Consider the following 57,671-nt stretch of genomic DNA (forward strand, 5'->3'; position numbering starts at 1 on the left):
GCCATCGATTCGCTGATAAACGAAAAGCGGCGGCGCAGCTTTGCCGCGTAGTCGTCACGGTCGCCGCCGATATCGCCGCCGGGCAGTACCGCGGTTTTGGTCCATGCCGGGCCGATGCCTTTATAGTAAGGCGTCAGTTTCTCCAGCGCATGCTCGGCAAGCTTACGATAGGTCGTGAGCTTGCCGCCAAAGACCGACAGCAGCGGAGCCTGTCCGTTTTCATCGTGAATATCGAGGGTGTAATCGCGGGTGATCGCCTGCGGTGAGTCGGATTCATCGTCGCACAGCGGGCGTACGCCGGAGTAGGTCCAGACAATATCGTCCCGCGTGAGCGTCTTTTTAAAGTGGGCGTTATAGACGTTCAGCAGGTAATTAATCTCTTTACCGTCGATCGCCACGGCTTTTGGGTCGCCTTTATATTCAACGTCGGTGGTGCCAATGATGGAGAATTCATCCATCCACGGGATCACAAAAACAATACGTTTATCTTCATTTTGCAGGATGTAGGCCTGCTTCTGCGCATGCACGCGCGGCACGACGATATGGCTGCCCTTAATCAAACGGATGCCGTACGGTGAGCGCAGGTGCATCCCTTCATCGAAGAACTGTTTAACCCACGGGCCAGTGGCGTTAACCAGACCGCGCGCCTGCCAGGTAAACTTCTCGCCGCTATCAATATCTTCTGCCTCAACAATCCACAAACCGTTTTCACGTTTTGCCGAGATGGCGCGGGTTCGTGTGCGCACTTCCCCGCCTTTACGCACAACCATCTGGGCGTTGGCCAGCACCATGCGCGCATCGTCGACCCAGCAGTCGGAATATTCGAAACCGCGCACGATTTCAGGTTTAAGTACCGATTCTGTGCCAAAACGCAACCCGGTTGAGCTGGGTAAACTGGTGCGCTTGCCCAGATGATCGTACATAAACAGCCCAATGCGGATCATCCACGCCGGACGCAGGTGCGGACGATGCGGTAAACGAAAGCGCATCGGGAAGGCGATGTGCGGGGCCATTTTTAATAACACTTCACGCTCGGCCAGCGCTTCGCTCACCAGGCGGAACTCATAGTGTTCAAGGTAGCGCAGCCCGCCATGAATCAGCTTTGAGCTGGCGCTGGATGTGGCGCAGGCCAGATCGTTCGCCTCCAGCATCAGCACGGATAAACCACGCCCTGCGGCGTCTGCCGCGATACCGGCACCGTTGATGCCTCCCCCTATCACAATCAGATCTTTGGTTTCCACGCTCGCCACCTCTTACACTTTCGTTTAAGCTCATAAATGTTCGATATCGCTCAATATAGCAAACAATCGCGCTATTGGTAACATCAAAAAAACATTTCAGAGTGATGCGTGTAACATATTGGCATTTATTTAGCGCCAGGCTGTACACTAGACGCTAAAATCCAGGGCGTTCGCCGCCTGCCTGTATATCCGTATATAAAGAAGAGAGCTTATGGATCGCTTTGAATGTATTAACGTAGAAGAAGCCCACCAGAAAATGCACCAGCAGACGGCGGTGCTGGTCGATATTCGCGACCCGCAAAGCTATGCAATGGGCCACACGCCGGGCGCTTTTCATCTGACTAACGATACGCTGGGCGCGTTTATGCGCGACAACGATTTTGATACGGCGGTCATGGTGATGTGTTATCACGGCAACAGCAGCAAAGGCGCCGCACAGTATCTGCTACAGCAGGGTTACGACAAGGTTTATAGCGTGGACGGCGGGTTTGATGCCTGGCATCGGCATTTCCCGGCGGAAGTTGCGCATGGCGCACTTTAGGCGTTAGCGTCGGTTGTGGCTATAATATCTCCCTTTGTGTGGAATAAGCGATCCGCTGCATGTTAATGATTACCTCTTTTGCCAACCCGCGCGTGGCCCAGGCGTTTGTCGACTATATGGCGACGCAGGGGATTATTCTGACTATTCAGCAGCATACGCAGAGCGATATCTGGCTGGCCGATGAGTCCCAGGCTGGACGCGTGCAGGCCGAGCTGGCCCGTTTTCTGGAAAATCCCGCCGATCCGCGATACCTTGCCGCCAGCTGGCAGTCGGGGCACACCAACAGCGGGCTGCACTACCAGCGCTTCCCCTTTTTAGCGACGCTTCGCCATAACGCCGGGCCGGTGACCTGGGGCGTGCTCTTCGCCTGCATCGTCGTCTTTGTCCTGCAAACGGTCATTGGCGATCAACCGGTCATGCTGCTGTTGGCCTGGCCCTACGATCCTTCGCTGAAATTTGAAGTCTGGCGCTACTTTAGCCATGCGCTCATGCACTTCTCGCTGATGCATATTTTGTTCAACCTGCTATGGTGGTGGTACCTCGGCGGAGCGGTAGAAAAGCGCATTGGCAGCGGCAAACTGGTGGTGATTACCGTAATCAGCGCCTTGCTGAGCGGCTTTGTTCAGCATCAGTTTAGCGGCCCGTGGTTTGGCGGACTGTCCGGCGTGGTCTATGCGCTAATGGGCTATGTCTGGCTGCGAGGCGAGCGCGATCCGCAAAGTGGCGTTTATTTACAGCGCGGCTTGATACTCTTTTCTTTAGTGTGGTTAATTGCTGGCTGGTTTGATGTTTTCGGCATGTCGATTGCGAACGGCGCGCACGTGGCCGGTCTGGTGACCGGGCTGGCGATGGCGTTTGTTGATACGCAGAATGTGCGAAAACGAACGTAGAGATTCCCAGGGATATTTCATGAAACAAACACAACGTCATGACGCGATTATCGAGCTGGTAAAAAAACAGGGATACGTCAGTACCGAAGAGCTTGTCGAGCAGTTTGCCGTCAGCCCGCAGACCATTCGCCGCGATCTGAATGATTTAGCCGATCAGAAAATGATCCTCCGTCATCACGGCGGCGCCGCGCTACCTTCCAGCTCGGTGAATACTTCATGGCACGACAGGAAATCGACCCAGACTCAGGAAAAAGAGCGCATTGCCCGCAAGGTGGCGAGCGAAATCCCCGACGGTGCGACGCTGTTTATCGATATCGGTACCACGCCGGAAGCGGTAGCCCATGCGCTGCTTAACCATAACGATCTGCGTATCGTCACCAATAACCTCAACGTCGCCAATACGCTGATGGTGAAAGAGGATTTCCGCATTATTCTGGCCGGCGGCGAGCTGCGTAGCAGGGACGGCGGTATCATCGGTGAAGCCACCCTGGATTTTATCTCCCAGTTTCGTCTTGATTTCGGCATTCTCGGCATCAGCGGTATCGACACCGATGGCTCACTGCTGGAGTTCGACTACCATGAAGTGCGCACCAAGCGGGCGATTATTGAAAACTCTCGTCACGTGATGCTGGTCGTTGACCATTCTAAGTTTGGCCGTAACGCGATGGTTAATATGGGCAGCATCAGTATGGTTGATGCGGTCTACACCGATGTTATGCCGCCGGCCGGCGTGCTGAAGGTGATTACCGACAATAATCTTCAGCTGGAGCTGTGCTGATTCATTAACTTTTCCCGGGCAGGCCAACGCGCGCCGCATGGCGTGATGCCGCGGGTGATACGTCACGCGCTTATCTCCGGTGATGAAGAGGGAGAACGCCAGGCGGAGGGAAATTTTTCCGCCGGCAATTATCAGGGTGGCGATGTATAAGGCCAGCCGATAGCGGCTTATACGCCGTATCCCATCATTTTCAACAGCTGCTGGGCATGCTGAACGGCATCCTGGCGGTGCGCCACGCCCAACTTCTGATACAAATTACGGATATGTGTTTTAATCGTCGTGGCGGCCACGTCCAGCTCACCGGCGATCTGCTCGTTGCTGTAACCGGAATAGATGAGCCCCAGCACCTGCCATTCGCGCTGGGTCAGCGGGCTGGTACGGATAAGTTCCGGCACTTCCGGATGGTTCAGCAGCCGCTCGACGAAGCTCTCGTCAAAGTGGGCGAACTTATGGCGATGATGCTGGTTGATATCGCGCAGAATACGCTGGGCGCGGTGCTGCTCCAGCTCCGGTAGCGTATTGAGCTGAATCAGCTGGCGCAGCTGCTGCGCCATCGCTTCGCCTTCAATGACAAAATGATTAATAAACCCGGTGCGGTTCGCGAGGGTGAGCGCTTCCAGCAGCGCTTTTTGCGCCTCGCTCTTACGCCCTGCCTGCCAGTAGAGCTGGTTGAGCAGCAGCAGGTTGCGGTTCAGATCGCTCATCAAACGCAGCGAGCGGGCGTTATCGTTTAACTCATCCAGTACCATTTCGGCGGAATCAAAATCGCCGAGCAGAATTTGCGCGCGGGCGATATTGCGCCACTGGCTCTGCAGGAAGTGGTTATTGGCGAACTCCGGTTTTGGCGTCTGGCGCAGCCAGTTTGCCGCGGCGGCTTTGTCGCCGATCATCTGCCAGTAGATAACCCGGACTTTATCGGCATTGGATACCCAGTCGCTATGGTAATGACCGTTGCCCAGCAGGTTTTCCAGGCGATTCAAATGGCTGCGGGCGTTATCCAGATCGCCGCGCGCCAGCGAGCACTGCACCATCAGCGTCAGGCACTGCAGCTGCTGCTGCGGTTGATAGGACGAGAGCACGTTCATGCCGCTGCGCGCGGAGGTTTCCGCTTCATCCAGCCGTGCCCAGGCCCACAGGAGCTGGGAACGAATACGCAGCAGGAACTCATGCATCGGCAGCTGTTCCAGATGCTGTTCACGAATGAGCTGGAAAGCTTTTTCCTGAATTTCCCAGGCGGCCTGCAGGAAGCCCTGTGCGAAGAGAATTTCGCTTTGCTGGATCATGCTCCATAACGCGTAGTGCCAGACGTCATGACGGCGGGCCATCTGTTCCGTCTGCTGCATGACCGCCAGCGATTTGCTCAACTGGCCTTTGCAGTGCAGAACTTCGCCGTGTACGGATGTGGCAACGATGCGGCTGTAGTAGCTGGCCAGCGGTAGTTCATCAAGGGCCACCATCGCCAGGCGCTCGGCTTCGTCCTGATCGCCGGCGTTGATCGCCACCTGGGCACGCAGGGCGTTGAAATCGCCGTGCATGGCGGTGTCCATTTCCGAATCCATCTCCTGCTCGGCGCGCGCCAGCAGGGTATTGACTTCACTATAGCGGTGCTGGCTCTGCATCAGCCAGGCCTGCAAAAGAATCAAACGCGGGTTTTCCAGCAGGTTTGACCAAGGCAGCGCGGCGAGGGACTGTTCCAGCAAACTCAGCTCGCTGTGGTTAAACATGCCCCACGCGTGGTTGAGCAGAATATCGCGCAGCATTTTGGCGTCACCCGCGGCCAGGGCGTGATGAATAGCTTCGCTCGGGAAGCCTTGCGCCATCCAGCTCTCAGCGGCCGCACGGTGAATTTCCGGCAGTTCGACCGCCAGCTCCCACTGGCAGCGCTGGCGCAGGAAGTTGCCGAACAGCGGATGGTAGCGAAACCATTCGCCGGAGTCGTCCATCCGCTGCAGGAATAATCCCTGACGCTCAATTTCTTCCAGCTGCATCTGGCCATTCTCTTCGCCGGTGACGCGGACGATGAGCGCATCGTTCATCGAGCGCAGCAGCGAGCTTTTTAGCAGGAAGTTACGCGTCCGCGGGTCCACGTTATCCAGCACCTCATCGACCAGATAGTCAGAAAGATGGCTGGCGTTAATACCGGCAAGACGACGGGCGGAGTGATGGGCGGAAGTATTGTTCTGGCGCGCCGAGAGGGCAATCAGCTGCAGCGCGGTGGCCCAGCCGGCAACATCGTCGCACAGCCTTTTGCTATCGTCGGCCTCAATAGGCGAACTGAGACGACAGTCGAAAAACTGCTTCGCTTCCTGATGGGTAAAAGCGAGCTGCTGGCTGCCGATTTCCAGCAGCTGATCGCGCACGCGCAGGTTGGCGATACCCAGCTGCGGCAGATTACGCGACAGCACCACCAGCGTCATATTTTCCGGCTGATGGCGGAGGAAGAAACGCATCGCATCATGAATAACCGGATTGGTGATCAGATGATAATCATCAATCACCAGGAATAACGGGCGCTGCCAGTCGGCCAGCTCAATAAACAGTTGCGCGAAGAGAGAGGGCAGGCTGGCGTACTGGCGCTTTTGCACCATCGCTTCGCTGGCCGCACAGTGGCCGCCTGTCGCCTGCTGAACGGCGGCGATAAGATAGCTGGCAAAACGCTCCTGTTGGTTATCGCCTTCATCCAGCGAGAACCAGCCGAGATCGTTTTTCCCCGCCGCCCATTGAGAAACGAGCGTGGTTTTACCGTATCCAGCCGGACTGGTCACCAACGCGAGACGATAATTGTTCGCGCCGGAAAGTTTCGCCAGCAATCGCTCACGAACCACAGTGTGTTCAAGGCGGACCGGGCGACTTAATTTAGACGGAATCAACATAGTTCTTCATTTCGCTGTGCAAGTGAGGAATTGCGAATTTTTTTGCGCTTCGTAATTAATATCCAATAAGGTCGGCCATAATGAATTTTATTGCAAGTTATGTCCGAGTTTTATGCTCTTGAATTTGCTCTATGTCACAAATTTGCATAGTGAGAGAAATTCATATAAATGCGCGGCAGCGCGCGCGGTTATTGGGATTGCGGAAGTTTTAGGCACGATAAGCTAATCTTTTATTACAAAATTAGTAGCTGTTTGTTTTTAATGAAATATTATCAGTGAAATCTTATAAGTCATCTTTTTGAGCTATTTCTGCATTACAGTCCGTTTATTCTGCAGATATTTACTTTTATTTGGCAATATTTACAAATCGATGTTTTGCCCGCTTTTATCGTCCTGGCTTGTAACAAAATTTAGCGCGGTAAGCAGGCCGATTTGTGGTTCCGGCGTGGCGAATTTTGCAGCATAATTTTTGCCGGTAAGCTAACGTAATAGTGGCCACGATCACACTTTTCGCTCATCCCTGCTACTCCTCCCCGGCTAATCCCTGGCGGGATGAGGACGTGACTCCGGGAGGTCGGCACACTAACGCTAACGTTTTAGTAAAGGACCCGGATTACTTATGTCACAGACTTCTTTTAACAAAGCTCAGTTTCAGGCTGCACTGACGCGTCAGTGGCAGCATTTTGGTTTACAGTCCGCTTCCGAGATGACCCAGCGTCAGTGGTGGCGCGCCGTAAGCGGCGCGCTGTCCGAGCTGTTGTCGGCTCAGCCGGTAGCGCAAGCGGCCGAAGGGCAGCGCCACGTAAACTATATCTCCATGGAGTTTTTGATTGGTCGCCTGACCGGCAACAACCTGCTTAACCTTGGCTGGTATCAGCAGGTCAGCGATGAGCTTCAGGCGCATGACGTTAACCTGACCGACCTGCTGGAAGAGGAAATCGACCCGGGCCTGGGCAACGGCGGCCTCGGTCGTCTGGCGGCATGTTTCCTTGATTCTATGGCCACCGTGGGACAATCGGCGACCGGCTACGGCCTGAACTACCAGTACGGCCTGTTCCGCCAATCTTTCGCTGATGGCCAGCAGATGGAAGCGCCGGATGACTGGGGGCGTAATAGCTACCCGTGGTTCCGCCACAACGAAGCACTGGACGTGCAGGTTGGCCTCGGCGGTAAAGTGACCAAAAGTGGTGAGTGGATACCGGCATTCGTGATTACCGGCGAAGCCTGGGATCTGCCGGTGCTGGGCTACCGTAACAACGTGGCTCAGCCGCTGCGCCTGTGGCAGGCTAAGCACGCGCACCCGTTTAACCTGACCAAATTCAACGATGGCGATTTCCTGCGTGCCGAACAGCAGGGCATTGACGCCGAAAAACTGACGAAAGTTCTCTACCCGAACGATAACCATCAGGCGGGTAAAAAACTGCGTCTGATGCAGCAGTACTTCCAGTGCGCCTGTTCGGTTGCCGATATTCTGCGTCGCCATCATCTGGCGGGCCGCAAGCTGGCGGAGCTGGCGGATTATGAAGTCATCCAGCTTAACGATACTCACCCGACGATTGCGATTCCGGAACTGCTGCGCGTGCTGATTGATGAGCATCAGCTGAGCTGGGACGACGCCTGGGCAATTACCAGCAAAACCTTCGCGTATACCAACCACACCCTGATGCCGGAAGCGCTGGAGTGCTGGGATGAGAAGCTGGTGAAAGCGCTTCTGCCGCGCCACATGCAGATCATCAAACAGATTAATGACCGCTTTAAAACGCTGGTGGATAAAACCTGGCCGGGTGATAAGCAGGTGTGGGCGAAACTGGCGGTGGTGCACGATAAACAGGTTCGCATGGCGAACATGTGCGTGGTGAGCGGCTTTGCGGTTAATGGCGTTGCCGCGCTGCACTCCGACCTGGTGGTGAAAGATCTGTTCCCGGAATATCACCAGCTGTGGCCGAATAAATTCCATAACGTCACCAACGGTATTACCCCGCGCCGCTGGATCAAACAGTGCAACCCGGCTCTGGCCGCGCTGCTGGATAAAACCCTGAAGAAAGAGTGGGCCAACGATCTCGACCAGCTGATCAACCTCGAAAAATATGCCGATGACGCTAAGTTCCGTCAGATGTATCGCGACATTAAGCTGGCTAACAAAGTTCGTCTGGCGGAGTTTGTGAAGCGGCGTACCGGTATCGAGATTAATCCGCAGGCGATTTTCGATATCCAGATCAAGCGCCTGCACGAGTACAAACGCCAGCACCTGAACCTGCTGAATATTCTTGCGCAGTACAAAGAAATTCGCGAGAACCCGCAGGCGGACCGCGTACCGCGCGTGTTCCTGTTCGGCGCGAAAGCGGCGCCGGGCTACTATCTGGCGAAGAATATTATCTGGGCGATCAATAAGGTTGCCGCCGCGATCAACAACGATCCGCTGGTCGGCGATAAGCTGAAAGTGGTATTCCTGCCGGATTACTGCGTCTCGGCGGCGGAAATGCTGATCCCGGCGGCGGATGTCTCCGAGCAGATCTCAACGGCGGGTAAAGAGGCCTCCGGTACCGGCAACATGAAGCTGGCGCTGAACGGCGCACTGACCGTGGGAACCCTGGATGGAGCGAACGTGGAAATCGCTGAGCAGGTAGGCGAAGAAAACATTTTTATCTTCGGTCATACCGTGGAAGAAGTGAAAGCGCTGAAGGCCAAAGGCTACGATCCGCTGAAATGGCGTAAGAAAGACAAGCTGCTGGACGCGGTGCTAAAAGAGCTGGAGAGCGGTAAATACAGCGATGGTGATAAGCATGCTTTCGACCAGATGCTGCACAGCCTGCTGAAAGGCGGCGACCCGTACCTGGTGCTGGCAGATTTTGAAGCCTACGTGGCGGCGCAGAAGCAGGTTGATGAGCTGTATCGCGACCAGGAAGCCTGGACGCGCGCGACGATTCTGAATACCGCGCGCTGCGGCATGTTCAGCTCCGACCGCTCGATTCGCGATTATCAGCAACGTATCTGGCAGGCAAAACGCTAAGGACAGGCCTATGGAGACTAAACGCCTTGATAACGCAGCCCTGGCGGCGGGAATAAGCCCAAGCTATATCAACGCGCACGGTAAGCCGCAGTCCATTGCTGCGGCCACCAAGCAGCGGCTGCTTGATGCGATGCATCGTACCACCATCACCCCGAAGGCGGTGGTTAACCCACTGCCAGCGGTGCAGGTGTTCACCCACGGCAAAAAGATGTCTCTGCCGATAGCGGGTCAGGGGGAGTTTCACTGGATCCTCACTACCGAAGAAGGGAAACAGTATCAGGGCCAGGCGCGCGGCGGTGAAACGCTGCCGCTGCCGGCAAGATTACCGGAAGGGTATCATACGCTCACGCTGACTCAGGACGGCGATCGCTGGCACTGCCGGGCGATCGTCGCGCCCGCGCGCTGCTACGAACCGCAGGCGCTGAAGGATGGCCAGAAACTGTGGGGAACCTGCGTGCAGCTGTATACGCTGCGCTCGGAGAAGAACTGGGGGATTGGCGACTTCGGCGATTTACGCGCGATGCTGCCGGAAATCGCCCGCCGGGGTGGCTCGTTTATCGGACTTAACCCGATTCACGCGCTCTATCCGGCTAACCCGGAGAGCGCCAGTCCGTACAGCCCCTCTTCGCGCCGCTGGCTCAACGTTATCTATATTGACGTCAATGCGGTAGAGGATTTCCGTCATAGCAAAGAGGCGCAGAAATGGTGGCAATCACCGGCTACGCAGCAGACTTTACAGGCCGCGCGCCAGACCGATGACGTTGACTATACCGCCGTGACCGCCCTTAAGCTCACCGCGCTGCGCATGGCCTGGAAAGGTTTTTCTGCGCGCAACGATGAGGCGATGGCGGAGTTTCGCCAGTTTGTCACCCGCGAGGGCGACAGCCTGTACTGGCAGGCGGCGTTTGACGCGCTGCATGCCTGGCAGGTGCAACAGGACCCGATGCGCTGGGGCTGGCCCGCGTGGCCGAAGGCTTATCAGGATACCGATAGCCCGGAGGTTAAAACGTTCTGCACCGAACATGCCGATGAGGTGAATTTTTACCTGTGGCTGCAGTGGCTCGCTTATACCCAGTTTGCCGAGTGCTGGCATACCAGCCAAAACGACGCCATGCCGATCGGCCTGTATCGCGACCTGGCGGTGGGCGTTGCGGAAGGCGGGGCGGAAACCTGGTGCGATCGCGAGCTGTACTGCCTGAAAGCCTCCGTCGGCGCGCCCCCAGATATCCTGGGCCCGCTGGGGCAAAACTGGGGTCTGCCGCCGATGGATCCGCATATCATGGTGGCGCGCGCCTATGAGCCTTTCGTCGAGCTGTTGCGCGCGAATATGCAAAACTGCGGGGCGCTACGCATCGATCATGTCATGTCGGTGCTGCGTTTGTGGTGGATCCCTTACGGCGAGACGGCCGATCACGGCGCCTATGTGCAGTATCCGGTAGACGATCTTTTGTCGATTCTGGCGCTGGAGAGTAAGCGTCATCGCTGTATGGTGATCGGCGAGGATCTGGGAACCGTACCGGTTGAGATCGTCGGCAAGCTGCGTAAAAGCGGCGTTTACTCCTACAAAGTGCTCTATTTCGAAAATGACCACGAAAAGACTTTCCGTGCGCCGAAGGCGTATCCGGAGCAATCAATGGCTGTGGCAACGACGCATGACCTGCCAACGTTGCGCGGCTACTGGGAAAGCGGCGACCTGACGCTGGGTAAATCACTCGGCCTGTATCCGGATGAGGTGGTATTACGCGGACTGTATCAGGATCGCGAGCTGGCGAAGCAGGGGCTGCTGGATGCTCTGCACCGCTATGGCTGTCTGCCAAAGCGTACCGGACATAAAGCGTCGCTGATGGCGATGACGCCAACCCTGAATCGCGGAATGCAGCGCTATATCGCCGACAGCAACAGCGCGCTGCTGGGCCTGCAGCCGGAAGATTGGCTGGTGATGGCCGAGCCGGTCAATATTCCCGGGACCAGCACCGAGTATCCAAACTGGCGTCGTAAGCTTTCCACTACGCTTCAGGCGATGTTTGCCGATGAGCAGGTAAATAAGCTGATTAAGGATCTGGATAAGCGGCGCAAGGCGGCGAGTAAGAAGAAGCCAGCCTGATGTAAGCCAAAAAAGCCGGGAAGCGATTCCCGGCTTTTTATTCTCTTTAGCGTTTCGGCCCAGCGGCTACTAGCGCAGCGCCTGCTGGTGTATCGGTGTATTTCTCAAAGTTCTCGATGAATAGCTTCGCCAGCTGCTCCGCTTTTTCCTGCCACTGCTCTGGCGAGCCGTAGGTGTTGCGCGGGTCGAGGATATGGGTATCCACCCCCGGCAGCTCGGTCGGGATCTGCAGCTCAAACATCGGCAGAGTGAAGGTTTCGGCATTGTCCAGTGAACCATCAAGAATCGCATCGATAATGGCGCGAGTATCTTTGATCGAGATACGTTTGCCGGTACCGTTCCAGCCGGTGTTGACCAGATAGGCCTGGGCGCCGGAAGCCTGCATGCGTTTCACTAGCACTTCTGCGTACTGCGTTGGGTGCAGAGACAGGAAGGCGGCGCCAAAGCAGGCGGAGAAGGTTGGCGTCGGCTCCGTGACGCCGCGCTCGGTACCGGCCAGCTTGGCGGTGAAGCCAGACAGGAAGTGGTACTGGGTCTGGTCGGCGGTCAGACGAGAAACCGGCGGCAGAACGCCAAAGGCGTCAGCGGTGAGGAAGATAACCTTGGTGGCATGACCGGCTTTGGAGATGGGCTTAACGATGTTCTCGATATGATTGATCGGATAAGAGACGCGGGTGTTTTCGGTCTTTGAACCGTCGTTAAAATCGATGGTGCCGTCAGCCAGCACGACCACATTCTCCAGCAGCGCATCGCGGCGAATCGCATGGTAGATATCCGGCTCTGCGGCTTCGGATAGCTTAATGGTCTTGGCGTAGCAGCCGCCTTCGAAGTTGAATACCCCGTCGTCATCCCAGCCGTGTTCGTCATCGCCAATCAGGCGGCGTTTCGGATCGGTAGAGAGGGTGGTCTTGCCGGTACCGGAAAGGCCGAAGAAGATAGCGACATCCTCTTTTTCCCCGACGTTGGCGGAGCAGTGCATGGAAGCGATGCCCTTCAGCGGCAGCAGGTAGTTCATGATCGAGAACATCCCTTTTTTCATTTCGCCGCCGTACCAGGTTCCGCCGATAAGCTGGATGCGCTCGGTCAGGTTGAACGCGACGAAGTTTTCGGAGTTCAGGCCCTGTTCTTTCCACTGCGGGTTGGTGCACTTAGCGCCGTTCATCACGATGAAATCCGGCTTGAAGTTTGCCAGCTCTTCCTCGCTTGGGCGAATAAACATGTTTTTCACGAAATGCGCCTGCCAGGCGACTTCGGTAATAAAGCGGACGCTCAGGCGGGTGTCGGCATTGGCGCCGCAGAAGGCGTCAACGATAAACAGGCGCTTGCCGGAGAGCTGGCGGGTCACCAGCCCCTTCAGGTGCTGCCACGTTTCCTCAGAAAGCGGCTTGTTGTCGTTCTTACCTTTGCCTTTATCGGCCCACCACACGGTATCGCGGGTGGTGTCGTCACGAACGATATACTTATCTTTTGGAGAACGGCCGGTAAAAATACCGGTATCTACGGCGATTGCACCAAGATTTGTTAATACGCCACGTTCATAACCTTCCAGATTGGGGGCGAGCTCTTCCTGATACAATGTATCGTAACTGGGGTTATGGACGATATCCTGGACGTCATTGATACCATAAGCCTTGAGATCCTGCGGGGTTAAACCATTATTAACGCGCATGTCACTGCTCCTTAGCCAATATGTACTGCTTTAAATTGTAGGGTTTATTACGGGGTATAGACCGCGACCAGGCTCATAGATTTACGTATCTCGACAAACGGCGGACTTACGAAAAACGTTGTGACTCCTGTCACGAGGCGTAGGGGATTATCTCAGGAATTAGGGCTACAGTGGGGGTAGATGTTTCTTAATGGTTAAAAAGTAATTAAAAAAACTGTTGAAATGTGAATGTAATCGCTTACCTGAAAGAAAATTACGTAACTCTTTCATGGGGAATCGATTCACCACGCGAAGAAAAATCGTTGACGTCAGGCGCGAGGAGGAAAACCGCGCCTGACAGAGTGGGGATTAGTGGATTTGCGGATCGGCCGGGGAGGCGTTGTTACGAATTTCGGCAATATCCATCGCATTAAAGATGTAATGATTACCGCAATAGTCGCAGTGCATATCGATTTCTCCTTCGTCGGCCAGGATGCTATCGATCTCCTCATCCGGCAGCGTTTTCAGCGCGCCGGCGCAGCGCTCGCGAGAGCAGGTGCATTTAAACTCAACGCCCTGCGGCTCGTAAACGGTGACTTCTTCTTCGTGATACAGGCGCCAGAGCACATCGTTCGCGGGCAGGGTAAACAGCTCTTCAGCTTTGATGGTTTCGGTCAGGGTGCTCAGATGTTCGAAATCAGCCGCCTGCGCGTCCTGCGCCGGCAGAACCTGCAGCAGCATGCCGCCGGCCATTGGTTTACCTTCGTGTTCACCGCTACGGATGATCAGTCGGGTTGGCAGCTGTTCGGAGCGCTGGAAGTAATCTTCGAGGCAGGCCGCCAGCGTATCGCCTTCAAGACCAACCACGCCCTGATAGCGCTCGCCCTCTTCCGGAGAGATGGTAATGACCAGATAACCATTACCGACCATGGTTTTCAGGTCCGCCCCTTCCGGGATCTCGCCCTGGGTGCGGGCGACACCGCGCATCTGCTGCTGGTTGTTGCCGTTGATCACCGCCAGCGACAGCGGGCCATCGCCCTGCAGCTGAACGGTAATATCGCCCGCGAACTTCAGCGTGGCGGTCAGCAGGCTGGTAGCGACCAGCAGTTCCGCCAGCAAGGTTTTCACCGGCTGCGGGTAGCTATGGTTGGTCAGAATCTGTTCTAAAGTTTCTGAAACTGTTACCAGCTCACCGCGTACGGCATAGTTTTCAAAAAGATAGCGGTGTAATTGATCGTGTTGAGTCATAATCATCTCTCTTGCGGGCCACAGTTATTCACTATCGCCGTGTTTAAATCTCATCAGGTCGCGGCGCTCTTTCTTATCCGGTCGCCTGTCGGGATGCGGCATGGTTAGGGCGTTCATTTTCCGCGCCAGCGCCACTTTCTCGCGTTTCTCGATGCTCTCAGCCGTCTCTTCATAAAGCGCGACGGCTTCACTGGCGGGCCTGCGCTGTTCGGTAATGCCTTTTACCACAATGGTGCGTTCGTCATTGCCCTGGCGGAGCATCAGGGTCGCGTTCAGCTCGACCACTTTGCCAGGCTTACTGCGCTGCCCGTTATAGTGCACTTTGCCGCCTTCAATCATCTCGCGCGCCAGCGCTCGGGTTTTATAAATGCGGGCTGCCCACAGCCATTTGTCCAGCCTGACGGCTTCGACGGGTTTTTCTTTCATGGCCTCTCCTGTAGGGTCAGCGAGGGGATCAGATGCCGGTAGTCGTTCAACCCAGGATGGCGAGCGTAGCTTTTTTCCGCCAGCCCGGAGTCGGGGTTGGTGATACCCAGGCAATAGCGGATGCCGTACTCCGCCGCCGCGTCCAGAATCGCCTCGTTATCGTCGACGAACAGCGTATTGCGCGCGTCGAAGCCGGTTTCTTCAGCCACTGCGCGCCACAGCCGCTGATCCTCTTTCGGATAACCAAATGTGTGGGTGGAAAGCAATAAATCAAGGTGCGCGTCCAGACCGGTATGCTTTAGCTTCACCGCCAGATTATGCGGGTGGGCATTGGTCAGCAAAATCCGCCGTTTGCCGCTGGTTTTAAGCGCCTCAAGGAACGGCACGGTATCTTCACGCAGCGCGGCCCTTGGCCCCTGCTCGCTGGTCATCGCACAAATATCCAAACCCAGACGCTCGCTCCAGTAGTCCAGGCAGTACCAGTTTAGCGTATGTTGTACCGCATGATACTCCTGGCGCATCGCGTCTCTGGCTTCCTGCAGGTTGAGCCCCCGCGCGGCGCCCCAGGTTTCCGGAACCAGTTTTTGCCAGAAGTAGTTGTCGAAGGCGAGGTCGAGCAGCGTACCGTCCATATCCAGCAGAACGGTATCAACCTCTTGCCAGGCGATATCAAAATGCATGGTCAGTCTCCAGCGAGGGGGGAAATTGCGCGACAGGGTATCACACCCCGTCGCGTAGAGAATTATTCTTGCGGGTCGGGTGAGGAAAGCAGAACCGGATTCAGGCAGCTTTCGTAGTATTTCTGGATCTCTTCCTGACGCTGGCGATGGCGCTGATAGCGACGAAAAGCCTGGATACCGTGATACGCCGAACAGCCCAGCATGGTCAGCAGCAGCAGCGTTGTGCCAAGGTAGCGCCACAGCCCGGAGCGGTCAGGAATACGATGCAGGTTGATATGCTGCGTGCCGTTGGCATCGGTGTAAAGATTGGTGACGATGCCTTCTGCCTGGAATGGCGTGTGCATTAGCATGCCTGCCAGACGCTGCAGTTCGCTCCACTGCTGGTGAGCAGGGAAATCATATAAACCGGTGCCTGGCCACGGCTGATTTACCAGATCACTGCCTTCATCGCTGGCAATCAGGAAACCGCCGGGTGCCGGGCTATTCAGCGCCTGAGCCGCGCGCGAGGTTTCACGGCTGATGAACGGCGCGGTGGAGGTGGTGACCAGGTTCTCCAGCGATTCCGCGCTTACCGGGCGTAACAGGACGTTGACGCCGTCCAGTTTGCCCGCGCTGGCGCGTTTGGTCAGGGCTTCCCAGTTGCGGGTATTACCGAGGTTAACCAGCGCATTCTTCAAACGAACGCAATCGTCTTTCGCAGAGCACAGGTCGTTGGTTTTTGTGACGATATCGCCAAAATCATCCAGCAGCACCATGCCTGACTTCTGAATGGCGGAACGTAGCGCCGGGCTGACGCGCGAATCGTCATCGGATTCGGGATGGAGCTGGCGCTGGACGGTCTGCATCAGGGCGGTGGCCTTACTGACGATATCTGACTCCGGCAGCGGCAGGGGAGGGGCATCATTCCAGACGATTTGTGAACAATCGAACGGCATAAACGGCGAGTTCTCTTTTGCCGTCCAGGCGCCTGGCGAGTGGATGTTGCACATTCCTGTGCCTTTCAGGCGCAGCGTGTCGCCGATGCGAATCTTTGACTTCTCCAGCTGGGCAACCGTCGTGGCTTCGATAGTTTGCGCGCCCTTGAGCCATGAAAGGGTGAATTTAAAGGGCATATTCAGCGGTACGCTGGCCCACAGCATCACGACGATCAGCAGCGCGCCGAGGGCGATAATCGCGCTGCGGAGCCAGTACTGAAGCGGGAAGTTTTTGACCTCATCATGCAGCGACAGGAAGCGGCCCTGGCGGACAACGTGGCGGCTGAGGTAGATGTCGATATCCGTTTGCTGGCCGAGGTCCTGCGCAATCCACGGTTGCCAGTGGCGCGGGTAGATAAGGTCGATAATGCCGAGGGAAATATTATTGATATGTTCCTGGTTATTTTCGCCAAACAACCCCCAGCGTTTCGGCATGCCGCGCAGACAGTGAATTTCCCGCAGCGATGTTTTACGCGGGGGAGCGTAGATCCCCCATACGCCTGCCAGCAGCAGGAGTAACCCGCCGCCCAGCAGCCAGGGCGAAAAAACGTTCGGGGTTATCAGGCTGCAATAAAACAGCAGGAAGGCGGCAACCACCAGAATGGCTTCGCGAAGGCCGTCAGGGCGGCTAAGCGCATGCTCTTCTGGCGTTTCCGGGCGGATGTTTAGCAGCTCAATTTGCTCGCTCTCTTCCCCGCGGATGGATGCCTGAGGCACCGCGGCTTTTTCAAGCGCAAACCCCCGGGATTCCTGAGGATAGTCGCTGAGCGTTTGCCCATTCAGAGCAATCACCAGCGGCAGGCTATCGGTGGAGATTAACTCGACGCTGTTTTCATCGTTGATATGTTGCTCCCAGAAGGGGGGCAGATGAATTTCCACTGAATCAAGGAAGTAGCGCCATTTGTTGAGGTCATCGGTGGTGATGCCGTAGCGCGTAATGGCGCGGGTGACGCTATACACGGTACCGCTCTGTTCGTTCAGCGTCAGGTTGACCGGCGCGGTGCTGGCGCCAGACGCTGGCAACTGCTGATTACGGCTGAGGCTTTCGAGGTATTTTTCTACTGCGCTGCGCTCTTCATCGGAAAGCTTGCGCGTCGCGGCATCGCTAAAGGCGTGCAGCAGCGGCAGGCGACGACGTCTTGCATGCGTGCGATACCACCACCCGATAAGCAATGCGCAGATCAGCAGAGCTAACAAAAATATCAGAAAGGTGCCCATGCCCATCCCATCATAGTTATTCTTTTCTTACTGGTATCGTCGGTTGCCATTCATCAATAGAGGTAAAACAGCCGTCGAAATCGGCACTTAATTACGTCAACGCGGGAAAATCTATTATGTAATGCAGCAGCATACAACCTTATCAAAAGCGTTAAAATCCAGGAATCAGTATATTCTCAAATACTATTCAACCTATTGACTTTTTAGTCTTTGTGATACCTGGGCGCAAGGCGAAAAAGTTGCAACTATGTAAATTAGTGGTGATTAGGATTGCCGAAACCGGGCTGCGTATCGCACAATGACCGCTGTAATCACAGCATAGACCGATGACAATGAGCAAATCATTACAAAAACCCACCATTCTCAATGTTGAAACAGTCGCGCGCTCGCGCCTTTTTAATGTTGAAAGCGTGGACCTTGAGTTCAGCAACGGCGTGCGCCGCGTGTATGAACGGATGCGGCCTTCTACCCGTGAAGCCGTGATGATTGTGCCGATTGTCGATGACCATATAATCCTGATTCGCGAATATGCCGTTGGTACGGAGTCCTATGAGCTGGGCTTTTCAAAAGGCCTGATCGATCCAGGCGAAAGCGTACTGGAAGCCGCCAACCGCGAGCTGAAAGAAGAGGTTGGGTTTGGCGCGCAAAAGCTGACGTTTTTGAAAAAACTAAGCATGGCTCCGTCCTACTTCTCCAGCAAGATGAATATCCTGGTGGCGGAAGACCTTTATCCGGAGTCGTTGCCCGGCGATGAGCCCGAGCCGCTGCCGCAGGTGCGCTGGCCGCTGTCGCAGCTGATGATGCTGCTCGAGGAAGAAGATTTCAACGAAGCGCGTAACGTTAGCGCGCTTTTCCTGCTGCGCGAGTGGCTGCAGGCGCAGGGGCGGCTGTAGCGCCTCTCCCAGATAAAAAAAGCGCCCACAGGCGCTTTTTTTGTCAGAACAGTTCGTGGGTCTCGCCCCCGCCATCGGTAATGGTGGTGCCGACTTCATGAACCGCCTGTTGGGTAGGCTGCGTGCCGTCAATAAAGTACTCGGCGCGGCTGTTACCGCCGCTGGCCAACTGGCCGGTGCTGCGGTCGATGTTCACCGTAATAATACCCGGCGGCGGCGTTAGCGGCTCTTCCGGTACGCCTTCCAGCACCCTTTTCATAAAGTCATCCCAGGCCGGTTGGGCACTTTTAGCGCCGCCTTCATAGCCGGATATCTGATCTTTTATTGCTCCGGAGGCGGTGGTACGGCCCAGATCGCGGCGGTGGTCATCAAAGCCAATCCATACCGACGTTACGACGCCAGGACCATAGCCTGAGAACCACGCATCTTTTGAACTGTTGGTGGTCCCGGTTTTGCCACCGATATCGTGACGCTGCAGGTCGCGGCCTGCCCGCCAGCCGGTACCCATCCAGCCCGGTTCGCCGAAGATGTTGGTGTTCAGGGCGCTTTTAATCAGGAACGCCAGCGGCGTGTTGATCACGTGCGGCGCGTACTCCGGAGCGCCGCTTTGCGCCACCAGGGACTGGTTCGCCTGCGCAAGTTGCGGTTGTGGTGGAACGCCGGGGTTTTGCGGGTCCTGTGAGGTGGCGACGTCCTCAACGTCTTTATTCTCCAGCACATCAGACTTCGGCGTATCGCCGTAAATCACCGGAATATCGCACTGTGGGCAGGCAACTTTTGGCCGTTCTTCAAAAATGACGCCGCCCTGATCGTTCTCGATTTTGCTGATGAAATAGGGGCTCACGAGGAAACCGCCGTTAGCCATCACCGAATAACCGCGAGCAACCTGAAGCGGGGTGAAAGACGCTGAACCCAGCGCCAGCGATTCGGTCCGCACGATGTTCTGCGCCGGGAAGCCAAAACGCTGGAGATACTCAGCCGCGTAGTCCACGCCCATGGCCCGCATCGCGCGAACCATCACCACGTTCTTTGATTGACCCAGCCCCTGACGCAGGCGGATAGGGCCCGCATACTGCGGCGGTGAGTTTTTGGGGCGCCAGTCGGAGCCGGAGCCGGCATCCCAGCGGGAAATCGGCACATCGTTGAGCATGCTCGCCAGCGTTAAGCCTTTATCCATCGCAGCAGTGTAGAGGAACGGCTTAATGTTAGAACCGACCTGGCGCAGCGCCTGTGTCGCACGGTTGAACTTGCTCTGGTTGAAATCGAAGCCGCCGACCAGCGCAATGATCGCTCCGTTTTGCGGGTTGATCGAGACCAGCGCCGAGTTGACATCCGGCACCTGCGACAGCCACCAGCTACTACCCACCTGACGTACCCAGACCTGTTGCCCGGTCTGCACCACATCGTTCACTTTACGCGGCGTGGCACCCTGCTGGGTATCAGAGATAAACCGACGCGCCCAGCGGACGCCTTCCATATTCAGCGACACTGAGGTTCCGTTGCTCATTAGCGCGACGGCTTCCTGCGGATTTGCCGACGTGATGACCGCCGGCGAGAGCGGTCCGGTATTCGGGGTTTTTTTCAGCGTATTGAGGATTTTCTGGTTATCCCACGGCGTTTCACCCACTTTCCATAGCACTTTTTCCGGGCCGCGATAGCCGTGGCGCATGTCGTAATCCAGCACGTTTTTACGCACGGCCTCCTGGGCCGACTGCTGATTTTTACGGGTAATGGTGGTGTAGACGCGATAACCGTCTTCATAAGCCTGCTCACCGTAGCGGCCGACCATTTCCTGGCGCACCATTTCGCTGAGGTACGGGGAGGAGAAGGCGATTTCCGGCGTATGGTAGCTGGCGTCAATCGTCTGGCTACGCGCCTGATCGTACTGCGCCTGCGTGATGTAGCCTTCGCTCAGCATCCGTGAGAGAACAACGTTGCGGCGGGCGGTTGCGCGATCCATGGAGTAGAGCGGGTTAAACGTCGACGGCGCTTTAGGCAGGCCCGCAATGACCGCCATTTCACTCAGCGTTAGCTGGTCGACGGATTTCCCGAAATAGACCTGCGCGGCCGCGCCGACGCCGTAGGCGCGGTAGCCAAGATAGATTTTGTTCAGATACAGCTCAAGGATTTCATCTTTATTGAGCAACTGCTCGATGCGGATCGCGAGGAAGGCCTCTTTTACCTTACGCATCAACGTCTTTTCTGGGCTCAGGAAGAAGTTGCGCGCCAGCTGTTGAGTAATCGTACTGGCGCCCTGCGAGGCGTGGCCTGAGAACATCGCGACGCTGGCGGCGCGGAAAATCCCGACCGGGTCAACGCCATGATGCTCATAAAAACGGCTGTCTTCGGTGGCGATAAACGCTTTTATCAGCTCTGGCGGCATTTGCTGTAGCGTGACGGGAATACGGCGTTTCTCGCCATATTGCGCAATCAGCTCGCCATCCGAGCTATAGACCTGCATAGGGATCTGCAGGCGCACATCCTTCAGGGTTGCGACGTCGGGGAGCTGCGGCTCTATATATTTATAGAGACCAAAAATCGAGCCTGCTCCCAGCAGTACGCAACATACTGCAAGGATAAAAAGATACTTTACGAACTTCACCGGAGATTTCTCATTTAGTTTTCATTGGGCAGTTTATAAACAAACGCGCAGTAGTATAAAGGCAAGCCTGGAGCATTGATATAGCGAAGCATATCGGCGGATAAGGAGATCGTAAGCATGGCGTTTAGAAACTGGCGCGTAGGAATGCATATCCAGCAGGACCACATTGCTATTGTCGCGTTATTACATGAGCGCTCACGCTGGGCGCTACGCCGCTGGTGGAGCATCCCGCTCATGCCCGGTACCGTGCGGCAGGGAATGGTGGTGGATGTTGAATCGCTGGCCCGCCAGCTGCAAAGCTGGCGGCGGGAGCTGCCTTTGCACCATCAGGTCTGTATCGCCTTTCCGGCGGCGCGAACCCTGCAAAAGCAGCTCCCGCGCCCGCAGATTTCATTAAGAGAAAGCGAACAGGCGACCTGGATTGCCAGCGCGATGGCGCAGCAGCTGGAAATGCCCGCATCGTCACTATGCGTCGATTATGCGGAAACCGGAGCGGTCGATGGCTGGCGAGTTACCGCCGCGCAGCGGTTGGACGTTAACCTTCTGTGCCGCCTGGCAAGTCGACTCAAGCTGAGGGTGGTGGGGATTGTTCCGGATGCCAGCGCGCTTAGCGCCTTTCTCCCCTGGCAACCGGATGACGTTCAGGGGCTGGCCTGGCGTGACGAAGCGAGCTGGCTTTGGGCCACCTCTGACAGCTGGGGATGCTGTCCGTGCAGCGACGCTCCTTCTTTTCCAAACCTGGTATCCCGGGTGAACGGCGGTACGTTTCGCCTCTGCGCCTCCGCATCGCCCGACGGACGGAATTTTGACGCCTGGAGCGCCATCCACCGCCTGCAGCCGCCGCTCCCGGCATGTGGCGATAGCTTTACCGTTGCCCTCGGCCTGGCGCTGGGAGCGCGTCAGTCATGAGCCATATTGTCAACTTCCTTCCCTGGCGCGAAACGCGTCGACGGCAACGTCTGCAGATGGCGGGGCTGCTGATTGTTGGTCTGCTGCTTATGCTGCTGGCGGCGTTCCTCACTTCACAGCTCAACCAACGGGTCGGCCATTTGCTTGAAACCGCGAGGATTAGCGCTGAAGACCAGCTTTATACCGCCTTGCAGCAGCGTGAGCGAGCCATGCGCCAGCGGCTACAGCAGCAGGAACAACAACGTCTGCGCGTTCTTCGGCGGGAGAAAACCGCCGCGTGGCAGTCAAGGTTGCAGGCGATAGCGGCGCTTATGCCGGAACACGCCTGGTTAACTCAGTTGGAATACCGCCAGAATACTCTGTGGCTGAGCGGGTTAACGTTAAATCTTAAGGGGTTATCCGCGCTGGAAAAGGCGCTGGGGCGCCTGCCCGGCTTGCGCCCCCCCAGGGCGGGTGAAACGCACCGCGACGGTGAAGGACGCTGGTTATTTCACTTTTCCATGGCCGGAGAGGAAGACAATGCGGGTTGAGATTGAACGCTGGCTGACGGGGCGCAAAAGCCTGGTAACAATACCTGTCGTTCTGGTTCTCATTGCCGGATCCTGGGGATGGCTACTGCGGCTCCCTCACCCAGACACTAACGGGGTCGGCACGCTGCGCATACAAGCGCAGTGGCGCAAACTGTTGCCGCTGCGGGCTGCGCTACAAAACGTTGATATTGAGGAGCAACAAACCCAGGCTTTCTCTCCCATTGACCTCCCGGTGACGGGCGCTGCGCTTATGGACTGGCGGCCGATAGGGCGCGGTGGCGAGATGCAGCTGGCGGTTGACTGGCAAGCAGTACCGGCGCTTTTTTCCTGGCTAGCCCGCTGCGGGATGCGGGCCACGGCTTTCTCAATTCAGCCGGGCAATCAGGCTCTACGGCTTACCCTGCAACTGGAGGCGGAAGATGCGCCGTAAAGGGTGGTGTTTACTGCTGTTTCCTCTGCCGCTGCTGGCTGCGGAACGCGATCCCTTCCAGCCTCCGGTCGATAGCTGCCGAACGGTACAGCTTAGCCAATGGCGCTACGGTGGGGCGATAGGCGATCCGCGAGAGTTGATTGGCATCCTGCAGGATAGTGCCGGGAAATGGCGCCGCGTGAGGGATGCGGAGACGCTGCCTACAGGCTGGCGGGTCACGCTTCTGACATCTGACAAAATGGCTATATCAACCGGCGCGGGGTGTGAACCCGCACAGTGGGTCTGGCTGCGAAAGGGTATAAAGAATGATGCGATGGATAAGCCTGCTGTTTCTGCTCCTGCCGCTGGTGGCGGTCGCGGCAAAAAAAGATCTTCCCGTATCGCTGGTCGTCGATGATGCGCCGGTGACCCAGGTACTGCAAACGCTGGCGGAGCTAAAGCAAAAAAATCTCGTGGTGGCGCCGGACGTCAGCGGAACGGTATCTTTGCAGCTTAAGGAGGTGCCGTGGCAGCAGGCGTTGCGATCGGTTATCGATAGCGCCGGTCTGACCCTGACCCAACAAGGCTCGGTACTGTACGTGCATACTCAGGCCTGGCAAAAGGCGCAGCAGGCACAGCTTGAGGCGGAGAGAGCAAAGCGTCTACAGAATCTCCCTCTACAGGGGCATAGCATGAGCCTGCGATATGCTGATGCAGAGGATCTGGCCAAAGTAGGCGAAAAACTGCTGAGTGCTCGCGGGTATCTGATGGTCGATAAGCGAACCAATCGCCTGTTGATTCGCGATGACGCCAGGCACCTCCCGGCGTTAAGGGCATGGGTTCAGGAGATGGATGTGCCCGTCGGTCAGGTTGAGCTGGCGGCGCATATTGTCTCAATGAGCGAAACCAGCCTGCGTGAACTGGGCGTTAAGTGGAATCTGGCGGACGCCAGCAGCCCACCGGGATCCGGTAAACTGACGACCTTGAGCAGTAACCTGGCGGTAGGGGATGCCAGTACGAGGGCCGGGTTTAACATCGGCCGCATCAGCGGGCGGCTCCTGGAGCTGGAGCTTTCCGCACTTGAGCAGAAGCAGCAGGTGGACATCATCGCCAGTCCCCGGCTGCTGGCTTCACATATGCAGCCCGCCAGCATTAAGCAGGGCAGCGAGATACCCTATCAGGTCTCCAGCGGCGAAAGCGGCGCGACCTCCGTTGAATTTAAAGAGGCGGTGCTGGGGATGGAGGTGACGCCGACGGTGCTATATCACGATCGCGTGCGTTTAAAACTCAGGATTAGTGAAAATACGCCGGGCCAGGTGCTCAAACAGGAAAATGGCGAAGCGCTGGCTATCGATAAACAAGAAATAGAAACGCAGGTTGAGGTGAAAAGCGGAGAGACTCTGGCGTTAGGCGGTATCTTTGCGCAAAAAAATAAAACGTCTCGCGATGGTATTCCTCTTCTTGGCGATATCCCCTGGCTTGGCCAGTTGTTTCGCCGTGACGGTAAGGATAACGAACGACGTGAACTGGTTGTCTTCATTACTCCACGTATTCTGGCAGTGCATTAAGCGGGTTTTTCTTGCTAAACACGTTTCAGGTGTTTGACGTGAGGACGGATTTAGCATACAAGGGGTACCGATTTGAGAGTCGGGTACGACATCAATCCTCCCTTTCTTGTCCGGTGATTTATTCTGTTGCCAAACCAGCCGGAGTATTGAGATAATTTTTAGTCTGACTCTCGCTCTATTGCATATGAGGTTTCAGTTCATGTCCTGCTGCGCTGGGTGTCTGCGAAGCGGGTTTACCATTAACGAATAGTCTTAGTAGTACCGAAAAAATGGCAGAGAAACGCAATATCTTTCTGGTTGGGCCTATGGGTGCCGGCAAAAGCACTATTGGGCGCCAGTTAGCCCAACAGCTCAACATGGAATTTTACGATTCCGATCAAGAAATTGAGAAACGCACTGGCGCAGATGTGGGTTGGGTCTTTGATGTAGAAGGCGAAGACGGCTTCCGCGACCGTGAAGAAAAAATTATCAATGAGTTGACGGAAAAACAGGGAATCGTGCTGGCAACCGGCGGTGGCTCTGTAAAATCCCGTGAAACGCGTAACCGTCTCTCCGCCCGCGGCGTGGTGGTCTACCTGGAAACAACTATCGAAAAGCAGCTTGCCCGTACGCAGCGCGATAAAAAGCGTCCTTTGCTACAAGTTGATGCGCCGCCTCGCGAAGTACTGGAAGCGTTGGCGGATGAGCGTAATCCGCTGTACGAAGAGATTGCTGATGTCACTATCCGTACTGACGATCAAAGCGCGAAAGTGGTAGCAAACCAGATTATTCATATGCTGGAAAGCAACTGATTCTGGCTTAATAAAGTGCGTCAGAGTAAAAGCAACTGAGGTGGACGTCGCGTTATGGAGAGGCTTACTGTAACCCTCGGGGAACGTAGTTACCCGATTACCATCGCGGCTGGTTTGTTTAACGATCCAGCTTCCTTCCTGCCACTGAAATCAGGCGACCAGGTTATGCTGGTCACCAATGAGACGCTGGCGCCGCTTTATCTGGATACCGTACGCTCCGCACTTGAGCAAGCGGGAGTAAAAGTCGATAGCGTGATTCTTCCCGACGGCGAGCAGTATAAAAGCCTGGCGGTGATGGATACCGTTTTTACCGCGCTATTGCAAAAACCACACGGCCGCGACACCACGTTAGTGGCGCTCGGCGGTGGGGTAATTGGTGATTTAACGGGATTTGCAGCGGCCAGCTACCAGCGTGGCGTGCGCTTTATTCAGGTTCCGACCACTCTGCTGTCGCAGGTGGATTCTTCGGTCGGCGGCAAAACGGCCGTCAACCATCCTCTCGGTAAAAACATGATTGGCGCCTTCTGGCAGCCCGTATCTGTTGTTGTCGATCTCAACTGTCTCAAAACGCTGCCGAAGCGTGAGCTCTCTTCCGGCCTGGCTGAAGTGATCAAGTACGGCGTTATTCTTGACGGCGAATTCTTCGACTGGCTGGAAAATAACATTGATGCATTGATGGCGCTGGATGAAACCGCAATGGCGTACTGTATCCGTCGCTGTTGTGAGCTGAAAGCGGAAGTTGTCGCCGCCGACGAGCGCGAAACCGGGTTACGTGCTTTACTCAATCTTGGCCATACTTTTGGTCATGCTATCGAAGCTGAAATGGGCTACGGTAACTGGTTGCATGGTGAAGCTGTCGCGGCCGGTATGGTGATGGCGGCGCATGCGTCCGAGCGTTTGGGGCGCTTTGATCCGCAGGATACGCAGCGAATTATTCATCTGTTGCAGCGTGCTGGTTTGCCGGTATGCGGGCCGCAGGCGATGGCAGCAGAGGCGTATTTGCCCCACATGATGCGTGATAAAAAGGTGCTGGCAGGCGAGATGCGGCTGGTGCTACCCCTCGCGATAGGGAAGAGCGAGATACGCGGCGGAGTACCGCATGATGTTGTTCTTGGCGCGATTGCTGATACTCAGCAGGCGCAACAATAAGAAGGTCTGGCCGCGTTCGCGCGGCGTTATCATTTCGGGTGATGTGCAATAGTCGTGAGCATAAGCCTTTTAGTGGGGTGTTAAATGGATGAATTAAAACCAGAAGACGATATGAAAGCCGATCGCAGCGATCGTCGTACTGGTCGTTCTCGTCAGTCTTCAGAGCGTGATGCCGATCCGCAAATCAATTTTGATGATGTCGATCTTGATGATGCTGACGATGGTCGCCCGACGCGCGGCAGCAAAGCACGCCGTGAGCGCGACGAAGAACAGTATGAAGAGTACGAAGAAGAGGTAGAGTCTGACGAAGGCGATGACGAAGAGCGTCAGGTTGAGCGTCGTCCTCGTAAGCGTAAGAAGGCGCCTGCGAAACCAGCCTCTCGTCAATACATCATGATGGGCGTGGGGATCCTCGTTCTGCTGCTGCTGATTGTTGGCGTGGGTTCCGCGCTGAAATCACCATCCTCATCCAACGAGCAAACGGCTTCCGGTGAGAAGAGCATCAACCTCTCCGGTGAGCAGGACAATAATAATACTCAGCCTGCTGCTCAGGATTCATCAGCGGCTAACAGCGCGCAGCCGCAGGATGTTTCTCTGCCGCCTATCGCCTCTAACCCGACTCAAGGTCAGGCTACGGCTGAACCACAAGGGCAGCAGCGCGTTGAGGTTCAGGGCGATCTGAATAATGCGCTGACCCAGCAGCAGGGTCAGATTGATAGCGCGGTAGCGAATTCTACTTTGCCAACTGAGCCTGCTACCGTTGCGCCGGTGCGCAATGGCGCCACTGCCCCACGTCAGGCGACGACAGAGCGTCAGACGGCAACAGCACCGCGCCCGGCTGAGCGTAAGCATACGGTTATCGAACCGAAACCGCAGGCCACGGCGAAAGCGTCGACCCAGCCGAAATCGGCTCCGGTCCAGCCTAAGCGTGTAGAGAACGTCGCGACCACGACGCCGGCAGCAGCGCAGCCGACTAAGCCTGCTGCAACGGCCCAGACCAAACCAGCCGCGACTACCGCGCCGGCTGCGACCACCGCGCCAGCAGCAACTGCCGCTGCCGCTCCGGCAGCAACGGCTGCTGCGGGTAAAAGCTCTGGTGACGTCAGTTCGATGAAGTCTGCGCCGTCCGGTCACTACACGCTGCAGCTCAGCAGCTCTTCTAACTACAACAACCTCAACAGTTGGGCGAAGAAAGAGAAGCTGGAAAAATATGTTGTCTATGAGACTACGCGTAATGGTCAGCCCTGGTATGTCCTGGTGAGCGGCATTTACGCTTCGAAAGATGAAGCGAAACGTGCTGTTGCTACGCTGCCAGCAGATGTACAGGCGAAAAACCCGTGGGCAAAACCGCTGCATCAGGTTCAGTCTGACCTGAAATAATGCCGCAGAGTAGTCTGAAGCGCAGGATGCTGTCGGAGCTTTCTCCGCAGCCGGAGAATGTGTAATTAGTTAGGCAGCATGAAAAAGAATCGCGCTTTTCTGAAATGGGCAGGGGGTAAATACCCCCTGCTTGACGATATTAAAAAGCATTTGCCGCAGGGCGACTGCTTGATTGAGCCTTTTGTAGGCGCCGGGTCGGTATTTCTGAATACCGACTTTTCTCGTTATATCCTCGCTGATATCAATAGTGATTTGATTAGTCTGTATAACATCGTCAAGCTGCGTACCGATGACTATGTTACGGCGGCGCGTAAGATGTTTACGCCAGAGAACAACGTCGCAGAGCAGTATTATCGGTTCCGTGATGAGTTCAACCAGAGTCAGGAGCCGTTGCGTCGCGCGGTACTGTTCCTTTATTTGAACCGTCATGGCTACAATGGCCTGTGTCGCTACAATCTGCGCGGTGAGTTTAACGTGCCGTTTGGTCGCTATAAAAAGCCCTATTTTCCCGAAGCTGAGCTGTATCATTTCGCGGAGAAGGCGCAGCATGCAGAGTTTCATTGTGAATCTTATGAAGAGTGCATGAAGCGGGCGGATAACCGCTCCGTTGTTTACTGCGATCCGCCCTATGCGCCGCTGTCGTCTACGGCGAATTTTACGGCTTATCATACGAATAGCTTTAGCCAGGAGCAGCAGGAGCTGCTGGCTAAAAAAGCGGAATTGCTGATGAAAAAGCGTATTCCTGTGCTTATTTCAAACCATCGCACGCCGCTCACTCAGGAGTGGTACAAGAACGCCGCTGAGACGCATATTGTGAAGGTTCGACGCAGCATCAGCAGCAACGGTGGTACACGTAAGAAGGTGGACGAGCTTCTGGCTCTGTACCGTCCGCCCAAGACCAAATAAATTTCAAGGAGATGCGGATGAAGCAGTATTTGATTGCCCCTTCGATTCTGTCGGCTGATTTTGCCCGTCTGGGCGAGGACACCGCCAATGCGTTGGCTGCGGGTGCGGATGTTGTGCACTTTGACGTGATGGACAACCACTACGTGCCGAATCTGACCATTGGCCCGATGGTGCTGAAATCACTGCGAAATTACGGTATCACTGCGCCGATTGACGTGCATTTGATGGTCAAGCCGGTTGACCGCATCGTCCCTGATTTTGCCGCCGCGGGCGCCAGCATCATTACTTTCCATCCGGAAGCTTCCGAACACGTTGACCGCACGCTGCAGCTTATCAAAGAGCACGGCTGCAAAGCCGGTTTGGTGTTTAACCCGGCGACCTCCCTGAGCTACCTTGATTACGTAATGGATAAGCTGGATGTTATTCTGCTGATGTCCGTCAACCCTGGCTTTGGCGGTCAGTCTTTTATTCCGCACACCCTGGAAAAACTGCGTGAAGTTCGTCGTCGCATTGATGAATCCGGCTACGACATCCGTCTGGAAGTCGACGGCGGCGTAAAAGTCAGCAATATCGCTGAGATTGCCGCCGCCGGTGCGGATATGTTTGTTGCTGGGTCGGCCATTTTCGATCAGCCTGACTACAAAAAAGTGGTCGATCAAATGCGTAGCGAATTAGCAAAGGTTAGCCATGGATAAGTTACAAAATATTCGCGGCGTGGCGTTCGATCTCGATGGGACGCTGGTCGATAGCGCGCCGGGCTTGACCGCTGCCGTTGATAACGCGCTGTATGCGCTGGAACTGCCGATGGCGGGCGAAGAACGTGTCGTGACCTGGATTGGCAACGGCGCGGACGTTCTGATCCAGCGGGCTCTGACCTGGGCCCGTCAGGAGCGCGCGGCGCTGAGAACTGCGCAGGGTAAACCTTCCGTCGATCATGACGATATCCCGCAGGCTGAACAGCAGGCCATTTTGCGCAAGCTGTTCGACCGCTACTATGGCGAAGTGGCGGAAGAGGGGAGCTTTTTGTTTCCAGCCGTTGCCGATACGCTGGGCGCGCTGCACGCAAAGGGCCTGCCGCTGGCGCTGGTGACCAATAAACCGACGCCTTTTGTCGCGCCGATTCTGGCGTCGCTGGATATCGCCAAATATTTTACCGTTGTTATCGGCGGCGATGATGTAAAAAACAAAAAACCGCATCCGGAACCGCTGCTTCTGGTCGCGGAGAAACTGGGGCTGGCACCCGGAGAGCTGCTGTTCGTTGGCGACTCGCGCAATGATATTCAGGCCGCGAAGGCCGCGGGCTGCAGCTCGATCGGCCTGACCTACGGCTACAACTACGGCGAGCCGATTTCGCTGAGCGAGCCGGATTATATCTTTGACCAATTTAATGAACTCTTGCCCGCTTTCGGGCTACCGTATAGTGAAACTCAGGAATAAAAAATGACTAAGCCCATCGTTTTTAGTGGCGCACAGCCCTCAGGTGAATTGACCATTGGCAACTACATGGGTGCGCTGCGTCAGTGGGTAAACATGCAGGACGATTACCACTGCATTTACTGCATCGTTGATCAGCACGCGATTACCGTTCGTCAGGACCCGCAGCAGCTGCGTAAGGCCACGCTGGACACGCTGGCGCTGTATCTGGCGTGCGGTATCGACCCGCAAAAAAGCACCATCTTCGTTCAGTCCCACGTGCCGGAGCACGCGCAGCTCGGCTGGGCGCTGAACTGCTACACCTATTTCGGCGAACTGAGCCGTATGACCCAGTTTAAAGACAAGTCATCGCGCTATGCGGAAAATATTAACGCCGGTCTGTTTGACTATCCGGTGCTGATGGCTGCCGACATTCTGCTGTATCAGACTAACCAGGTCCCGGTTGGCGAAGACCAGAAACAGCACCTGGAGCTGAGCCGCGATGTCGCCCAGCGTTTCAACGCTATTTACGGCGACGTGTTTAAAGTCCCTGAGCCGTTTATTCCAAAATCCGGCGCGCGCGTGATGTCGCTGCTGGAGCCGACCAAAAAGATGTCCAAGTCAGATGATAACCGCAACAACGTTATCGGCCTGCTGGAAGACCCGAAATCGGTGGTGAAGAAGATTAAACGCGCGGTCACCGACTCCGACGAGCCGCCGGTTGTTCGTTACGACATCCAGAACAAAGCGGGCGTCTCCAACCTGCTGGATATCCTCTCTGCCGTTACCGGCCAGAGCATTCCAGATCTGGAGCAGCATTTTGAAGGCAAAATGTACGGCCACCTGAAAGGCGAAGTGGCTGAAGCCGTTTCCGGTATGCTGACCGAACTGCAGGAGCGCTATAACCGTTTCCGCGGCGATGAAGCTTTCCTGAATCAGGTGATGAAAGAGGGCGCGGAGAAAGCCAGCGCTCGCGCTTCTGTTACCCTGAAGGCGGTCTACGAAGCGATTGGTTTCGTCGCTAAGCCTTAATCTATCTGATGGTTGTCGTCATATCCAAAGCCGGGTGCAATGCATCCGGCTTTTTAATTTGTGATAACTGTCGTGATTTGATTATTTGCTCCTTGTTAATTATCTTCAGTTTAGTGAAGATGTAAATATTCAATTTAGTGAAGATTATAGATGCGTCGGACATTCATTAAAAAAGAGGGCATGGCACTAACGACCCTGGCTCGTTATTTGTTGGGCGAGCAGTGCGGTAATCGTCTAAAAACGATTGATGAGTTAGCGGGTGAATGCGGCTCTTCCGTTGGGCTGACTCAGGCGGCGCTAAAAACGCTGGAGTCTTCCGGGGCCATTCGTATTGAACGCCGAGGGCGCAACGGCAGTTACCTGGTTGAGATGGATAACAAGGCCCTATTGGCGCATATCGATATCACTAACGTCGTTTGCGCAATGCCTCTGCCCTATACGCGATTGTATGAAGGGCTGGCGAGCGGACTGAAAGCGCAGTTTGAAGGTATTCCTTTTTACTATGCGCATATGCGCGGCGCCGACATTCGCGTGGAGTGCTTACTTAACGGTGTTTACGACATGGCGGTGGTTTCGCGCCTGGCGGCAGAAAGTTATTTAGCGCAGAGCGGGCTGCGGATGGTAATGACCCTTGGGCCGCACACCTATGTCGGTGAGCACCAGCTGATTTGCCGGAAAGGCGAAATCGATTCGGTGCGGCGAGTGGGGCTTGATAACCGCTCGGCGGACCAGAAAATTATGACCGAAATTTATTTTGCCAATAGCGACGTAGAGCGCGTCGACCTCTCTTATCACGAGAGTCTAAGTCGCATCGTCAAAGGCGAAATTGACGCCGTTATCTGGAACGTCACCGCTGGCGCGGAGCTGGCCATGTTAGGGCTGGAAGCCCTGCCGCTAAGTGACGATCCGCGTTTTTTGCAGGCGACTGAGGCGGTAGTGTTGGCCAGGGCAGATGATTACCCGATTCAACATCTGCTACGTGCATTCGTTGATAAACAGGCGCTATTAGCTCATCAACAACGGGTGGTGAGCGGAGAGCAAGAGCCAAGCTATTAACATTAAGGCAGTGATTATGGAAAACAGGCTCAACTTGCTGTGTGAGGCAGGGATTATCGACCAGGATATTTGTCGCGGAATGATGCAGGTCGTCCGCCAGCTGGACGAGCAGTGGCATCTTCCCGTCTTTAGCGAGCAAGGGGAAATCGCGATAACTCATATGGCAAATGCGCTGATGCGCAGCCGCCGCGGTGAGGTTATTGAGCCGCTGGATGAGGAGTTCATGGCAGAGATAACCAGTTCGGCGCATTGGGATGAGATTCATCAATTGCATCAGGCGCTGATGCAAGAATTTGACGTCACTCTACATGCTAATGAAAAAGGTTATTTGCTCGCTAACTGGTATGGGTTGTGGGGAGCGGCGCAGCAGGCCGTGTGAAGAATATTGGGAATTGGCGCTATGCGACTTAAATATTCAAAAAAATGAATATTTAAAAAAGGAATAAAAGCAGAGGCAAGTAAATGTTTATTAAAGCATTACAACGGCAGAACCCGGCGCTGATTGCGACAGCGCTCCGCTTCTGGCAGCAAGGGCTTATCGCCCCGGATAGCTGGGTTATTGATGTCGATCAGGTGCTGGAAAATGGCAAGCTGCTGCTGAAGACCGCGCAGCAATATGGAATTAGCCTGTACGTGATGACCAAGCAGATTGGTCGAAATCCGTGGCTGGCAGAAAAGCTGTTGGCGCTGGGGTATCAGGGCATTGTTGTTGTGGATTACAAAGAGAGTCGGGTGATGCGCCGTGCCGGTTTGCCCGTTTCCCATCAGGGTCATCTGGTGCAAATACCTTCCGCGCAGGTGGCGGGCGCGGTAGAGCAGGGTACCGAAGTCATTACCCTGTTCTCTCTGGAGAAAGCTCAGGAAGTTTCGGCGGCGGCGGTAGCAAGCGGTCGGGCGCAGGCGGTCATGCTTAAGGTCTATGGAGAGAGCGATTTCCTCTATCCGGGACAGGAGAGTGGATTCGCGTTGGCTGAGCTGGACAACGTGGTGGCTCATCTTCAAAGCCTGCCGGGCATTGAACTGACCGGGCTCACCCACTTCCCTTGCCTGCTGTGGGATGACGAACAGGAAAAAATTCTGCCAACGCCGAATTTACGCTCTTTGCTCGCCGCGAGAGACAAGCTCGAAAGTCTCGGCGTGACGGTTCAGCAACTGAATGCGCCTTCGGCAACCAGCTGCAGCTCTCTGCCGCTACTGGCGGAGTTTGGCGTCACCCACGCTGAGCCGGGGCATGCGCTGACCGGTACCATCCCCGCCAACCAGCAGGGAGATCAACCGGAGCGTGTTGCCATGCTGTGGCTGAGTGAAATTTCCCATCATTTTGCCGGGCAAAGCTATTGCTACGGCGGCGGCTATTATCGGCGTGGTCATGCTAAGCATGCACTGATATTCGCTCCGGCCAGCGAAAAAGCCCAACTGGCGCAGCTTAATGCGGTAGATGACAGCAGCATTGATTACTACCTGCCGCTGGAAGGTGAGTTTCCTGTCGGCAGTGCGGCAATCTTCTGTTTCCGCACGCAGATTTTCGTTACCCGTAGCGATGTGGTGCTGATTGCCGGTATTCAAAGCGGCAGCCCTGAAATCGTTGCCCGTTATGACAGTCTTGGCAACGTTCTGGAGGACTAATGGCGAGATTTGTGGTGTTGGTGATAGACAGCTTTGGCGTCGGCGCGATGGCTGATGTTCCCGAAGTGAGGCCGCAGGATATCGGTGCGAATACCTGCGGGCATATTCTGCAACGCTTTCCTGCGCTGCGGCTGCCAACGCTGGAAAAGCTGGGTCTGATAAACGCCCTCGGTTTTGCCCCAGGTGTGATGCAGCTTTCTGAAGATGCCGTATGGGGAACCGCAGAGCTTGAACATGAGGGCGGTGATACCTTTATGGGGCATCAGGAGATTTTTGGGACCAAACCCCGAACCCCGCTGCGAATGCCATTTAATGCTGTTATCGATAAGGTTGAAGATGCGCTGCTTGCCGCCGGACATCAAACAGAGCGTCATGGCAAAGGCCCGTTTTGGCTGTTGGTGGACGGCGCGGTGGCGGTTGGCGATAACCTGGAAGCCGATCTGGGGCAGGTTTACAACATCACCGGCAACCTGAGTGAAAAGACTTTTGCTCAGGTGAAAGCGATTGGCAGGACGGTGCGTGAACAGGCTTCCGTGGGACGCGTTATCACTTTTGGCGGTCAGCTGTCCAGTACACAGAATATCTTCGACGCGGTGGAAGAGAAAGAGGGCGGCTATATCGGTATCAACGCACCGCGCTCAGGCGCCTATAAGCAGGGATTCCAGGTTGTGCATATGGGCTACGGCGTTGATGAACAGGTGCAGGTTCCTGCCCAGCTCTTTGCGGTGGACGTTCCGACGGTTCTCGTCGGCAAGGTCGCTGATATCGTTAGCAATCCCCATGGCATCAACTGGGAAAATCTGGTCGATAGCCAGCAGATTATGGAGATCACCCGGGCGGAGTTTAACCGCCGGGAGACGGCATTTATCTGCACCAATATCCAGGAAACCGATCTGGCGGGTCATGCTGAAGATGTGGAGCGCTATGTCGACAGGCTGGAGCTGGTCGATGAGCAGCTGGCTCTACTGATGGCGGATATGCGCCCGGATGATTGCCTGGTGGTGATGGCCGACCACGGTAACGATCCAACGATAGGCCACAGTAAACACACGCGGGAGAAGGTGCCGCTGCTGGTGTGGTCTCCCGGGCAATCGCCTGCACGGCTCGGGACCCGTCGCACGTTGTCTGATGTCGGCGCGACCGTATGCGACTTTTTTGGTGCGCATGCGCCGGAAAATGGGTGCTCTTTCCTTTCGCTTATAACGCTCGCAAGGAATACATAATGATGATTGATAGCTCCGGTTATACCTACGCGCACGAGCACTTACATATCGATTTGTCCGGTTTTAAAGGCAACATCGATTGTCGCCTGGATCAATACGAACTGATTAGTAAAGAGATGCGCGATTTAATGCACCTCGGCGTGCGCAATATTGTTGAGATGACTAACCGTTATATGGGGCGCAACCCGTCCTTTATGTTGGATCTGATGCGCGATACCGGCATCAACGTGATTGCCTGCACCGGCTATTATCAGCACGCTTTCTTTCCTGAGCATGTTGCTACCCGTTCTGTGCAGGAACTGGCGCAGGAGATGATCGATGAGATCGAAATCGGTATTGATGGCACACCGCTCAAAGCCGGAATTATCGCCGAAATCGGTTCCAGTGAAGGGGTGATTACCGATCTGGAAGCCAAAGTGTTTAGCGCCGCGGCGCTGGCGCATAACGCGACCGGACGACCTATCTCAACGCATACTTCGTTTAGCACCATGGGGCTGGAGCAGCTTGCCCTGCTGAAACAACACGGCGTCAATCTCTCCCGCGTGGTTATTGGCCATTGCGACCTGAAAGATAATATCGATGATATTTTGCGCATGATCGATCTCGGCGCTTATGTCCAGTTCGACACAATTGGTAAAAACAATTATTACCCCGACGCAAAACGCATCGCTATGCTGCTCGCCCTGCGTGAAAGGGGCTGCCTGGACCACGTCATGCTGTCGATGGATATCACCCGCCGTTCTCACTTAAAGGCTAATGGCGGCAACGGTTACGACTATCTGTTGACTACCTTTGTCCCTCTGCTTTACCAGGCCGGTTTCAGCCAGGCCGATGTGGATCTGATGTTACGAACTAACCCTACTCAATTTTTCCTGTAAGGACATAGAGATGAAAAAGATTGGTGTTGCTGGCTTACAGCGCGAGCTGATTAAAAAAACGATTGAAAATACGGCGCCAGGGTGTTTCGAGGTGTTCATCTACAACGACATGGAAGCGGCTATGAAGGTGAAAAACGGCCAGTTGGATTACTACATTGGTGCGTGTAACACCGGTGCTGGCGCGGCGCTTTCCATTGCGATCGCCATTATCGGGTTCAACAAAAGTTGCACTATTGCTAAGCCGGGTATTAAGGCGAAAGAGGATCAGATTGCAAAAATGGTGGCGGAAGGAAGAGTCGCGTTTGGCCTTTCGGTTGAACATATTGAACATGCGATCCCATTACTGATCAACTCTTTAAAATAAAAAGGCACTGTTATGGCGCTTTATATTCAACTCATTGTGGTGGCTTGTCTGACGGGGATGACGTCGTTACTGGCGCACCGGTCAGCCGCGGTTTTTCATGATGGTATTCGCCCGATCCTCCCGCAGTTGATTGAAGGTAACATGCATCGTCGGGAAGCGGGCAGTATCGCATTTGGTTTAAGTATTGGCTTTGTCGCCTCAGTCGGGATTTCGTTCACGTTGAAAACCGGGCTGCTGAATGCCTGGCTGCTGTTTTTGCCTACCGATATCCTTGGTGTACTGGCAGCGAATAGTCTTTTGGCTTTCGGCCTGGGGGCGGTCTGGGGGATTCTGATCCTTACCTGCCTGCTGCCGGTTAACCATCTGCTGACGGCGCTACCGGTCGATGTATTGGGATCGTTGGGCGAATTGAGTTCGCCGGTAGTATCCGCTTTTGCACTGTTCCCATTGGTGGCCATTTTCTACCAGTTCGGTTGGAAAAGCAGCCTGCTGGCAGCGGTTGTTGTACTGATTACGCGCGTACTGGTCGTCCGCTATTTCCCGCATCTCAATCCTGAGTCGATTGAGATTTTCATTGGCATGGTAATGCTGTTGGGGATTGCGATTACCCAGGATCTGCGCAATCGCGGTAGCGAGGATCATGACGCCAGCGGGATGTCGGTGTTTGAAGAGCGCACGTCGCGGATTATCAAAAACCTGCCGTATATCGCTATTGTGGGCGCGCTGATTGCGGCGGTAGCCAGCATGAAAATTTTTGCCGGTAGCGAGGTGTCCATCTTTACTCTGGAAAAAGCGTATTCGGCAGGCGTGACGCCGGAGCAGTCGCAAACGCTGATTCATCAAGCGGCGCTGGCGGAGTTTATGCGTGGTCTGGGTTTCGTGCCGATGATCGCCACTACCGCCCTGGCTACCGGGGTGTATGCGGTTGCCGGTTTTACCTTCGTGTATGCAGTGGGCTACCTGGCGCCGAATCCGTGGATTGCCGCGCTGCTGGGCGCTCTGGTGATTTCAGCGGAAGTGCTGCTGCTGCGTTCAATCGGTAAGTGGTTGGGGCGCTATCCTTCAGTGCGCAATGCGTCAGATAACATTCGTAATGCGATGAACATGCTGATGGAGATGGCGCTGCTGGTTGGCTCTATTTTTGCCTCCATCAAAATGGCTGGGTATACCGGTTTCTCAATCACCGCTGCGATCTACTTCCTCAATGAGTCGTTGGGACGTCCGGTTCAAAAAATGGCCGCGCCGGTTGTGGCAGTCATGATTACCGGTATTGTGCTGAATATTCTGTTCTGGCTCGGATTATTTATTCCGGCATAAGAAGGAGCGTGGGTTATGAGAACCTTTCCGCTGGAAGGTCTGTCGCTGGTTGAAGCCCAACATAAGCAGTTCGCGCTAGTGGATGCTATCTGTCGCCATTTTCCTGGGGCCGATTTCCTGCGCGGTGGTGACTTTGGTCTGGCGTCGGGGCTGAATCAGCCCCGCGTCACGCAGCGCGTCGAAGCAGTGCTGGCTGATGCATTCCATGCCGAGGCCGCCGTGCTGCTGCAAGGAGCCGGGACCGGGGCAATTCGCGCGGCGATAGCGGCATTGGTGAAGCCCGGCGGCACGCTATTAATCCACGATGCGCCGGTCTATCCGACGACCTCGGTGATTATTGAGCAGATGGGACTAAAGCCAATTCGCGTGGACTTTAACGATCTGGCGGCGCTCTCAGAGACGGTGGCGCAGTATCGACCCGATGCTGCGCTGGTGCAGCATACGCGTCAGTGCCCTGAAGATAGCTATCGGTTGGCAGAGGTGCTCTCTGTGCTTAATGAGCAGCATGTTCCGACACTGACCGACGATAACTACGCGGTGATGAAGGTGGCGAATATCGGCTGCGAATGCGGTGCGACGCTGGCGACATTTTCCTGCTTTAAGCTGTTTGGTCCGGAAGGCGTGGGTGCGGTGGTGGGACGTGCTGATGCCGTTGCCCGCATCCGCGCCAGCATGTATTCCGGCGGCAGCCAGATTCAGGGGGTGCAGGCGCTGGAAGTACTGCGAGGGATGGTGTTCGCCCCAGTGATGCACGCAGTGCAGGCGGGGGTGACGGAGCGGCTTCTGCTGCAGTTGAATCACGGCGTGGTGTCGCAGGTTAAACAGGCAATTATCGCTAACGCGCAGTCCCGGGTCCTGCTGGTTGAGTTTCATCAGCCGATTGCGGAGCAGGTACTGGCTAATGCGCAGCGGCTTGGGGCATTGCCATATCCGGTTGGCGCCGAGTCAAAATATGAAATACCGCCGTTGTTCTATCGCTTATCCGGAACCTTCCGTGAGGCAAATCCGGGTATTGAACGCTATGCGATTCGTATTAACCCTAATCGTAGCGGTGAGGAAACGGTGTTGAGAATATTGCAGGAAAGCTGTGAGGAAGTGCATTAATGCAATTTATAGCCCGGTGCATCATGCTCCGGGCTACAGAGCGATTAGTGATTTGAGAACCAGTTCAGCTTATCGCGCAGACCGACCACGCGACCGACAATAATCAGTGCCGGGCTGGCCATTTGCTGGGCCAGAATATCCAATTGTTCTAACGTGCCGGTGACAACTTTCTGCGTTATCGCCGTTCCGTTTTCAACGATGGCTGCGGGCATATCCGCCGCCATGCCGTGGGCAATCAGCTTTTCCCGGATCGCCGGGGCCTGGTTCAGGCCCATATAAAACACCAGGGTTTGCTTTTCAACCGCCAGGTTTTCCCAGTCCAGCTCGCCGCCGGTCTTAAGGTGGCCGGTGACCAGGCGCACGCCCTGGGCAAAATCCCGGTGGGTCAGGGGAATGCCCGAGTAGGCGGAACAGCCTGAGGCCGCGGTAATTCCTGGTACAACGGAGAACGGAATACCGGCATGGCACAAGGTTTCCAGCTCTTCACCGCCGCGGCCAAAGATAAACGGATCGCCGCCTTTCAGCCGTACAACGCGTTTCCCCCCCAGGGCTTCGCGCAGCAGAATCTGGTTAATCTCTTCCTGCGGTACGCAGTGGTAGCCCGAGCGTTTACCCACGAAGACCCGATCGGCATCGCGGCGCACCAGATTCATAATATCGTCGGAGACCAGGCGGTCATAAACCACGACATCGGCCTGCTGTATTTGCTGCAGGCCTTTGAGCGTCAGCAGTCCGGCATCGCCGGGGCCGGCGCCCACCAGTACCACTTCACCGCGATGATCCAGCGGCTCGGTCAGCAGCTGCTCCGTGGCATCAGCGACGGCCTGACGGTCCTCATTGGCCAGCGACTGCGCCAGCCTGTCATTAACAAACAGCTTCTCCCAGAAGCGTCGGCGCTCGCCGACGGTGGCAAACTGCTTCTTCACCCTTGAGCGCAGCTGACCTGCGTAGTGGGCCAACTGGCCCAAATGTAATGGCAGAACCGACTCCAGCTTTTCGCGCAGCAGGCGCGCCAGCACCGGCGAGGTGCCGCCGGATGAGACGGCAACCATCAGCGGTGAACGGTCGATAATCGACGGCATGATAAAGCTGGCCTGCTGAGGGGCGTCGACCACATTGCAAAATATTCGCCTTTCTTCCGCTGATTCGCTGACCTGTTGATTAACCGCTTCGTTGTCGGTTGCGGCAATGGCCAGCCAGCTGTTATCCAGCAGAGCAGGATTAAACTCGCCCTGAACCAGGGTCAACATGTTTGCATCGGCCCATACCTGGAATTGCGGCACAAAATCCAGGGCATTAACCGTCAATCTGGCGCCAGCGTCCAGTAACAGGCGAGCTTTACGTTCAGCCACATCGCCGCCGCCGACTAACAAGCAGTCACGATCGCGTAATTGGCAAAATATAGGCAAATGGTCCACGACATTCCCTCTTAATTATTGGCAGCAGCCTTAGAATCTGGCTATCCGGCTATTTTATTTGTCAGGTTGAGCCTGGGGAGTACTCACACAAAATTCATCGAGTTTTGAACGCCCTTTAGGGCGGCCCGAAGGGTGAGCGTAGCGAATCATCCTCATGTACTACGTGTACGTTCCGGTTGTTCCGCGCTTTCTGTGTTCAACCTGTCTGCACCGATTACACCTACTGAGCCAGACTCTCAGTCTCGTTAGTTTTTTCCGGGGCGGGGCGCTCCGATTGCGGCGTAGCATACCAATAACCCAACCCCATAAATACGACACCGGACAAAGTATTGCCGAGTGTTACCCATAACAGATTGTGACCGATTCCCGCAAGCGTGTAGGCATCGCTGTGATGGCCAAACCAGGAGAGGGCAAACAGCGTCATGTTGGCGACGGAGTGCTCATAGCCGGACGCGATAAACGCCAGCAGACACCACCAGATAGCAATAAATTTTGCCGCGCCCTCGGTACGAATCGCCATCCAGATCGCCAGACACACCAGCCAGTTACACAGCGCGCCTTTGAAAAAGAGCGCCATCGCGGATTGGCTGGTTTTTGCCAGCGCGACGGTATGGACGAGGCTGGTATCGACCGGCAGCAGGCCGCCGCCGCCCCAGCTATACAGCAGCGCCACGAATACGGAACCCAGAAGGTTACCGACCCAGGTTTGCGGCAGAATCGCCCACATCTGACCCTGACGGATGGTTCCCGCCTTCACCCCCAGGGTAAGGAACATGGTGTGGCCGGTGAACAATTCAGAGCCGGCGATAATCACCAACGTTAACGCAATGCCAAAGGTGGCGCCCATCACCAGTGGGCGAACGGCAGGGTCGAGCAGGTTGCCGAGGGTGAATATAAGGATGATGCCGAGGCCGACGTAGGCGCCTGCCATCATGGAGCTGACCCAGAAGCTGAGTGGATGATTGGCCGAGAGGCGCGCAATACGTCCGGCGTTGGCCGCGCACTTGTTGATTGTGTCCGTAAACATAGGAGCTCCTTTCGCACCTCATCCTTTGCGCTGCCTCTTGGTTGGCTGCCTTCGCGATGCAGTACAAATGATGTTGTGCCATCAATTGAAGAAAAAAATGCAAAAAAAGGGAGGCGTTGCGCCTCCCGTAAAATGATTAACCGCGTAGCTGCACGACGCCGTCTTTCACTCGGACTTCATAGTGCGCCACCGAATGACTTTCATCTTCCATACACAGGCCATCGCGCAGTCGGAAGCGCTGCTTTTTCAGCGGGCTGGCCACCCACAGCTCGCCCTGATGCTCGGCGATCAGGCCGCGAGAGAGGACGCTGGACTCGAAGAACGGGTCGATATTGCTAATCGCAAACACCTGGTCACCGTGATAGGGGCGGAAAATCGCCACTTGTTTATCGCCTAACAGCGCGCAGACGCCGGTTTCCGGCAGGATGTCATCGAGTTTGCAGATATTTTTCCACTGGCTCATGCGTTTTCCTCCACCAGAGTTACCGGGATACGTTCGTAGGGTGTGGCCGGGCGATGCTGTTCACGCTCAGGCACTACCTGGACGTTAGGGTCGCGCTTGTCGCTGTTGATAAAGTGTTTGAAGCGTACCTGGGCCGCTGGCGAGTTAACGGTTTCTGTCCACTCGCAGACTACCGCTGCACGCAGGCGGGCCATCTCTTCTTCCAGATGCTCGTTCAGACCCAGCTTGTCATCAATGATGACCGACTTCAGATAATCGATGCCGCCTTCCAGGTTATCCAGCCACGGTGCGGTACGGGTCAGTTTGTCGGCGGTACGGATATAGAACATCATGAAGCGGTCGAGGTATTTCATTAGCGTTTCGCGGTCAAGATCCGCCGCCAGCAAATCCGCGTGGCGCGGCTTCATGCCGCCGTTGCCGCAGACGTAAAGGTTCCAGCCTTTCTCCGTGGCGATGATGCCGACGTCTTTACCCTGGGCTTCCGCGCACTCGCGGGTACAGCCGGAGACGCCAAACTTCATTTTATGCGGCGTACGAATGCCTTTGTAGCGGTTTTCCAGCTCGACGCCGAAGCCGACGCTGTCGCCTACCCCGTAGCGGCACCAGGTGCTGCCGACGCAGGTTTTCGCCATCCGCAGCGCCTTGGCATACGCATGGCCGGTTTCGAAGCCCGCTTCGATCAACTGACGCCAGATTTCTGGCAGATCGTCTTTTTGCGCGCCGAACAGGCCGATACGCTGAGAGCCGGTGATCTTGGTGTACAGATTAAATTCGCGGGCGATACGGCCGACGGCCACCAGGCCTTCCGGCGTGATTTCGCCGCCCGCAGAGCGCGGGATAACGGAGTAGGTACCGTCTTTCTGGATGTTGGCCAGGAAGTTGTCGTTGGTATCCTGCAGCGGGGTATGCTGCGGCTTGAGGATATATTCGTTCCAGCAGGAAGCCAGCAGCGAGCCCACGTTCGGTTTACACACTTCGCAGCCGTAGCCTTTTCCGTGTTTCGCCAGCAGCTCTTCAAAGGTTTTGATGCCTTCCACCCGGATGAGGTGGAACAGTTCCTGACGGGAGTACGCAAAGTGCTCGCACAGGTTATTGTTGACTTCGATACCCTGTTTCGCCAGTTCGGCGTTGAGCACCTGAGTCACCAGCGGGATACAGCCGCCGCAGCCGGTACCGGCTTTGGTTTCCGCCTTCAGCGCCGCCACCGTGTGGCAGCCTTTATTAATAGCGGCAATCAATGCGCCCTTAGTGACATCGAAGCAGGAACAAATTTGCGCGCTGTCCGGCAGCTTATCGACACCGATGGACGGCTTACCGCTGCCCGCGTGCGCCGGCAGGATTAGCGAGTCGGGGTTTTCCGGCAGTTCGATGGCGTTCAGCACCAGCTGCAGCAGATTGCCGTAATCGCTGGTATCGCCCACCAACACCGCGCCGAGCAGGGTCTTGTTGTCAGGGCTGACGATAAGGCGTTTGTAGACCTCTTTGCTTTCATCGAGATAAACATAGCTGCGCGCGCCCGGCGTACGACCGTGAGCGTCGCCAATGCCGCCGACGTCAACGCCCAGCAGCTTCAGCTTGGCGCTGAGATCCGCGCCTTCAAAAGCGTTTTCGGTCTGGAGAATATGGTCAACGGTCACCTGGGCCATTTTGTAGCCAGGTGCGACCAGGCCAAAAACGCGGTTGTTCCAGCTGGCGCATTCACCGATGGCGTAGATATCCGGGTCAGAGGTCTGACAGGCATCGTTGATCACGATACCGCCGCGGGGAGCGACTTCCAGACCGCACTGGGTGGCCAGCTTATCGCGTGGACGGATACCGGTAGAGAAGACAATAAAGTCGACTTCCAGCTCGCTGCCGTCGGCAAAACGCATGGTTTTACGCGCTTCGGTACCTTCCTGAACGATCTCTTTGGTGTTTTTGCTGGTGTGAACGCGTACGCCCATGCTTTCGATTTTACGGCGCAGCTGTTCGCCGCCCATCTGATCCAGTTGTTCAGCCATCAGCATGGGCGCGAATTCAATCACGTGGGTCTCAACGCCGAGGTTCTTCAGCGCGCCCGCGGCTTCCAGACCTAGCAGACCGCCGCCGACGACCGCGCCGCGTTTGCTGCGGCGGGCGCAGGCTTCAATAGCGTTAAGGTCTTCAATGGTGCGATAAACAAAGCAGTCCTGAGTTTCCGAGCCTTTAATCGGCGGGATCCACGGATAGGAGCCGGTCGCCATAATCAGCTTGTCATAGAAAACGGTACGGCCCGCGCTGGAGTGGATAACCTTCTCCTGACGGTTGATGGTGATGGCGCGTTCGCCGACCAGCACCTTAACGCCGTGCTTCTCGTAGAAACCTTCCCGTACCAAAGAGAGTTCTTCGGCGGTATGGTGAGAGAAGTAGGAGGAGAGGTGCACGCGGTCGTAGGCGATACGGGGTTCTTCACAGAAGACGGTAATATCGAACAGGCTGGCGTCGGATTTATCAAGAAGGTCCTCAATAAAGCGGTGGCCGACCATACCATTACCAATGATAGCGAGTCTGACTTTGCTCATTTTTGCCTCGATTTCTTTTATATTACCGCCTACCTTAACGATTCAGCCGCGACACTTATTGATGCAAATCAATTACACCTTTACCTACTACTTAAGTGGTATGTTTATGATTTGTCAGTATTTTTGTAAGTGTTGGAAAACGCTGGCTTTTCCTTTTTGCTTTTTTTATGTACAAAATTGGCAGCGGAGACCCACGGCGGGTTGAGTAAAACTTCAGCAACAATTACGGGAGTCATCGATATGACAGCAGCGCCGCTTTGGTTAATTGAGAACGTTCGTCTGCCCGATCGCGAAGGGTTATGGCAGATAGCGATAGACAAGGGGCGCTTCGGGAATATCACCCCCATGGGCGAGGCGCGCAATGAGAGTTATGAAGTGCTGAATGCGCGCGGCGGGCTGGCCATTCCTCCGTTTATTGAGCCGCATATACACCTCGATACCACCCAAACCGCCGGAGAGCCGAACTGGAATCAGTCCGGAACCCTGTTTGAAGGGATTGAGCGTTGGGCGGAGCGGAAGGCGTTATTGAGCCATGAGGATGTTAAAGCCCGCGCGTGGAAGACGCTGAAGTGGCAGATCGCCAACGGCATCCAGTTTGTACGTACCCACGTTGATGTTTCCGACCCTACGCTGACCGCGCTCAAAGCCATGCTGGAGGTCAAACAGGAGGTTGCGCCGTGGGTAGAGCTGCAGATTGTCGCCTTCCCACAAGAGGGTATTTTATCCTATCCCAATGGTGAGGCTCTGCTGGAAGAGGCGCTGCGTCTGGGTGCCGACGTGGTGGGCGCGATTCCGCATTTTGAATTTACGCGCGAATATGGCGTGGAATCCCTGCACATCGCTTTCCGTCTGGCGAAAAAGTATCAGCGGCCTCTGGATATCCACTGTGATGAAATCGATGATGAACAGTCGCGGTTCGTTGAAACCGTGGCGGCCCTGGCGTTAAAAGAGGGCATCGGCCCGCGAGTGACCGCCAGCCATACCACCGCGATGCACTCCTACAATGGCGCGTATACGTCGCGTCTTTTTCGTTTGCTGAAGCTGTCGGGCATTAACTTCGTCGCTAACCCACTGGTCAATATTCACCTCCAGGGACGCTTTGACGACTATCCGAAGCGCCGCGGCATCACGCGCGTGAAGGAGCTGATGGCGGCGGGTATTAACGTCTGCTTTGGCCATGACGATGTATTTGACCCCTGGTATCCACTGGGGACAGGCAATATGCTGCAGGTGCTGCATATGGGGCTGCATGTTTGCCAGATGATGGGCTATCAGCAGATTAATGATGGACTGAAGCTGGTGACGGAAAACAGCGCGCGAACGTTTGGTCTGAGCGATTATGGTATTGCGAAGGGGAACCCGGCGAATCTGGTGATTCTGCCCGCGGAAAACGGGTTTGAGGCCGTGCGCTGTCAGGTACCGGTGCGCTGGTCAATTCGTCAGGGGAGAGTGATTGCAACGACGCAGCTGGCGCAGACCTGGGTACAGACGGACAGGGGCGGGGAAGAGTTGTTCTTTACTCGAAATAGCCCCTTTGCCGGAACAAAGGGGCCTGAGGCTTAGTGGGATTCCGCTGCCGCGTTGTTCTGACGGTGGCGGGAGACAAAGCCGAGGATCAGACACATCACAAATACCACCGCGTAGAGAACGTTAGCGGTATGCAGCGCCGCCAGCGGGCCGCTGGCGGCAACAATAGGACCAGTAACCACGAAGGTCAGCATGGTGCCTACCGTGCCGCAGGTGAGAATGAAGTTCACCAGCTTCGGCGATGACACTTTGGTCTGCAGCGAGCCCAGGGTGATGATCGACGTATAAATAGCGCTGGAGAAGAAGCCGAGGGTCAGGATAAACCACGGCATATGCTCCGGCGAACCGTTGATAAACAGATACATCAGTACCGTCGCTACGCCTGCCAGCACGGTCAGAATACGCTGCAGGTCGAAGAAGCGCAGAATAAAGCTGAATGACCACATGCCGATCATGTACGACATCCAGAAATCACTCACCAGTTTACCTGCATCACCAAGACTCATGCCCAGGCCTTTGGCGTATTCCGGTACCCAGGAGATGAAGCCCAGCTGGCCGAGGATATAGCACAGCGCGGCGATGGAGAGGAACAGCACGCCGATACCCCATTTCTCTTTCACTACCGGCTGGCTATCCTGCAGGGCTTTTTTGCCTAATACCGGGAATTCACAGCCGAAAGTCAGCACGAAAATCGCGACGTAGACCAGGCCGATGCAGGCATATACCCAGTACCACTCGATGCTGCGCGCCAGCAGATAAGCGGCCAGCATTGGAAAAATCATCCCCGCCATGCTGAAGAAGGAGTCGGTGAACAGCAGACGCGCCCCGCGCTGACGACCTTCATACATATGGGTGATCAGGAAGGTACCAATCGACATGGTAATCCCGCTGACCAGGCCAAGCACGAACATCGAAGCTGAAAACAGCGCCAGGCTGTGGCTGAACATTAAACCCGCGACGGCCAGAACCATCAGGATAAAGCCAAAACGCAGCTGGGTTTTCAGCGGAACAATTTCCATCAGCCAGGCGTTCAGGAAGATAGAGATCAGGATACCGGCATTAAGGAAGGTAAAGGTGTTGCTCATACTGGAAACAGGCAGATGAAAATAATCTGCGATGTTTCCCATCACCATCCCGGTGACAATCACCAACGCGCCGGTCAGGGCGTAGGAGAAAAAGCTGATCCATGTGAGCTTGATACGGTTGCTGTTAGTCATGACTGGCCTGTGAATAGAAATGTAAAGCGCGTTGACTCTGCGCCGGGCGGACAGATTTTATGCGTTAGTGTGATTCAAGCAAACTTTTATTATGAGAATTAGATGTTTTTGCAATTATTAATGTGACTGAATTCACATTTATTTATTTGGCGGATCAATAGACGCATCGTTACAAGTGTTTCAGCTAAGTAAAATTAGGTAAAAGGCTGGCCCAGGATGCAAAGGCTCTTTAGAATCAAAGCACTCGGTTTTTATTCTGCTCCGTTAAGGAATTTCCATGCTCAAATCAACTCTCGCGGCGGTGGCTGCCGTTTTCGCCATTTCAGCATTCTCCCCGGCCATGGCGGCAAAAGGGGATCCCCATGTGTTGCTGACCACGTCTGCGGGCAATATTGAGCTTGAGCTGAATAGCCAGAAAGCACCGATCTCGGTGGATAACTTCCTCAAGTATGTGAACAGCGGCTTTTATAACAACACCACTTTTCACCGCGTGATCCCGGGCTTTATGGTGCAGGGCGGCGGCTTTAACGAGCAGATGCAGCAGAAGCAGCCTAATCCGCCGATTAAAAACGAAGCCGACAACGGCCTGCGCAACACGCGTGGCACTATCGCCATGGCGCGTACTGCCGATCAGGACAGCGCCACCAGCCAGTTCTTTATCAATATTGCGGATAACGCCTTCCTCGATCATGGCCAGCGCGATTTCGGCTATGCGGTGTTTGGTAAAGTCGTCAAAGGCATGGACGTGGCGGATAAGATTTCTCAGGTGCCGACCCATAACGTTGGGCCGTATCAGAATGTACCGTCGAAACCTGTCGTGATCCTTTCCGCTAAAGTGCTGCCGTAACCCTATTTGCGCGGGTAACCCTTCCCCGCGCATTCCCCGCTTCCCTGCGAAATCGTTTTTTGCCGCTTATACTTGTGGCAACCGCGGACGCGTCAGGGAGGTGTTAAATGAAAAAGCTCACCGAAAAACAGAAATCCCGTCTCTGGGAGGCTCGACGTAACATGAATTTTCAGGCCAGCCGACGGCTGGAAGGCGTCGATATTCCGCTGATAACCCTTACCCCCGAAGAAGCCCTGGCGCGTATTGCGGCGTTAAGGAGTCACTATGAGCGATAAATTCGGCGAGGGGCGGGACCCCTATCTCTACCCCGGTCTTAAGGTGATGCGCAACCGCCTGGGTATTCGCCAGGCTCAGCGACTTGAACAGGCGGCGTGGGAGCTGACCGCATTACGCGCGGCAACCATTGAACTCGGGCCGTTGGTGCGGGGATTGCCTCATCTCTGCGCTATTCATCGCCAGCTTTATCAGGATGTTTTTGACTGGGCGGGGCAACTGCGTGAAGTGGATATCTATCAGGGCGACACCCGTTTCTGCCATTTCGCCTATATCGAAAAAGAGGGAAACGCGCTGCTTCAGGATCTTGAAGAGGAAAGTTATCTGGTGGGGCTCGCGCTGGATAAATTCATTGAACGTCTTGCTCATTACTACTGCGAAATAAATGTCCTGCATCCTTTCCGTCTCGGTAACGGCATGGCGCAACGCATTTTCTTTGAGCAGCTGGCTATTCATGCGGGCTATACGCTGGATTGGCGCGATATTGCGGTCGATGCGTGGAACCAGGCCAACCAGAGCGGAGCGATGGGCGACCTTTCTCCACTGCGGACGATATTTCGCAAAGTGGTAAGCGAAGCCGTGGAAACTGAGTAGAATAGCGCGGTTCTTTGTTCCCGGAGCCGCTATGATCCTGCTTATCGATAACTACGATTCTTTCACCTGGAATTTGTATCAGTATTTCTGCGAGCTTGGCGCGGAAGTTCTGGTCAGGCGTAATGACGAGCTGACGTTAGCGGATATCATTGCCCTGGCGCCAGCGAAAATCGTTATCTCGCCGGGCCCCTGCACGCCCGATGAGTCAGGGATTTCGCTGGCGGTGATTCGCCACTTTTCCGGTAAGACGCCGATCTTAGGCGTTTGCCTCGGCCATCAGGCGATTGCCCAGGTTTTCGGCGCCGCTATCGTACGAGCCGCCAAAGTGATGCACGGGAAAACGTCCCCCATCAGCCATACCGGTCAAGGGGTGTTCCTTGGACTGAATAATCCGCTTACCGTAACCCGCTACCACTCCCTGCTGATTGACCCGCTAACGCTGCCTGAATGCTTTGAGGTGACCGCCCGCAGCGAAGAGGGGGAGATCATGGGCATTCGCCACCGCGTGTACGATCTCGAGGGTGTGCAGTTTCATCCGGAGAGTATTCTCAGCGAGCAGGGACACCAGCTGCTGGCAAACTTCCTCAATCGTTGATTTGTAGTTGCCATGAGTTGATTTTTTATGCATATTTTGTGATTAGATTATCATAATCATTGCTGCATAACGTAAAGGATGGGCACCACATGGCAACTGAACAACCGGCAATCACCCGCGCTACATTCGATGAAGTCATTTTGCCGATTTATGCACCGGCAGAATTTATTCCGGTGAAGGGCAAGGGGAGCCGAGTATGGGATCAGCAGGGTAAAGAGTACGTTGATTTCGCCGGCGGTATTGCCGTGACCGCGCTCGGTCATTGCCATCCAGCGCTGGTGGCGGCACTGCATGAGCAGGGTGAAAAACTGTGGCATACCAGCAACGTTTTTACCAACGAACCGGCCCTGCGACTCGGGCGGAAGCTGGTGGATGCGACTTTTGCCGATCGCGTCGTGTTTATGAACTCCGGAACGGAAGCCAACGAAACGGCTTTCAAGCTGGCGCGCCACTACACCGTGACTCGCCATAGCCCGTACAAAACCAAAATCATCGCTTTCCATAATGCGTTTCACGGTCGCTCGCTTTTCACCGTTTCCGTCGGCGGTCAGCCGAAATATTCCGACGGGTTTGGGCCGAAACCGGCCGATATCGTTCACGTGCCGTTTAACGATTTACACGCGGTGAAAGCCGTGATGGACGATCATACCTGCGCGGTGGTGGTCGAGCCGATTCAGGGTGAAGGCGGAGTGACGGCGGCGACGCCGGAATTCCTGCAAGGATTGCGCGATCTCTGCGACCAGCACCAGGCATTGCTGGTGTTTGATGAAGTGCAGTGCGGTATGGGGCGCACAGGCTCGCTGTTTGCCTATATGCACTACGGCGTGACGCCGGATATTCTGACCAGCGCCAAGGCGCTTGGTGGCGGCTTCCCTATCAGCGCGATGCTGACCACCCATGATATCGCCAGCGCTTTCCACGCGGGTTCCCATGGTTCGACCTACGGCGGAAACCCGCTAGCCTGCGCGGTCGGCGGGGCGGCCTTCGATCTGATTAACACGCCGGAAGTGCTGGACGGCGTCACTGCGAAGCGTGAGCTGTTTGTTCAGCACCTTCAGCAAATTGACGCGCGGTTCGATCTGTTCAGTGATATTCGCGGCATGGGTCTGCTGATCGGCGCCGAGCTGAAGCCGCAGTATCACGGGAAGGCGCGCGATTTCTTGTATGCAGCCGCAGAGGCGGGCGTCATGGTGCTCAATGCCGGACCGGACGTGATACGCTTCGTACCGTCGCTGGTGATTGATGATAGCGATATTGCTGAAGGCATGGCGCGCTTTGCCCAGGCGGTTGAGCGGGTGCTTAGCGCTTAGTAGCGCGCAGCCAGATGCCATGATGCGGACGCTGACGCCATGCCACCGATGAAATGGTGTGCATGGTGTTCAGATGCCCGAGGATGCGCTGCAAATGCTGCTCCATCGTACTGAGCGGGCCGCGAGGGACCTCCGCATCCTGCGCCTCCATAATATTCACATCCCCCGCGCTACCCGGCCCGTCGGAATCCAGCCGCTGCTGGCAGCGCTGGAGCGCAATCTCGCAGGATTCCAGATAACGCTGCGCCAGATCCGGTGTCAGCATATTGTGCTCGCGCGCCAGAGTGGTCATCGCGTTAATATGCTCGACAATAAACTGGCTGTGGGTCACCCACAGCTTCATGTCTTCCAGATAGTGAGAGTTAAAGCCGGGCTCCTGCATCGCCTGATTTAGCGAGTTAAACAGCGCGTTATGCGCCTGATTGACGCGCATTCTCTGATAGGCCAGCGCCGGGGCCTGATGGTCGGCGCTGAGGATCAGCCTGATGGCCTCCTGATCGGCTTCCAGCGCGTCGTGGGCATTTTTGCGCAGCAGCCCGCTTTGCCACTGCGGCCATAGCCAGACCATCCCGCCGAAAGCAATCAGGCAGCCAATCAGGGTATCAATTAGCCTGGCGACGATAAACTGCTCGCCGTTCAGGGTAAGTAGCTGCAGGGTATACACCGCCGTCACGGTAAATCCGACCATCGCCCAGCCGTAGTGCTTGCGGATAATCAGATAGCTTAACAGCGTGATAAATAGCATCGCGGTCAGCGTATAGCCTTCAGGAACGTGAAAGTGCAGCGTGAGCCCGGCAATGACCAGTCCCGCAATGGTTCCGGCAGCCCGATGGACGATACGTACCCGCGTCGCGCCGTAGCCGTTTTGTGTCACGAACAGCACGGTCATCAGGATCCAGTAGGGCTTAGGCAGATGCAGCGCGCTGCCCATCAGGCTAGCGGCGCTCAGCATCACGCTGATACGCGCGGCATTACGTAACGCTGGCGACTTAAGCGACAGATAGTTTTTCAACGCGGGTAGCAGCGGCAGGCGGCGGGTTTTATCCGCCATCAGGTTACGCGCGTATAGCGGGCGCTGGGTGCGCAGAACTCTGGCAATGCGGCTGAAGTGCCAGGCGCAGAACTGGCCGACAGGATTATCCGGATGCTGCCAGGCGATTTTTTCCAGCGCGCCGATCTGTTTGTCCATCTGAAAGCGCCGGGGATAACGGTGGTAGAGCAGATCGTCCGCCAGCTCTCGCAGGCGGGCGGCAACGGTTTGCGCGTTCCAGCGAATCACCGCTTCCGCGTGGCTGCGCTCCACCAGCTTCTGCACCTCTTCCGGCTGATGAAGGCTGACGGAAATATGCTCCTGAAGGTCCAGTCCAACCTGGAAAGCGCGCAGCAGGCGTTTATGATCGCTGCGCTGGTTAGCCGCCAGCATATGCATTTGCTGATAGCACTGGGTAATCAGATCCACCACCTTTTGCTGGCGGTTAAGCAGCGGTGGCAGCGATGTGGCGGGATCCGTATGCTGGGTAAGCAGACTGTATTTGGCCTCGCAGTAGTTGGCGAGCTCCCGGTAGAGCAGGCTTAATGATTCACGCAGCGGCTGTTCGCGCCAGAGCCAAAACCAGAACCAGTTAAACACGCCATACCATAAGGTGCCGAGGGCGTAGATTAACAGCGGCTCCCAGATCGGCATGTTGCCAGCGAGACTGAGGGTAAAAATAGCCGCGATAAGCGAGGCGGGCAGCAGCCGCGCGTGCAGGGAGCTGATTTCAGCCGTGACGCCGAGGATCAGCGCCAGACCGGTGAGGATCAGCGGCAAAGGGATGTCTCGCTGCAGAAGGAGCTGAACGATCAGGCTACTGCCGGCGAAAAGGCTGCCGCCGATAATTAGCCGTTTAAAGAAACGTTTATGCGGCGTATCCAGCCCGGCAACGTTGCAGCAGGCGGGAACAAGAGAAAACAGCAACCCCTGCTGGAGATGACCGAACAGAAGCCCAATCGCAACCGGCAGGCACAACACCAGCGTTTGCCGCAGTGCATAGTTGACTTCCGGGTGGTAAATCAGCCTGCGCCACATGAGGGGAAAACAAAAACGGCGTATCGTCAGGCAATACGCCGTTTTACCGACTTAACGGGTACCGTAGACGACGATAGTTTTACCGTGCGCGGAGATCAGGTTTTGATCTTCCAGCATTTTCAGGATACGGCCAACGGTCTCGCGGGAGCATCCGACGATCTGACCGATTTCCTGGCGGGTAATTTTAATTTGCATACCGTCCGGGTGGGTCATCGCATCCGGCTGTTTAGCCAGGTTCAGCAGCGTCTGAGCGATACGACCGGTAACGTCGAGGAAGGCGAGGTTACCCACTTTCTCAGACGTGACCTGCAGACGACGAGCCATCTGCGAAGAGAGACGCATCAGGATGTCCGGGTTAACCTGGATCAGCTGACGGAATTTTTTGTAGGAGATTTCGGCCACTTCACATGCGGTTTTCGCACGTACCCAAGCGCTACGCTCCTGGCCTTCTTCAAACAAGCCTAATTCACCGATGAAATCGCCCTGATTGAGGTAAGAGAGGATCATCTCTTTACCTTCTTCATCCTTGATGAGTACAGCCACGGAGCCTTTAACGATGTAGTACAACGTTTCTGCTTTCTCACCCTGGTGGATCAGCGTGCTCTTTGATGGGTACTTATGAATGTGGCAATGAGACAAGAACCATTCAAGGGTAGGGTCTGTTTGCGGTTTGCCAAGCACCATGCGCGGTTATCCTCTGTTATAAGCTATCTCCGGGTGCCGACACTACACGGCATCCGGGCATGCAATCGTATTGAATCCCTATACCTGGGAATCCGGCTGAAAGTTTTCTGCAGCCTGTAATGTGAACTCCTCTGCATACATGCAGTACATCAATGTATTACTGTAGCATCCTGATTGTTTTAGCATAGCTTTCGCTGCATGTCTCCTGGTGTCTCGCTTCAGCATGACCCAGGTCGCCTTCCGTTGCGAGAATTGTTATGTACGCGTAATCTGTCGGGAAAATTACAGCCCTGGAGTTAAAATTATGCAAGCGCGAGTGAAATGGGTTGAAGGGTTAACCTTCATCGGTGAGTCGGCTTCTGGTCACCAGATTCTGATGGACGGAAATTCCGGGGATAAAGCGCCCAGCCCAATGGAAATGGTCCTGATGGCGGCAGGCGGATGCAGCGCGATCGATGTGGTTTCCATATTGCAGAAGGGCCGTCATAACGTCACCAACTGCGAAGTCAAGCTGACCTCGGAGCGCCGCGAAGAGGCGCCACGTCTGTTTACCCATATCAATCTGCATTTTATCGTGACCGGTAAAGAACTAAAGGACGCTGCGGTGTCTCGCGCGGTCGATCTGTCGGCGGAAAAGTATTGTTCCGTCGCGCTGATGCTTGAGAAAGCGGTAAACATTACCCACTCTTATGAAGTAATCGAAGGGTAAGCCGAACGGGCCCCGGCCGGCAATTGCGTCACCGGGGTTTTGACCGTTAGCTTATTTTCCTGCCTTCCATCAGGCGCTCAACCAGCGGCGCCATGATCAGCTCCATCGCCAGCCCCATTTTCCCGCCCGGCACCACCAACGTATTCATATGCGAGATAAACGAGCCCTGCAGCATCGCCAAAAGCCAGGGGAAATCGATATTTTTTAGATTGCGGAAATGGATAACGACAAAGCTTTCATCCAGCGAAGGGATGGCTTTCGCCGCAAAAGGGTTGGACGTATCCACCGTTGGTACGCGCTGGAAGTTGAGGTGGGTGCGCGAAAACTGCGGGGTGATAAAGTTGATGTAGTCTTCCATCGAACGGACCACTGAATCCATCACCGCCTCACGAGAGTGCCCGCGTTCGCTGGTGTCGCGGATAAGCTTCTGGATCCACTCAAGATTGACGATGGGCACCACGCCGACCAGCAGATCGACATGGTTTGCTACGTTATGCTGCGGCGTCACCACGCCGCCGTGCAGGCCTTCGTAAAACAGGACATCAGTCGGCTCGGGCAGCGGCTGCCAGGGCGTGAAGGTCCCCGGAACCTGATTCCACGGCACGGCCTCGTCATAGGTATGTAAATACTTACGCGACTGGCCTTTGCCGCTTTGCCCATATTCGGCGAACGTGTGTTCCAGCAGGCCGAAGTCGTTAGCCTCGGGGCCAAAGTAGCTGATATGTTTGCCCTGATCGCGTGCTTTACGGATCGCCATGTCCATTTCCGGACGGGTATAGCGGTGAAAGCTATCGCCTTCAACTTCGGCGGCGTGCAGATTAAGCTGGGCGAAGATTTTGCGAAAGGCGAGGCTGGTGGTCGTGGTTCCCGCGCCGCTGGAGCCCGTGACGGCAATCACCGGATGTTTGGCAGACATAACAACTCCCAGAGTAAACGATAGTGTGTGCCGCCTTAGCCGTGAAACTGCTTGCGGGGCATAATGTTCACCGTCTCGTGCAGTTCTGACCACACCAGCACGGCTTCTCCGCTTTTCAACTGCTGTTTAACATCCGCGACTTTATCAGTCAGCGAACGTTCATGTTCACCATAATCGGTGCCTTCACGTAATACAAAACTTTCGATCAGGTTATCCAGCGTTTCGGGATCAAGATCTTGCCAGGGAATGATCATATTTGCGCTCCTAACCAACGGGTTAGCCAATCCGGAATTCGTTTTTCAAGCCACATTTCTGGCTTACGCAGCGTGCCGCCGACGAAACCAACGTGCCCGCCGTGCTCCGTGAGCTGATATTCGACATTCGCCGGCAGCTGCTCCTGGGGGGGAATCGAATGGTGATCCATAAAGGGATCGTCCTTCGCGTGAATAATCAGCGTTGGCTTAGTGATATCGCTTAAGCGCGGCATGGCGCTACACTGGCGATAATAGTCCAGCGCATCGGCAAAGCCGTGGATCCTTGCCGTGATGCTATCGTCAAATTCGCGAATACGGCGCATGCTTTTTAGCTGGCGTAAATCGACGGGCAGAGAGCCGGGATAGGCTTTTAGCTTACGCGCGGCGTTGGCTTTCAGCAGGTTGAGCAGGTAGCGCTGATAAACGCGGGAGAAACCTTTGTCCATATGATAGCTACAGGCCTCCAGCATAAACGGAGCCGAGACGATAACCGCGGCATCAACGGGAATAGCGTCGCCCTCTTTTGCCAGCAGGCAGCCCAGCATATTGCCCCCGAGCGAATATCCCACCGCGGCGGTGGGGGCGGTGCCGTACTCGCGCTGGAGCCAGCGCAGAAACCAGGAGCCATCCTCCGTTTCGCCCGAGTGGTAGATGCGGTTATTCCTATTGGGTTCGCCGCTGCAGCCGCGAAAATGCATCACCACGCCCAGCCAGCCGCGCTGCATTGCCGCATGGATAAGCCCGTGGGCGTAAGGGCTGTGTAGGCTCCCCTCCAGGCCGTGAAATACCACCAGACGAGGTTTATGGCGCGCCTGAGAAGGGTCTTCACTCCAGGCCAGATCGATAAAGTCGCCGTCCGGCAATTCAAGGCGCTGCCAGTGGGGAGTAAAACGGAGTTTGCGACGGATTAGCCGCGGCAACATGGTTTGCAAATGACGATTGCCTACGCCGCGCATCGGATGAAACTGCTGCGAGTCGTCTTCAGGGGGCGTCATTTCTGTAGGAGTGATATCAACCATAGCACCAGAGCAATAAATAATCTTTATAACATACTATACCGCGCATGAAGTGCGCAGGTTAGCCCATATGTGGCCTTGCGGCTAATCGGTCAGCAGGTTACGTGAAAAGAGATGAAAATCGACGCCGGGTTTACGCCGCCATAGCCGCGCTTTCCGCGCACCGGTTGCCGCTGTTTCACCGGTCTCTTCAAACATTCCGGAAGCTTCGAAGCGGCGAATCAGGCTTTTGCGTTGAATCGGCTGACCAAGGATGATTTCCGTGGCTTCCAGCAGCTGACCATGGGTAAAGGTCTCCGGCAGACAGTAAACTGGCAGTAAAGAGTACATCGTTTTTTGGCGTAAGCGATGCACACCGGCGTCGATGATCTTTTGATGATCGAAAGCCAGCGAATAGCTATCCAGCTGCGCTACCGGCACCCAGCGGGCATCGCTGACGCTGGCGATATGCGGCTGACAATCTACCCACGAGATTAACGCAAACCAGGCGATAGTCAGGCTCCATCCGCGCGGATCGCGATCCGGCCCGGAAAAGGTGTCGAGTTGCTCCAGCCATGGCGGTGAAATCCCGGTTTTTTCCGTGAGCTTACGTAGCGCCGTGGCGCGGGTTGAATCATCGTGCGCCTGGTCGATAAACCCGCCGGGTAGCCCCCAGGCCCCCTGCTGCGGCGGATTAGCGCGCTCAACCAGCAGAACGCACAGCGCCCCTTCATGCAGGGTAAACAGGACGCTATCGACGGTCACCAGCGGCGAGGGAAAGCGGCTGGCATCGTATTGGCTGAGGTATTCGGCATCGGTGGTCATAGAGCGCTCGTAGCGTAAAAGAACGCTGACAAGTGTACCAGCCCCTACCTGAGCAGCAAGCCTCTATTTTTATTATTATTTTTCAATTGGTTAATCCATTTTCCCGCTTAAGTGACATTTAACGCTTGCACTATATGTGTCTTAGGGACATTATTGATTGTGTCTTAGGGACACAATTTAATGAGTAGAGGTCATCATGAGCGAAAAATTTACCCTGGAACTGGATGATGAGGCGTTTACGCTTGCCAGCGGCGCCTTTCCCGATGGCGCTGTGTGGCTGAAGGTAACCGCTCAATTACCGCCTTCCGCCCGTTTGATGCGCATCCGGGCGGTTGCTCTGCGCGACATGAACGATTTTATGCTGCTGGCGCAGCTGGTGGAGGCCGTGCGTCATGTTACCGACGTGGCGTTTAGCCATCTGGAACTGCCGTGGCTGCCGTGGGCGCGTCAGGATCGTCATATGGTGCCGGGAGACAGCTTTGCGCTGAAGGTCTTCGCCCGGCAGCTTAATACCCTTGGCTTTGACAAAGTCGTGGTGCTTGACCCACACAGCGATGCCGCCGCGGCGGCAGTCAATAATATGGTCGCGGTGGCACAACAGCACTGTCTTCTGCAGAGCGCCGGTCTG

General features: G+C 55.5%; 53 protein-coding genes (2 of these 53 only partly in view). 34 read left to right on the plus strand and 19 right to left on the minus strand.

Going from position 1 to position 57,671, the window contains the following annotated elements; translation table 11 throughout:
* A protein-coding gene (gene glpD, locus K7H21_RS01790) for a glycerol-3-phosphate dehydrogenase (RefSeq protein WP_004126088.1) crosses the window boundary here: on the minus strand, positions 1–1,241 show its 5' portion. 268 nt of this gene lie to the left of the window's left edge; the window shows 1,241 of its 1,509 coding nt (coding positions 1–1,241); the start codon lies at positions 1,239–1,241; its stop codon lies off the left edge, out of view.
* A gap of 211 nt (positions 1,242–1,452) precedes the next feature.
* On the opposite strand from glpD, the gene glpE reads away from it, so the two are divergent.
* Genes glpE through K7H21_RS01805 form a run of 3 tightly spaced genes read left to right on the plus strand, consistent with a single transcriptional unit; the run spans position 1,453 to position 3,450 of the window.
* Entirely contained in the window at positions 1,453–1,782 is a 330-nt protein-coding gene (gene glpE, locus K7H21_RS01795) for a thiosulfate sulfurtransferase GlpE (RefSeq protein ID WP_004126086.1), read from the plus strand.
* A 59-nt stretch (positions 1,783–1,841) separates the two neighbouring features.
* On the plus strand, positions 1,842–2,672 hold the full coding sequence (gene glpG / locus K7H21_RS01800) for a rhomboid family intramembrane serine protease GlpG (RefSeq protein ID WP_032741973.1): 831 nt from the start codon (positions 1,842–1,844) through the stop codon (positions 2,670–2,672).
* Positions 2,673–2,691: 19 nt separating this feature from the next.
* Positions 2,692–3,450 (plus strand): DeoR/GlpR family transcriptional regulator, encoded by a 759-nt coding sequence (locus K7H21_RS01805; protein ID WP_004126080.1) that lies wholly within the window; start codon positions 2,692–2,694, stop codon positions 3,448–3,450.
* A gap of 167 nt (positions 3,451–3,617) precedes the next feature.
* On the opposite strand, the gene malT is transcribed toward K7H21_RS01805, so the two are convergent.
* Positions 3,618–6,323 carry an HTH-type transcriptional regulator MalT gene (gene malT / locus K7H21_RS01810; RefSeq protein ID WP_004126077.1) on the minus strand — a complete coding sequence of 902 codons (2,706 nt, stop codon included), beginning with the start codon at positions 6,321–6,323 and terminating at the stop codon, positions 3,618–3,620.
* 619 nt (positions 6,324–6,942) lie between these two features.
* On the opposite strand from malT, the gene malP reads away from it, so the two are divergent.
* Both malP and malQ read left to right on the plus strand, forming a co-directional pair.
* The gene (gene malP, locus K7H21_RS01815; RefSeq protein ID WP_139529720.1) at positions 6,943–9,333 is read left to right on the plus strand and encodes a maltodextrin phosphorylase; all 2,391 of its coding nucleotides are present in this window, start codon (positions 6,943–6,945) and stop codon (positions 9,331–9,333) included.
* Between the two features lie 10 nt (positions 9,334–9,343).
* Positions 9,344–11,437 (plus strand): 4-alpha-glucanotransferase, encoded by a 2,094-nt coding sequence (malQ, locus tag K7H21_RS01820; protein ID WP_223035534.1) that lies wholly within the window; start codon positions 9,344–9,346, stop codon positions 11,435–11,437.
* Positions 11,438–11,483: 46 nt separating this feature from the next.
* Here the strand turns inward: malQ and pckA are convergent, their stop codons facing one another.
* The 5 genes from pckA to K7H21_RS01845 all read right to left on the minus strand — a co-directional run bounded on the left by pckA (position 11,484) and on the right by K7H21_RS01845 (position 17,631).
* On the minus strand, positions 11,484–13,106 hold the full coding sequence (pckA, locus tag K7H21_RS01825) for a phosphoenolpyruvate carboxykinase (ATP) (protein WP_004126067.1): 1,623 nt from the start codon (positions 13,104–13,106) through the stop codon (positions 11,484–11,486).
* 348 nt (positions 13,107–13,454) lie between these two features.
* Positions 13,455–14,339, minus strand: a complete 885-nt coding sequence (gene hslO / locus K7H21_RS01830; protein WP_162626051.1) for an Hsp33 family molecular chaperone HslO — start codon at positions 14,337–14,339, stop codon at positions 13,455–13,457.
* A gap of 18 nt (positions 14,340–14,357) precedes the next feature.
* Positions 14,358–14,759: a ribosome-associated heat shock protein Hsp15 gene (hslR, locus tag K7H21_RS01835; RefSeq protein WP_004126060.1), complete on the minus strand. Its 402-nt coding sequence runs from the start codon at positions 14,757–14,759 to the stop codon at positions 14,358–14,360.
* The gene (yrfG, locus tag K7H21_RS01840; RefSeq protein WP_223035535.1) at positions 14,756–15,439 is read right to left on the minus strand and encodes a GMP/IMP nucleotidase; all 684 of its coding nucleotides are present in this window, start codon (positions 15,437–15,439) and stop codon (positions 14,756–14,758) included. The genes hslR and yrfG overlap by 4 nt, the downstream gene beginning before the upstream one ends.
* Positions 15,440–15,501: 62 nt before the next feature.
* Positions 15,502–17,631 (minus strand): intracellular growth attenuator family protein, encoded by a 2,130-nt coding sequence (locus K7H21_RS01845; RefSeq protein WP_049115495.1) that lies wholly within the window; start codon positions 17,629–17,631, stop codon positions 15,502–15,504.
* A 332-nt stretch (positions 17,632–17,963) separates the two neighbouring features.
* On the opposite strand from K7H21_RS01845, the gene nudE reads away from it, so the two are divergent.
* Complete coding sequence (nudE, locus tag K7H21_RS01850; RefSeq protein WP_223035536.1) at positions 17,964–18,524, plus strand: ADP compounds hydrolase NudE; 561 nt, start codon at positions 17,964–17,966, stop codon at positions 18,522–18,524.
* A 43-nt stretch (positions 18,525–18,567) separates the two neighbouring features.
* On the opposite strand, the gene mrcA is transcribed toward nudE, so the two are convergent.
* Positions 18,568–21,126, minus strand: coding sequence for a peptidoglycan glycosyltransferase/peptidoglycan DD-transpeptidase MrcA (gene mrcA, locus K7H21_RS01855; protein ID WP_142983271.1), 2,559 nt, complete (start codon positions 21,124–21,126; stop codon positions 18,568–18,570).
* Positions 21,127–21,243: 117 nt separating this feature from the next.
* Here mrcA and K7H21_RS01860 point away from each other — a divergent pair, with 117 nt between their 5' ends.
* The 20 genes from K7H21_RS01860 (at position 21,244) to K7H21_RS01955 (ending at position 38,781) form a co-directional block, all read left to right on the plus strand.
* A complete protein-coding gene (locus tag K7H21_RS01860; protein ID WP_049115499.1) occupies positions 21,244–22,035 on the plus strand; it encodes a type IV pilus biogenesis protein PilM in 792 nt (263 codons plus the stop codon).
* Positions 22,032–22,565 (plus strand): PilN domain-containing protein, encoded by a 534-nt coding sequence (locus K7H21_RS01865; RefSeq protein WP_004126045.1) that lies wholly within the window; start codon positions 22,032–22,034, stop codon positions 22,563–22,565. The genes K7H21_RS01860 and K7H21_RS01865 overlap by 4 nt, the downstream gene beginning before the upstream one ends.
* Entirely contained in the window at positions 22,555–22,995 is a 441-nt protein-coding gene (locus K7H21_RS01870; protein WP_223035537.1) for a HofO family protein, read from the plus strand. The genes K7H21_RS01865 and K7H21_RS01870 overlap by 11 nt, the downstream gene beginning before the upstream one ends.
* Positions 22,985–23,392 (plus strand): HofP DNA utilization family protein, encoded by a 408-nt coding sequence (locus tag K7H21_RS01875; RefSeq protein ID WP_075208565.1) that lies wholly within the window; start codon positions 22,985–22,987, stop codon positions 23,390–23,392. The genes K7H21_RS01870 and K7H21_RS01875 overlap by 11 nt, the downstream gene beginning before the upstream one ends.
* Positions 23,301–24,542, plus strand: a complete 1,242-nt coding sequence (gene hofQ / locus K7H21_RS01880; protein ID WP_139529552.1) for a DNA uptake porin HofQ — start codon at positions 23,301–23,303, stop codon at positions 24,540–24,542. Before K7H21_RS01875 ends, hofQ begins: the two co-directional genes overlap by 92 nt.
* A gap of 269 nt (positions 24,543–24,811) precedes the next feature.
* On the plus strand, positions 24,812–25,333 hold the full coding sequence (gene aroK, locus K7H21_RS01885) for a shikimate kinase AroK (RefSeq protein WP_004106441.1): 522 nt from the start codon (positions 24,812–24,814) through the stop codon (positions 25,331–25,333).
* Between the two features lie 54 nt (positions 25,334–25,387).
* On the plus strand, positions 25,388–26,482 hold the full coding sequence (gene aroB, locus K7H21_RS01890; protein ID WP_049114529.1) for a 3-dehydroquinate synthase: 1,095 nt from the start codon (positions 25,388–25,390) through the stop codon (positions 26,480–26,482).
* Between the two features lie 84 nt (positions 26,483–26,566).
* Positions 26,567–27,862 (plus strand): cell division protein DamX, encoded by a 1,296-nt coding sequence (gene damX, locus K7H21_RS01895; protein WP_032741970.1) that lies wholly within the window; start codon positions 26,567–26,569, stop codon positions 27,860–27,862.
* 78 nt (positions 27,863–27,940) lie between these two features.
* The gene (gene dam / locus K7H21_RS01900) at positions 27,941–28,768 is read left to right on the plus strand and encodes an adenine-specific DNA-methyltransferase (RefSeq protein ID WP_004126040.1); all 828 of its coding nucleotides are present in this window, start codon (positions 27,941–27,943) and stop codon (positions 28,766–28,768) included.
* A 17-nt stretch (positions 28,769–28,785) separates the two neighbouring features.
* On the plus strand, positions 28,786–29,463 hold the full coding sequence (gene rpe, locus K7H21_RS01905; RefSeq protein ID WP_004126039.1) for a ribulose-phosphate 3-epimerase: 678 nt from the start codon (positions 28,786–28,788) through the stop codon (positions 29,461–29,463).
* Positions 29,456–30,205, plus strand: a complete 750-nt coding sequence (gene gph / locus K7H21_RS01910) for a phosphoglycolate phosphatase (RefSeq protein WP_123828704.1) — start codon at positions 29,456–29,458, stop codon at positions 30,203–30,205. The genes rpe and gph overlap by 8 nt, the downstream gene beginning before the upstream one ends.
* 3 nt (positions 30,206–30,208) lie before the next feature.
* Complete coding sequence (trpS, locus tag K7H21_RS01915; RefSeq protein WP_004126032.1) at positions 30,209–31,213, plus strand: tryptophan--tRNA ligase; 1,005 nt, start codon at positions 30,209–30,211, stop codon at positions 31,211–31,213.
* 150 nt (positions 31,214–31,363) lie between these two features.
* Positions 31,364–32,269, plus strand: a complete 906-nt coding sequence (gene yhfZ / locus K7H21_RS01920) for a GntR family transcriptional regulator YhfZ (protein ID WP_004126029.1) — start codon at positions 31,364–31,366, stop codon at positions 32,267–32,269.
* A gap of 16 nt (positions 32,270–32,285) precedes the next feature.
* Positions 32,286–32,648, plus strand: coding sequence for a PRD domain-containing protein (locus K7H21_RS01925; RefSeq protein ID WP_004126026.1), 363 nt, complete (start codon positions 32,286–32,288; stop codon positions 32,646–32,648).
* A gap of 83 nt (positions 32,649–32,731) precedes the next feature.
* Positions 32,732–33,895, plus strand: coding sequence for a YhfX family PLP-dependent enzyme (locus K7H21_RS01930; protein ID WP_049114525.1), 1,164 nt, complete (start codon positions 32,732–32,734; stop codon positions 33,893–33,895).
* Entirely contained in the window at positions 33,895–35,118 is a 1,224-nt protein-coding gene (locus K7H21_RS01935; RefSeq protein WP_223035538.1) for a phosphopentomutase, read from the plus strand. The genes K7H21_RS01930 and K7H21_RS01935 overlap by 1 nt, the downstream gene beginning before the upstream one ends.
* Complete coding sequence (locus tag K7H21_RS01940; protein WP_049114523.1) at positions 35,118–35,996, plus strand: phosphotriesterase-related protein; 879 nt, start codon at positions 35,118–35,120, stop codon at positions 35,994–35,996. The genes K7H21_RS01935 and K7H21_RS01940 overlap by 1 nt, the downstream gene beginning before the upstream one ends.
* Before the next feature lie 10 nt (positions 35,997–36,006).
* Positions 36,007–36,360, plus strand: a complete 354-nt coding sequence (locus K7H21_RS01945) for a DUF2620 domain-containing protein (RefSeq protein WP_064410531.1) — start codon at positions 36,007–36,009, stop codon at positions 36,358–36,360.
* A 12-nt stretch (positions 36,361–36,372) separates the two neighbouring features.
* A complete protein-coding gene (locus K7H21_RS01950) occupies positions 36,373–37,677 on the plus strand; it encodes a YhfT family protein (protein WP_004126011.1) in 1,305 nt (434 codons plus the stop codon).
* A gap of 15 nt (positions 37,678–37,692) precedes the next feature.
* Positions 37,693–38,781 (plus strand): aminotransferase class I/II-fold pyridoxal phosphate-dependent enzyme, encoded by a 1,089-nt coding sequence (locus tag K7H21_RS01955; protein ID WP_004126009.1) that lies wholly within the window; start codon positions 37,693–37,695, stop codon positions 38,779–38,781.
* Between the two features lie 44 nt (positions 38,782–38,825).
* On the opposite strand, the gene cysG is transcribed toward K7H21_RS01955, so the two are convergent.
* From cysG to nirB, 4 genes are all read right to left on the minus strand, one after another.
* Positions 38,826–40,199: a siroheme synthase CysG gene (gene cysG / locus K7H21_RS01960; RefSeq protein WP_223035539.1), complete on the minus strand. Its 1,374-nt coding sequence runs from the start codon at positions 40,197–40,199 to the stop codon at positions 38,826–38,828.
* A 220-nt stretch (positions 40,200–40,419) separates the two neighbouring features.
* Positions 40,420–41,226, minus strand: coding sequence for a nitrite transporter NirC (gene nirC, locus K7H21_RS01965; RefSeq protein ID WP_004126003.1), 807 nt, complete (start codon positions 41,224–41,226; stop codon positions 40,420–40,422).
* A gap of 136 nt (positions 41,227–41,362) precedes the next feature.
* On the minus strand, positions 41,363–41,689 hold the full coding sequence (nirD, locus tag K7H21_RS01970) for a nitrite reductase small subunit NirD (protein WP_004126000.1): 327 nt from the start codon (positions 41,687–41,689) through the stop codon (positions 41,363–41,365).
* Positions 41,686–44,229: an NADPH-nitrite reductase large subunit gene (nirB, locus tag K7H21_RS01975; RefSeq protein ID WP_223035540.1), complete on the minus strand. Its 2,544-nt coding sequence runs from the start codon at positions 44,227–44,229 to the stop codon at positions 41,686–41,688. Before nirB ends, nirD begins: the two co-directional genes overlap by 4 nt.
* A 240-nt stretch (positions 44,230–44,469) precedes the next feature.
* Here nirB and K7H21_RS01980 point away from each other — a divergent pair, with 240 nt between their 5' ends.
* Positions 44,470–45,792 (plus strand): cytosine deaminase, encoded by a 1,323-nt coding sequence (locus K7H21_RS01980; RefSeq protein ID WP_004125993.1) that lies wholly within the window; start codon positions 44,470–44,472, stop codon positions 45,790–45,792.
* Here the strand turns inward: K7H21_RS01980 and tsgA are convergent.
* Positions 45,789–46,973, minus strand: coding sequence for an MFS transporter TsgA (gene tsgA / locus K7H21_RS01985; protein ID WP_049114521.1), 1,185 nt, complete (start codon positions 46,971–46,973; stop codon positions 45,789–45,791). The two genes, K7H21_RS01980 and tsgA, sit on opposite strands and share 4 nt — an antisense overlap.
* Positions 46,974–47,250: 277 nt before the next feature.
* Here tsgA and ppiA point away from each other — a divergent pair, with 277 nt between their 5' ends.
* From ppiA to argD, 5 genes are all read left to right on the plus strand, one after another.
* Positions 47,251–47,820, plus strand: a complete 570-nt coding sequence (ppiA, locus tag K7H21_RS01990) for a peptidylprolyl isomerase A (RefSeq protein ID WP_004125987.1) — start codon at positions 47,251–47,253, stop codon at positions 47,818–47,820.
* A 107-nt stretch (positions 47,821–47,927) separates the two neighbouring features.
* Positions 47,928–48,095, plus strand: a complete 168-nt coding sequence (locus K7H21_RS01995; protein ID WP_065366150.1) for a YhfG family protein — start codon at positions 47,928–47,930, stop codon at positions 48,093–48,095.
* Positions 48,085–48,687, plus strand: a complete 603-nt coding sequence (locus tag K7H21_RS02000; protein ID WP_049114520.1) for a putative adenosine monophosphate-protein transferase Fic — start codon at positions 48,085–48,087, stop codon at positions 48,685–48,687. Before K7H21_RS01995 ends, K7H21_RS02000 begins: the two co-directional genes overlap by 11 nt.
* A gap of 31 nt (positions 48,688–48,718) precedes the next feature.
* On the plus strand, positions 48,719–49,282 hold the full coding sequence (gene pabA / locus K7H21_RS02005) for an aminodeoxychorismate synthase component 2 (RefSeq protein WP_004125978.1): 564 nt from the start codon (positions 48,719–48,721) through the stop codon (positions 49,280–49,282).
* Between the two features lie 89 nt (positions 49,283–49,371).
* The gene (argD, locus tag K7H21_RS02010; protein WP_223035541.1) at positions 49,372–50,592 is read left to right on the plus strand and encodes a bifunctional acetylornithine/succinyldiaminopimelate transaminase; all 1,221 of its coding nucleotides are present in this window, start codon (positions 49,372–49,374) and stop codon (positions 50,590–50,592) included.
* Here argD and K7H21_RS02015 read toward each other — a convergent pair.
* Together K7H21_RS02015 and crp are read right to left on the minus strand one after the other, a co-directional pair.
* Positions 50,582–52,660: a YccS/YhfK family putative transporter gene (locus K7H21_RS02015; protein WP_087828651.1), complete on the minus strand. Its 2,079-nt coding sequence runs from the start codon at positions 52,658–52,660 to the stop codon at positions 50,582–50,584. The two genes, argD and K7H21_RS02015, sit on opposite strands and share 11 nt — an antisense overlap.
* Before the next feature lie 51 nt (positions 52,661–52,711).
* Positions 52,712–53,344, minus strand: a complete 633-nt coding sequence (gene crp / locus K7H21_RS02020; protein WP_000242758.1) for a cAMP-activated global transcriptional regulator CRP — start codon at positions 53,342–53,344, stop codon at positions 52,712–52,714.
* Between the two features lie 304 nt (positions 53,345–53,648).
* Here crp and K7H21_RS02025 point away from each other — a divergent pair, with 304 nt between their 5' ends.
* Positions 53,649–54,053, plus strand: a complete 405-nt coding sequence (locus K7H21_RS02025) for an OsmC family protein (protein ID WP_004106401.1) — start codon at positions 53,649–53,651, stop codon at positions 54,051–54,053.
* Between the two features lie 46 nt (positions 54,054–54,099).
* Here the strand turns inward: K7H21_RS02025 and K7H21_RS02030 are convergent, their stop codons facing one another.
* The 4 genes from K7H21_RS02030 to K7H21_RS02045 form a co-directional block, all read right to left on the minus strand.
* Complete coding sequence (locus K7H21_RS02030; protein WP_004138395.1) at positions 54,100–54,969, minus strand: phosphoribulokinase; 870 nt, start codon at positions 54,967–54,969, stop codon at positions 54,100–54,102.
* Positions 54,970–55,004: 35 nt separating this feature from the next.
* Positions 55,005–55,223 carry a YheU family protein gene (locus tag K7H21_RS02035; RefSeq protein WP_004125965.1) on the minus strand — a complete coding sequence of 73 codons (219 nt, stop codon included), beginning with the start codon at positions 55,221–55,223 and terminating at the stop codon, positions 55,005–55,007.
* The gene (locus tag K7H21_RS02040) at positions 55,220–56,179 is read right to left on the minus strand and encodes a hydrolase (RefSeq protein ID WP_229295910.1); all 960 of its coding nucleotides are present in this window, start codon (positions 56,177–56,179) and stop codon (positions 55,220–55,222) included. Before K7H21_RS02040 ends, K7H21_RS02035 begins: the two co-directional genes overlap by 4 nt.
* A gap of 144 nt (positions 56,180–56,323) precedes the next feature.
* Positions 56,324–57,043: an NUDIX hydrolase gene (locus tag K7H21_RS02045; RefSeq protein ID WP_223035542.1), complete on the minus strand. Its 720-nt coding sequence runs from the start codon at positions 57,041–57,043 to the stop codon at positions 56,324–56,326.
* A 196-nt stretch (positions 57,044–57,239) separates the two neighbouring features.
* Between K7H21_RS02045 and prs the strand changes: the two genes are divergently transcribed.
* Positions 57,240–57,671: the beginning of a ribose-phosphate diphosphokinase gene (gene prs, locus K7H21_RS02050; RefSeq protein WP_004125959.1), read on the plus strand. 438 nt of this gene lie beyond the right edge of the window; the window shows 432 of its 870 coding nt (coding positions 1–432); it begins with the start codon at positions 57,240–57,242; the stop codon falls past the right edge of the window.

Origin of the sequence: Klebsiella sp. CTHL.F3a (assembly GCF_019890895.1) — a bacterium.
Lineage (GTDB): Bacteria > Pseudomonadota > Gammaproteobacteria > Enterobacterales > Enterobacteriaceae > Klebsiella > Klebsiella grimontii.

Bases quoted from the DNA above. Each gene is read 5' to 3' on its own strand.
- nirB (WP_223035540.1), bottom strand. From the start codon at position 44,229: ATGAGCAAAGTCAGACTCGCTATCATTGGTAATGGTATGGTCGGCCAC.
- K7H21_RS02040 (WP_229295910.1), bottom strand. From the start codon at position 56,179: ATGCGCGGCGTAGGCAATCGTCATTTGCAAACCATGTTGCCGCGGCTA.
- K7H21_RS02025 (WP_004106401.1), top strand. From the start codon at position 53,649: ATGCAAGCGCGAGTGAAATGGGTTGAAGGGTTAACCTTCATCGGTGAG.
- malP (WP_139529720.1), top strand. From the start codon at position 6,943: ATGTCACAGACTTCTTTTAACAAAGCTCAGTTTCAGGCTGCACTGACG.
- aroK (WP_004106441.1), top strand. From the start codon at position 24,812: ATGGCAGAGAAACGCAATATCTTTCTGGTTGGGCCTATGGGTGCCGGC.
- pckA (WP_004126067.1), bottom strand. From the start codon at position 13,106: ATGCGCGTTAATAATGGTTTAACCCCGCAGGATCTCAAGGCTTATGGT.
- glpG (WP_032741973.1), top strand. From the start codon at position 1,842: ATGTTAATGATTACCTCTTTTGCCAACCCGCGCGTGGCCCAGGCGTTT.
- damX (WP_032741970.1), top strand. From the start codon at position 26,567: ATGGATGAATTAAAACCAGAAGACGATATGAAAGCCGATCGCAGCGAT.
- rpe (WP_004126039.1), top strand. From the start codon at position 28,786: ATGAAGCAGTATTTGATTGCCCCTTCGATTCTGTCGGCTGATTTTGCC.
- K7H21_RS01925 (WP_004126026.1), top strand. From the start codon at position 32,286: ATGGAAAACAGGCTCAACTTGCTGTGTGAGGCAGGGATTATCGACCAG.
- K7H21_RS01875 (WP_075208565.1), top strand. From the start codon at position 22,985: ATGCGCCGTAAAGGGTGGTGTTTACTGCTGTTTCCTCTGCCGCTGCTG.
- K7H21_RS01860 (WP_049115499.1), top strand. From the start codon at position 21,244: ATGGCGTTTAGAAACTGGCGCGTAGGAATGCATATCCAGCAGGACCAC.
- hofQ (WP_139529552.1), top strand. From the start codon at position 23,301: ATGATGCGATGGATAAGCCTGCTGTTTCTGCTCCTGCCGCTGGTGGCG.
- trpS (WP_004126032.1), top strand. From the start codon at position 30,209: ATGACTAAGCCCATCGTTTTTAGTGGCGCACAGCCCTCAGGTGAATTG.
- nirC (WP_004126003.1), bottom strand. From the start codon at position 41,226: ATGTTTACGGACACAATCAACAAGTGCGCGGCCAACGCCGGACGTATT.
- hslO (WP_162626051.1), bottom strand. From the start codon at position 14,339: ATGATTATGACTCAACACGATCAATTACACCGCTATCTTTTTGAAAAC.
- pabA (WP_004125978.1), top strand. From the start codon at position 48,719: ATGATCCTGCTTATCGATAACTACGATTCTTTCACCTGGAATTTGTAT.
- K7H21_RS01955 (WP_004126009.1), top strand. From the start codon at position 37,693: ATGAGAACCTTTCCGCTGGAAGGTCTGTCGCTGGTTGAAGCCCAACAT.
- yhfZ (WP_004126029.1), top strand. From the start codon at position 31,364: ATGCGTCGGACATTCATTAAAAAAGAGGGCATGGCACTAACGACCCTG.
- yrfG (WP_223035535.1), bottom strand. From the start codon at position 15,439: ATGCATTTTGATATCGCCTGGCAAGAGGTTGATACCGTTCTGCTGGAT.
- tsgA (WP_049114521.1), bottom strand. From the start codon at position 46,973: ATGACTAACAGCAACCGTATCAAGCTCACATGGATCAGCTTTTTCTCC.
- malQ (WP_223035534.1), top strand. From the start codon at position 9,344: ATGGAGACTAAACGCCTTGATAACGCAGCCCTGGCGGCGGGAATAAGC.
- K7H21_RS01870 (WP_223035537.1), top strand. From the start codon at position 22,555: ATGCGGGTTGAGATTGAACGCTGGCTGACGGGGCGCAAAAGCCTGGTA.
- nudE (WP_223035536.1), top strand. From the start codon at position 17,964: ATGAGCAAATCATTACAAAAACCCACCATTCTCAATGTTGAAACAGTC.
- aroB (WP_049114529.1), top strand. From the start codon at position 25,388: ATGGAGAGGCTTACTGTAACCCTCGGGGAACGTAGTTACCCGATTACC.
- K7H21_RS02015 (WP_087828651.1), bottom strand. From the start codon at position 52,660: ATGTGGCGCAGGCTGATTTACCACCCGGAAGTCAACTATGCACTGCGG.
- K7H21_RS01995 (WP_065366150.1), top strand. From the start codon at position 47,928: ATGAAAAAGCTCACCGAAAAACAGAAATCCCGTCTCTGGGAGGCTCGA.
- malT (WP_004126077.1), bottom strand. From the start codon at position 6,323: ATGTTGATTCCGTCTAAATTAAGTCGCCCGGTCCGCCTTGAACACACT.
- dam (WP_004126040.1), top strand. From the start codon at position 27,941: ATGAAAAAGAATCGCGCTTTTCTGAAATGGGCAGGGGGTAAATACCCC.
- gph (WP_123828704.1), top strand. From the start codon at position 29,456: ATGGATAAGTTACAAAATATTCGCGGCGTGGCGTTCGATCTCGATGGG.
- nirD (WP_004126000.1), bottom strand. From the start codon at position 41,689: ATGAGCCAGTGGAAAAATATCTGCAAACTCGATGACATCCTGCCGGAA.
- ppiA (WP_004125987.1), top strand. From the start codon at position 47,251: ATGCTCAAATCAACTCTCGCGGCGGTGGCTGCCGTTTTCGCCATTTCA.
- glpE (WP_004126086.1), top strand. From the start codon at position 1,453: ATGGATCGCTTTGAATGTATTAACGTAGAAGAAGCCCACCAGAAAATG.
- K7H21_RS01930 (WP_049114525.1), top strand. From the start codon at position 32,732: ATGTTTATTAAAGCATTACAACGGCAGAACCCGGCGCTGATTGCGACA.
- K7H21_RS01935 (WP_223035538.1), top strand. From the start codon at position 33,895: ATGGCGAGATTTGTGGTGTTGGTGATAGACAGCTTTGGCGTCGGCGCG.
- K7H21_RS01980 (WP_004125993.1), top strand. From the start codon at position 44,470: ATGACAGCAGCGCCGCTTTGGTTAATTGAGAACGTTCGTCTGCCCGAT.
- K7H21_RS02000 (WP_049114520.1), top strand. From the start codon at position 48,085: ATGAGCGATAAATTCGGCGAGGGGCGGGACCCCTATCTCTACCCCGGT.
- K7H21_RS01940 (WP_049114523.1), top strand. From the start codon at position 35,118: ATGATGATTGATAGCTCCGGTTATACCTACGCGCACGAGCACTTACAT.
- K7H21_RS01945 (WP_064410531.1), top strand. From the start codon at position 36,007: ATGAAAAAGATTGGTGTTGCTGGCTTACAGCGCGAGCTGATTAAAAAA.
- argD (WP_223035541.1), top strand. From the start codon at position 49,372: ATGGCAACTGAACAACCGGCAATCACCCGCGCTACATTCGATGAAGTC.
- K7H21_RS02030 (WP_004138395.1), bottom strand. From the start codon at position 54,969: ATGTCTGCCAAACATCCGGTGATTGCCGTCACGGGCTCCAGCGGCGCG.
- K7H21_RS01950 (WP_004126011.1), top strand. From the start codon at position 36,373: ATGGCGCTTTATATTCAACTCATTGTGGTGGCTTGTCTGACGGGGATG.
- K7H21_RS01865 (WP_004126045.1), top strand. From the start codon at position 22,032: ATGAGCCATATTGTCAACTTCCTTCCCTGGCGCGAAACGCGTCGACGG.
- crp (WP_000242758.1), bottom strand. From the start codon at position 53,344: ATGGTGCTTGGCAAACCGCAAACAGACCCTACCCTTGAATGGTTCTTG.
- hslR (WP_004126060.1), bottom strand. From the start codon at position 14,759: ATGAAAGAAAAACCCGTCGAAGCCGTCAGGCTGGACAAATGGCTGTGG.
- K7H21_RS02035 (WP_004125965.1), bottom strand. From the start codon at position 55,223: ATGATCATTCCCTGGCAAGATCTTGATCCCGAAACGCTGGATAACCTG.
- K7H21_RS01805 (WP_004126080.1), top strand. From the start codon at position 2,692: ATGAAACAAACACAACGTCATGACGCGATTATCGAGCTGGTAAAAAAA.
- K7H21_RS01845 (WP_049115495.1), bottom strand. From the start codon at position 17,631: ATGGGCACCTTTCTGATATTTTTGTTAGCTCTGCTGATCTGCGCATTG.
- K7H21_RS02045 (WP_223035542.1), bottom strand. From the start codon at position 57,043: ATGACCACCGATGCCGAATACCTCAGCCAATACGATGCCAGCCGCTTT.